This is a genomic window from Peribacillus deserti (genome assembly GCF_002863585.1).
Classification (GTDB): Bacteria; Bacillota; Bacilli; order Bacillales; family DSM-1321; genus Paraperibacillus; species Paraperibacillus deserti_A.
In genome coordinates this window covers 1-57,671 of the sequence record NZ_PGUY01000020.1, presented here as the reverse complement: position 1 = coordinate 57,671, position 57,671 = coordinate 1, and the positions used below count along the sequence as shown (strand labels likewise).

General features: G+C 42.3%; 53 protein-coding genes and 1 other annotated feature (1 of these 54 running past the window's edge). Of the genes, 10 read left to right on the top strand and 43 right to left on the bottom strand.

Features of this window, described 5'->3' with window-relative positions; translation table 11 throughout:
* Both CUU66_RS07060 and CUU66_RS07055 read right to left on the bottom strand, forming a co-directional pair.
* Positions 1-493: the 5' portion of an HD domain-containing protein gene (locus tag CUU66_RS07060; protein ID WP_101640972.1), read on the bottom strand. The gene continues 44 nt to the left of window position 1, outside the view; the window shows 493 of its 537 coding nt (coding positions 1-493); its start codon is at positions 491-493; the stop codon falls past the left edge of the window.
* A gap of 142 nt (positions 494-635) precedes the next feature.
* A complete protein-coding gene (locus tag CUU66_RS07055) occupies positions 636-1,472 on the bottom strand; it encodes a dimethylarginine dimethylaminohydrolase family protein (RefSeq protein ID WP_101640971.1) in 837 nt (278 codons plus the stop codon).
* 167 nt (positions 1,473-1,639) lie between these two features.
* Between CUU66_RS07055 and CUU66_RS07050 the strand changes: the two genes are divergently transcribed.
* From CUU66_RS07050 to CUU66_RS07040, 3 genes are all read left to right on the top strand, one after another.
* Positions 1,640-2,383 carry an SDR family oxidoreductase gene (locus tag CUU66_RS07050; RefSeq protein WP_101640970.1) on the top strand — a complete coding sequence of 248 codons (744 nt, stop codon included), beginning with the start codon at positions 1,640-1,642 and terminating at the stop codon, positions 2,381-2,383.
* 233 nt (positions 2,384-2,616) lie between these two features.
* Complete coding sequence (locus CUU66_RS07045) at positions 2,617-2,955, top strand: hypothetical protein (RefSeq protein ID WP_374702977.1); 339 nt, start codon at positions 2,617-2,619, stop codon at positions 2,953-2,955.
* A 20-nt stretch (positions 2,956-2,975) separates the two neighbouring features.
* Positions 2,976-4,244 carry an erythromycin esterase family protein gene (locus CUU66_RS07040; RefSeq protein WP_101640968.1) on the top strand — a complete coding sequence of 423 codons (1,269 nt, stop codon included), beginning with the start codon at positions 2,976-2,978 and terminating at the stop codon, positions 4,242-4,244.
* A 47-nt stretch (positions 4,245-4,291) separates the two neighbouring features.
* Here CUU66_RS07040 and CUU66_RS07035 read toward each other — a convergent pair whose 3' ends face one another.
* Complete coding sequence (locus tag CUU66_RS07035; protein WP_101640967.1) at positions 4,292-6,442, bottom strand: ATP-dependent Clp protease ATP-binding subunit; 2,151 nt, start codon at positions 6,440-6,442, stop codon at positions 4,292-4,294.
* Between the two features lie 1,226 nt (positions 6,443-7,668).
* On the opposite strand from CUU66_RS07035, the gene CUU66_RS07030 reads away from it, so the two are divergent.
* A complete protein-coding gene (locus CUU66_RS07030; RefSeq protein WP_101640966.1) occupies positions 7,669-7,887 on the top strand; it encodes a DUF378 domain-containing protein in 219 nt (72 codons plus the stop codon).
* Positions 7,888-9,072: 1,185 nt separating this feature from the next.
* On the opposite strand, the gene CUU66_RS07025 is transcribed toward CUU66_RS07030, so the two are convergent.
* The 5 genes from CUU66_RS07025 to CUU66_RS07000 form a co-directional block, all read right to left on the bottom strand.
* Positions 9,073-9,945, bottom strand: coding sequence for a permease prefix domain 1-containing protein (locus CUU66_RS07025; RefSeq protein ID WP_101640965.1), 873 nt, complete (start codon positions 9,943-9,945; stop codon positions 9,073-9,075).
* A complete protein-coding gene (locus CUU66_RS07020; protein WP_101640964.1) occupies positions 9,942-10,283 on the bottom strand; it encodes a PadR family transcriptional regulator in 342 nt (113 codons plus the stop codon). The genes CUU66_RS07025 and CUU66_RS07020 overlap by 4 nt, the downstream gene beginning before the upstream one ends.
* A gap of 418 nt (positions 10,284-10,701) precedes the next feature.
* The gene (locus CUU66_RS07015; protein WP_101640963.1) at positions 10,702-11,178 is read right to left on the bottom strand and encodes a GNAT family N-acetyltransferase; all 477 of its coding nucleotides are present in this window, start codon (positions 11,176-11,178) and stop codon (positions 10,702-10,704) included.
* Positions 11,179-11,340: 162 nt separating this feature from the next.
* Positions 11,341-11,739: a GNAT family N-acetyltransferase gene (locus CUU66_RS07010; protein WP_101640962.1), complete on the bottom strand. Its 399-nt coding sequence runs from the start codon at positions 11,737-11,739 to the stop codon at positions 11,341-11,343.
* A gap of 866 nt (positions 11,740-12,605) precedes the next feature.
* A complete protein-coding gene (locus CUU66_RS07000; RefSeq protein ID WP_101640960.1) occupies positions 12,606-13,004 on the bottom strand; it encodes a cytosolic protein in 399 nt (132 codons plus the stop codon).
* A 253-nt stretch (positions 13,005-13,257) separates the two neighbouring features.
* On the opposite strand from CUU66_RS07000, the gene CUU66_RS06995 reads away from it, so the two are divergent.
* Positions 13,258-13,800, top strand: a complete 543-nt coding sequence (locus tag CUU66_RS06995) for an acyl-CoA thioesterase (protein WP_257967924.1) — start codon at positions 13,258-13,260, stop codon at positions 13,798-13,800.
* 415 nt (positions 13,801-14,215) lie between these two features.
* Here CUU66_RS06995 and CUU66_RS06990 read toward each other — a convergent pair whose 3' ends face one another.
* Together CUU66_RS06990 and CUU66_RS06985 are read right to left on the bottom strand one after the other, a co-directional pair.
* Positions 14,216-15,043 carry an endonuclease I family protein gene (locus CUU66_RS06990; protein ID WP_101640958.1) on the bottom strand — a complete coding sequence of 276 codons (828 nt, stop codon included), beginning with the start codon at positions 15,041-15,043 and terminating at the stop codon, positions 14,216-14,218.
* Positions 15,040-16,005, bottom strand: a complete 966-nt coding sequence (locus CUU66_RS06985) for a S8 family peptidase (RefSeq protein WP_101640957.1) — start codon at positions 16,003-16,005, stop codon at positions 15,040-15,042. Before CUU66_RS06985 ends, CUU66_RS06990 begins: the two co-directional genes overlap by 4 nt.
* Positions 16,006-16,350: 345 nt before the next feature.
* On the opposite strand from CUU66_RS06985, the gene CUU66_RS06980 reads away from it, so the two are divergent.
* Both CUU66_RS06980 and CUU66_RS06975 read left to right on the top strand, forming a co-directional pair.
* Positions 16,351-16,503, top strand: a complete 153-nt coding sequence (locus tag CUU66_RS06980) for a YpzG family protein (RefSeq protein WP_101640956.1) — start codon at positions 16,351-16,353, stop codon at positions 16,501-16,503.
* Positions 16,504-16,596: 93 nt separating this feature from the next.
* Positions 16,597-16,875, top strand: a complete 279-nt coding sequence (locus CUU66_RS06975) for a hypothetical protein (protein WP_101640955.1) — start codon at positions 16,597-16,599, stop codon at positions 16,873-16,875.
* Here the strand turns inward: CUU66_RS06975 and galU are convergent.
* Complete coding sequence (galU, locus tag CUU66_RS06970) at positions 16,848-17,735, bottom strand: UTP--glucose-1-phosphate uridylyltransferase GalU (protein ID WP_101640954.1); 888 nt, start codon at positions 17,733-17,735, stop codon at positions 16,848-16,850. The genes CUU66_RS06975 and galU overlap by 28 nt on opposite strands.
* 209 nt (positions 17,736-17,944) lie before the next feature.
* Positions 17,945-18,133, top strand: a binding site (T-box leader).
* Positions 18,134-18,188: 55 nt separating this feature from the next.
* Here galU and argS point away from each other — a divergent pair.
* Positions 18,189-19,880: an arginine--tRNA ligase gene (argS, locus tag CUU66_RS06965; protein ID WP_101640953.1), complete on the top strand. Its 1,692-nt coding sequence runs from the start codon at positions 18,189-18,191 to the stop codon at positions 19,878-19,880.
* A 453-nt stretch (positions 19,881-20,333) separates the two neighbouring features.
* Here argS and arcD read toward each other — a convergent pair whose 3' ends face one another.
* From arcD to CUU66_RS06905, 13 genes are all read right to left on the bottom strand, one after another.
* Positions 20,334-21,761, bottom strand: a complete 1,428-nt coding sequence (arcD, locus tag CUU66_RS06960; RefSeq protein WP_257967923.1) for an arginine-ornithine antiporter — start codon at positions 21,759-21,761, stop codon at positions 20,334-20,336.
* Between the two features lie 335 nt (positions 21,762-22,096).
* Positions 22,097-23,581, bottom strand: a complete 1,485-nt coding sequence (gene dacB, locus CUU66_RS06955) for a D-alanyl-D-alanine carboxypeptidase/D-alanyl-D-alanine endopeptidase (RefSeq protein ID WP_101640990.1) — start codon at positions 23,579-23,581, stop codon at positions 22,097-22,099.
* Positions 23,582-23,798: 217 nt separating this feature from the next.
* Complete coding sequence (locus CUU66_RS06950) at positions 23,799-24,566, bottom strand: hypothetical protein (RefSeq protein WP_101640952.1); 768 nt, start codon at positions 24,564-24,566, stop codon at positions 23,799-23,801.
* Positions 24,567-24,730: 164 nt separating this feature from the next.
* Positions 24,731-24,883, bottom strand: coding sequence for a hypothetical protein (locus CUU66_RS24040; protein WP_180955189.1), 153 nt, complete (start codon positions 24,881-24,883; stop codon positions 24,731-24,733).
* 31 nt (positions 24,884-24,914) lie between these two features.
* A complete protein-coding gene (locus tag CUU66_RS06945) occupies positions 24,915-25,073 on the bottom strand; it encodes a DUF1540 domain-containing protein (RefSeq protein ID WP_101640989.1) in 159 nt (52 codons plus the stop codon).
* A 333-nt stretch (positions 25,074-25,406) separates the two neighbouring features.
* Positions 25,407-26,282 (bottom strand): LysR family transcriptional regulator, encoded by an 876-nt coding sequence (locus tag CUU66_RS06940; protein WP_180955188.1) that lies wholly within the window; start codon positions 26,280-26,282, stop codon positions 25,407-25,409.
* A gap of 114 nt (positions 26,283-26,396) precedes the next feature.
* On the bottom strand, positions 26,397-26,978 hold the full coding sequence (gene clpP / locus CUU66_RS06935; RefSeq protein WP_101640950.1) for an ATP-dependent Clp endopeptidase proteolytic subunit ClpP: 582 nt from the start codon (positions 26,976-26,978) through the stop codon (positions 26,397-26,399).
* A gap of 31 nt (positions 26,979-27,009) precedes the next feature.
* On the bottom strand, positions 27,010-27,705 hold the full coding sequence (locus CUU66_RS06930; RefSeq protein ID WP_101640949.1) for a sigma-70 family RNA polymerase sigma factor: 696 nt from the start codon (positions 27,703-27,705) through the stop codon (positions 27,010-27,012).
* Between the two features lie 353 nt (positions 27,706-28,058).
* The gene (locus CUU66_RS06925) at positions 28,059-28,511 is read right to left on the bottom strand and encodes a GtrA family protein (protein ID WP_101640948.1); all 453 of its coding nucleotides are present in this window, start codon (positions 28,509-28,511) and stop codon (positions 28,059-28,061) included.
* Positions 28,465-29,499, bottom strand: coding sequence for a glycosyltransferase family 2 protein (locus CUU66_RS06920; RefSeq protein ID WP_101640947.1), 1,035 nt, complete (start codon positions 29,497-29,499; stop codon positions 28,465-28,467). The genes CUU66_RS06925 and CUU66_RS06920 overlap by 47 nt, the downstream gene beginning before the upstream one ends.
* Positions 29,500-29,541: 42 nt before the next feature.
* Complete coding sequence (locus CUU66_RS06915) at positions 29,542-31,221, bottom strand: DUF6044 family protein (RefSeq protein ID WP_257967922.1); 1,680 nt, start codon at positions 31,219-31,221, stop codon at positions 29,542-29,544.
* Positions 31,222-31,410: 189 nt separating this feature from the next.
* Positions 31,411-33,651 carry an AAA domain-containing protein gene (locus CUU66_RS06910; RefSeq protein ID WP_101640945.1) on the bottom strand — a complete coding sequence of 747 codons (2,241 nt, stop codon included), beginning with the start codon at positions 33,649-33,651 and terminating at the stop codon, positions 31,411-31,413.
* A gap of 130 nt (positions 33,652-33,781) precedes the next feature.
* The gene (locus tag CUU66_RS06905; RefSeq protein ID WP_101640944.1) at positions 33,782-34,711 is read right to left on the bottom strand and encodes an MBL fold metallo-hydrolase; all 930 of its coding nucleotides are present in this window, start codon (positions 34,709-34,711) and stop codon (positions 33,782-33,784) included.
* A 130-nt stretch (positions 34,712-34,841) separates the two neighbouring features.
* On the opposite strand from CUU66_RS06905, the gene CUU66_RS06900 reads away from it, so the two are divergent.
* Positions 34,842-35,201: a hydrolase gene (locus tag CUU66_RS06900; protein WP_101640943.1), complete on the top strand. Its 360-nt coding sequence runs from the start codon at positions 34,842-34,844 to the stop codon at positions 35,199-35,201.
* An 83-nt stretch (positions 35,202-35,284) separates the two neighbouring features.
* On the opposite strand, the gene CUU66_RS06895 is transcribed toward CUU66_RS06900, so the two are convergent.
* The 16 genes from CUU66_RS06895 to CUU66_RS06820 form a co-directional block, all read right to left on the bottom strand.
* Entirely contained in the window at positions 35,285-36,790 is a 1,506-nt protein-coding gene (locus CUU66_RS06895; RefSeq protein ID WP_257967921.1) for an HD-GYP domain-containing protein, read from the bottom strand.
* 127 nt (positions 36,791-36,917) lie between these two features.
* The gene (locus CUU66_RS06890; protein WP_101640942.1) at positions 36,918-38,327 is read right to left on the bottom strand and encodes an alanine/glycine:cation symporter family protein; all 1,410 of its coding nucleotides are present in this window, start codon (positions 38,325-38,327) and stop codon (positions 36,918-36,920) included.
* A 669-nt stretch (positions 38,328-38,996) separates the two neighbouring features.
* Complete coding sequence (locus CUU66_RS06885) at positions 38,997-39,272, bottom strand: YokU family protein (protein WP_101640941.1); 276 nt, start codon at positions 39,270-39,272, stop codon at positions 38,997-38,999.
* Between the two features lie 4 nt (positions 39,273-39,276).
* Complete coding sequence (ablA, locus tag CUU66_RS06880; RefSeq protein WP_101640940.1) at positions 39,277-40,683, bottom strand: lysine 2,3-aminomutase; 1,407 nt, start codon at positions 40,681-40,683, stop codon at positions 39,277-39,279.
* 89 nt (positions 40,684-40,772) lie between these two features.
* A complete protein-coding gene (locus tag CUU66_RS06875; RefSeq protein WP_101640939.1) occupies positions 40,773-41,249 on the bottom strand; it encodes a GNAT family N-acetyltransferase in 477 nt (158 codons plus the stop codon).
* Complete coding sequence (locus CUU66_RS06870) at positions 41,250-42,755, bottom strand: M81 family metallopeptidase (RefSeq protein WP_101640938.1); 1,506 nt, start codon at positions 42,753-42,755, stop codon at positions 41,250-41,252.
* A gap of 22 nt (positions 42,756-42,777) precedes the next feature.
* Positions 42,778-44,238 (bottom strand): aldehyde dehydrogenase family protein, encoded by a 1,461-nt coding sequence (locus tag CUU66_RS06865; RefSeq protein ID WP_101640937.1) that lies wholly within the window; start codon positions 44,236-44,238, stop codon positions 42,778-42,780.
* Between the two features lie 15 nt (positions 44,239-44,253).
* Positions 44,254-45,540, bottom strand: a complete 1,287-nt coding sequence (locus CUU66_RS06860) for an aspartate aminotransferase family protein (protein ID WP_101640936.1) — start codon at positions 45,538-45,540, stop codon at positions 44,254-44,256.
* Positions 45,524-46,906 (bottom strand): aminotransferase family protein, encoded by a 1,383-nt coding sequence (locus CUU66_RS06855; protein ID WP_101640935.1) that lies wholly within the window; start codon positions 46,904-46,906, stop codon positions 45,524-45,526. Before CUU66_RS06855 ends, CUU66_RS06860 begins: the two co-directional genes overlap by 17 nt.
* On the bottom strand, positions 46,894-48,087 hold the full coding sequence (locus CUU66_RS06850; RefSeq protein ID WP_101640934.1) for a thiolase family protein: 1,194 nt from the start codon (positions 48,085-48,087) through the stop codon (positions 46,894-46,896). The genes CUU66_RS06855 and CUU66_RS06850 overlap by 13 nt, the downstream gene beginning before the upstream one ends.
* A complete protein-coding gene (locus CUU66_RS06845; RefSeq protein WP_101640933.1) occupies positions 48,087-48,758 on the bottom strand; it encodes a 3-oxoacid CoA-transferase subunit B in 672 nt (223 codons plus the stop codon). The genes CUU66_RS06850 and CUU66_RS06845 overlap by 1 nt, the downstream gene beginning before the upstream one ends.
* A 3-nt stretch (positions 48,759-48,761) precedes the next feature.
* A complete protein-coding gene (locus CUU66_RS06840; protein WP_101640932.1) occupies positions 48,762-49,418 on the bottom strand; it encodes a CoA transferase subunit A in 657 nt (218 codons plus the stop codon).
* Between the two features lie 375 nt (positions 49,419-49,793).
* Positions 49,794-50,759: an HD domain-containing protein gene (locus CUU66_RS06835; RefSeq protein ID WP_180955187.1), complete on the bottom strand. Its 966-nt coding sequence runs from the start codon at positions 50,757-50,759 to the stop codon at positions 49,794-49,796.
* A gap of 3 nt (positions 50,760-50,762) precedes the next feature.
* Positions 50,763-51,182, bottom strand: a complete 420-nt coding sequence (locus tag CUU66_RS06830; protein WP_101640930.1) for a thiol-disulfide oxidoreductase DCC family protein — start codon at positions 51,180-51,182, stop codon at positions 50,763-50,765.
* Positions 51,183-51,515: an MGMT family protein gene (locus CUU66_RS06825; protein WP_257967920.1), complete on the bottom strand. Its 333-nt coding sequence runs from the start codon at positions 51,513-51,515 to the stop codon at positions 51,183-51,185.
* 22 nt (positions 51,516-51,537) lie between these two features.
* Positions 51,538-52,410, bottom strand: coding sequence for a patatin-like phospholipase family protein (locus tag CUU66_RS06820; protein ID WP_101640929.1), 873 nt, complete (start codon positions 52,408-52,410; stop codon positions 51,538-51,540).
* 556 nt (positions 52,411-52,966) lie between these two features.
* Between CUU66_RS06820 and CUU66_RS06810 the strand changes: the two genes are divergently transcribed.
* The gene (locus CUU66_RS06810; protein WP_101640927.1) at positions 52,967-53,725 is read left to right on the top strand and encodes a (S)-benzoin forming benzil reductase; all 759 of its coding nucleotides are present in this window, start codon (positions 52,967-52,969) and stop codon (positions 53,723-53,725) included.
* Between the two features lie 176 nt (positions 53,726-53,901).
* Here the strand turns inward: CUU66_RS06810 and CUU66_RS06805 are convergent, their stop codons facing one another.
* From CUU66_RS06805 to CUU66_RS06795, 3 genes are all read right to left on the bottom strand, one after another.
* Complete coding sequence (locus tag CUU66_RS06805; protein WP_101640926.1) at positions 53,902-54,990, bottom strand: branched-chain amino acid aminotransferase; 1,089 nt, start codon at positions 54,988-54,990, stop codon at positions 53,902-53,904.
* A gap of 147 nt (positions 54,991-55,137) precedes the next feature.
* A complete protein-coding gene (locus CUU66_RS06800; protein ID WP_101640925.1) occupies positions 55,138-55,530 on the bottom strand; it encodes a hypothetical protein in 393 nt (130 codons plus the stop codon).
* An 81-nt stretch (positions 55,531-55,611) separates the two neighbouring features.
* The gene (locus tag CUU66_RS06795) at positions 55,612-56,586 is read right to left on the bottom strand and encodes a cation diffusion facilitator family transporter (RefSeq protein ID WP_101640924.1); all 975 of its coding nucleotides are present in this window, start codon (positions 56,584-56,586) and stop codon (positions 55,612-55,614) included.
* Positions 56,587-57,671 lie beyond the last annotated feature (1,085 nt).

Here is a 57,671-nt window from a genome sequence, read left to right as displayed (position 1 = left end):
TTAATTCATCCAGACGGATGATACTTTCTCTTGCTCTCTCCATTTCGATTTTTCGGTAGTGATGAAGACCGCCTTCTTCTTCATCCTTTTCGTCCGCCCACTTAACGATCTGCTGAAGCGGAGTACGGATGATATCATTCGTCGGCAGAAAGGAGTCCGTATGGAATAGGATGGCAAGAGCAATCGTTTTCGCCCGGATAGGATTTTCGCCAAGACGGATAAGAAGCTTATGGGCCCTCTCTGCCCCTTTTATCGGATGTATATCATTCTTTTTATATAAATCGTAATCCCATTTCCCATTTCGGTACCATGTGAAATGGCCTATATCGTGCAGCAGCCCCGCTTTGGCTGCAATATCTACATCCTGTTTTTGTTCTTTTGCCAGCTTAAAGGCATGATACGCGACGGCGATGGCATGAGCTAAGCCTGACCGATTCAAGTATTTTTCGGCAATATGATGTTCAAAAATATTTAGAAGAGTGACATCTCTCATTGTAAATCATCCTTATTCTAAAATAATGTATTAAACTATACCCGTTAACAGTTTGATTAATACACCTATAGTATGCCTTTTCCTGTCATTTGGACAATTCATGCAAAAAAAGGGACCTTTTTTTAAGATCCCTTTTCGTTATTTACGATTTTTCCCTGACGATCGGCATTGTACAGCACCTAAAAGCTCCGCCGGATTTAATGATTTCTGTGATATCGACTTCTATGACTTCATAGCCTCGTTTTCTGAGTTGGCTGTTTACTTTTTTGTTCACTGGCAGAGAAATAATTTTTTTATGGCCGACAGAAAGGACATTGGTGCCAAGGGTGAATTGTTCTTCTTCCGTCACTTCTATGAGATCATACCGGGATGCCAGGATCTTCAGCTCTTCTTTATTAATTTCCCCCGGAAAAATTAATGCTTCCTGAGGTGATATAATATTAAAAACACAGTCCAAATGAAGATACGTGTCTGTAAATGGGATGGCAATGATCTCAAATTGAGGCAGCAGCTGCTCTAGTTTTTCAATCGACTCTATTTTAGTCCGGTTACTGATGCCCACATAAATGGTATTGCGGTCGATCAGCACATCGCCGCCTTCAATCCTGTCACCAGTAAGATTGATGAAAGGCAGCTCCGACTTTTTAAGCCATTCCATTAAAACATGTTCCTCTCCCGTACGAATCTCCGTTCCCATTTCTGCTACAAAGATTTGTTCTCCGAGAGTGAAGCCAATATCCCGGGTAAACACTTGTTCAGGATATTTCTCGAATGACGGGAGGATCACTACCTCAATCCCCAGCTTTTTCAAAGCCGCTACAAAATTCTGATGCTGAATCATGGCCGTTTTTATATGAATGCCTTCATTTTCAAAATGTTTTTGGGTCTCGTTGATAACATCTTTAATTCTCATATATTGGGGTTCACACAGAATGACTCGTTTTAACGGATCATATTCGCTGAAGCACACAGCTTTCACATATACCACTTCCTAGTAAGATTCTATCCATACTATTTCCCAAGCTGCATGGGTTATCCGAAGATTTATTAATCAAAAGGATCCTTTTTTGAGGTGTTCAGTCGGTTGACCCCGGATATAAAAGGGTAAAATTTAAAAGGTTATACAAAAACAGGAGGGAATATCCTATGAATTGGTCGGGAAATACCATTTTAATTACAGGCGGTTCATCAGGAATCGGACTTGCTTTCGCCGAACGTTTTTTAAAAAGAGGGAATACTGTCATTGTCTGCGGCCGAAGCGAAGAGAAACTGAGCCAAGCGAAGGAGAAATTCCCGGAATTACATACCCGGGTGTGTGATGTTTCCGTAGAGAGCGACCGGGTTTCCCTTTTGGAGTGGGTTAAAAGCAGCTATCCAGAAGTCAACATTTTAGTCAATAATGCAGGGATCCAGCAGCGATTTAATTTATTGGAGCAGACTAAAGACTGGAGCTATTACAACCAGGAAATAAAAGCGAACTTTGAAGCGCCGATTCATTTGACCATGCTCTTCTTGAACCATCTGGCTGAAAAAGAGAAAGCTGGCATTTTAAACGTCACTTCCGGGCTTGCTTTCACGCCAATGGCAATAGCGCCCATCTATTGCGCTACAAAAGCAGCTCTGCATTCCTTTACCATCAGCTTAAGACACCAGCTTTCGAAAACGAATATTGAAGTATTCGAAATAGCACCTCCGGCTGTCAATACCGATTTAGGGGGTCCCGGACTGCATACATTCGGAGAACCTTTAGACGAATTTGCGGACGGGATCTTCGAAGGATTGGACAGCAACCAGCAAGAAATCGGGTACGGCCGATCTGCAAAAGCCATGAAAATGTCCCGCGAAGAAATCGACCAGGCCGTTGAACAAATGAACAAACAATTCCAATGAAACAGAGGCTGTCGCCAGGGGGTGGCAGCCTTATTTTTATGGGGACTGTCCCCCATTTCCCGAGCTTCTTTCCCCCGGTATGACCAGGCAATCGATGGGGCCAGTGTTTATTTCCCGATTTGTTTTTATATAATGCATATGGTTGGGAAATTCTAAGGTGCAGGGTTTATTTTAGTGTTTGCTGAGGTGTAGATATGGAAAAGGACAAGGTAAGGGATTTAAATCCTGAGGAAATGGATAAGATTAAGGCGGTTACGGATCATATTCAATTCACTAAGAATTTTAGATCGGCTACCGCTGAGGAATGGTATGTATTTATTCCTGGCTTCAAAGATCCTGCCACGGGCGGTGCGGCCGGTAAGGCCATCGTCCATTATAATTTATACGGAAACAGAGATATGTTTATTAATACAACTGTCATTCTAGATGATCCTGGTTTATTTACACAGGAAAATTTCCAGCTTGTTTATTCGATCGCAGACGAGCTTGTCAACCGGCTTGTGGGATATGCAGATACTTTGTTATCTGTGCATGCCGGCGGGAATTCTTACAATGCGGAATATAAACGATAAAAAAGGAGGCTCACCATTATATGGATAAGGACCTGATACTGGCCATCCGTGACCAATCCATCCCGCTCACAGGACCATCTGACTTAGACCGGCTCATCAGCCAAATGGGGAATCCGAGATTTGTGCTGCTGGGAGAGGCGTCCCATGGTACGTCTGAATTTTATACAACACGTGCCGAAATCACAAAAAAACTCATAAAAGATAAGGGGTTTACCTTTGTTGCGGTCGAGGGTGACTGGCCGGCATGCCAGGCAATTAACCGCTATGTAAAAGGCTATGACAAAGAATCCAGATCAGCCCGCGACGTCCTGACAAGCTTCAACCGCTGGCCGACCTGGATGTGGGCAAATGAAGAAATCATAGATTTGATTGAATGGATGAAGACATACAATGAATCTGGCCAGTCCTCCGTAAAGGCCGGTTTTTACGGCATAGATGTTTACAGTCTTTGGGAGTCCATGGATGAAGTGATCCGTTATTTGACAGAGATTGATTCACCAGACCTTGAAGCTGCGAAAAACGCCTTTACCTGCTTTGAACCTTTTAACCGACAGAACGAAGAATATGCGGTTTCGGCTGGTATCTATAATGAAGGCTGTATTGATGAAGTAGCAAAACTCTTGACCACCATTCAGCGAAAAAAAGAAGTGTATCCTCACCACGAGGAGCTTAATTTGAACCTTCAGGTGAATGCGATGGCTGTTTATAATGCTGAGAACTATTACCGCACTATGGTCGTTCATGATGAGCGTTCATGGAATATCCGGGATATGCATATGGTGGATGCCTTAAATGAAATTATGGACTTTTACGGATCTGCTGGAAAAGCGATTGTCTGGGAGCATAACACTCATGTGGGTGATGCCAGTGCCACGGATATGAGAGATGCCGGCATGATCAATGTAGGCCAGGTAATTAGGGAGCAGAATCCTCCGGGCCATGTGTATATAGTAGGATTTGGAACCCACAGCGGAACCGTTATTGCTGCAGATGAATGGGGCGTCAATTTTGATGTAAAAACAGTCCCTAAAGCCATGCGGGGCAGCTGGGAGGATGCTATGCATAAAGCAGGTGCCTTTGATAAAATCCTGATCTTCAATGAACGAAACAAACACTTGTTCAATCAACAAATTGGACATCGTGCCATAGGGGTTGTATACAAACCTGAATATGAACGATACGGAAATTATGTACCTTCTCTCATGTCTGAACGGTATGATGCTTTTATTTTCATTAAGCAAACCAAAGCTCTTCATCCACTGAGCGTCACCGTTCCGGTTTCGATGTAATAAAAAAAGCCTTTATAACAGAATCCTGTTATAAAGGCTTTTTCAAATTACGCTTCAATTACTTTTATTTGATCATCCTCAACCACAGCTTTAAGATTTTTTATTTCAGGCTTCTCAAAAATGAAGTCTGCAATTCCATCTTCAAGCTGCTCTTGAATTACACGGCGCAATGGTCTAGCACCAAAGGCTGGGTGGTAGCCAAGCTCTGCCAGTTTCTCTTTAGCAGCCTCTGTTACCTCAAGTGATAACTCTTGTTCAGTAATTGTTTCATATAAATCACCAAGCATAATATCCACGATTTTTAGGATATTTTCCTTAGTTAATGAGGAGAACTCAATAATGCTGTCGAAACGGTTCAGGAATTCTGGTTTGAAGTAGCTTCCTAATGCATGCAGGATGGATGCCTGTTCAACTGCCGAATTGCCTGCACCAAAGCCCATTACTTTTCGCTTCTCCCCTACTCCTGCGTTACTTGTCATAATAATCACTGTATCTTTGAAGTTAACCGTACGTCCCTGGCTGTCTGTCAGACGGCCATCCTCTAAGATTTGAAGGAACATGTGCATCACATCCGGATGCGCTTTTTCAATTTCGTCCAAAAGAATGATACTGTAAGGCTTACGGCGTACTTTTTCAGTAAGCTGTCCAGCTTCCTCGTGCCCTACATATCCAGGAGGTGAACCGATTAATTTAGAAACACTGTGTTTTTCCATATATTCACTCATATCTAAGCGGATCATAGAATCCTTGGAACCAAATAGTTCAAGAGCAAGTGTTTTAGTAAGCTCTGTTTTACCAACACCAGTCGGACCTACAAATAAGAAGGAACCTATCGGGCGGGTTTTTGATTTAAGACCTGCGCGGCTGCGTCGGATAGCCTTAGCAACCTTCTTAACAGCTTCCTCCTGTCCAATAACTTTCTTAGAAAGTTCTTCTTGAAGACGGTTCATGCGTACCTGCTCATCTTCCTGGAGCTTGCCCACAGGAATGCCGGTTTTTTGTTCAATTAATTCCTGGATGTGCTCAACCGTAACCACTGGGTGGCTGGCGGAGCCTCCATCCTTCAATATTCTTTCAAGCTCTTCTTCTTCATCCCGTAATTTAGCCGCAGCTTCATACGCTTCTTCTTTAAGAGCTTTTTCTTTATTCTGGTGAATCTGAGCAAGGCGTTCCTTAATATCTTCCTCTTGTCCGCCTTCAATTGTTAAATTCAACTTAGAACCAGCTTCATCGACTAGGTCAATCGCTTTATCTGGAAGGAAGCGGTCTTGAATATAACGGTGTGAAAGCTCAACGGCAGCAATTAATGCCTGTTCGCTGTATTTTACTTGATGGTAAGATTCATAACGCTCTTTAAGTCCTTCCAAGATTTGAAGAGCTTCCGCTGGAGACGGCTCATCCACCTGAACGGGCTGGAAGCGGCGCTCAAGGGCTGCATCTTTTTCGATTTTGCGGTATTCACTAAGCGTAGTTGCACCCACTAATTGCAGCTCACCGCGTGCGAGTGCCGGTTTTAGGATATTCCCAGCATCCATGGACCCTTCTGCAGACCCCGCACCAACAATTTGATGGATTTCATCAATGAATAAGATAACATTCTTGCGTTCTTGCAATTCATGAATCAACTGCTTCATTCTTTCTTCAAATTGACCGCGTATTCCTGTATTTGTAACAAGGGAGGCAACATCAAGCATATATACCTCTTTATTACGAAGCTTCATAGGCACTCTGCCTTCAGAAATTTTAAGGGCAAAACCTTCAGCGATCGCTGTTTTACCTACCCCAGGCTCACCTATTAAAACAGGATTATTTTTATTGCGTCTATTTAGAATCTCGATAACTCGATTTACTTCGTCTTCACGGCCAATGACCGGGTCGATCAACCCTGCGTCTGCAAGCTGTGTAAGATTTCTTCCATATTGGTCAAGAAGGCCTCCGCCGCCTTGTTTCGTTTTGGGTTCTGCCTGCGGCTGGTTTTGAAAATGAGAAGCATGCGGCATCTGTCCGAATGATTTAAAGAAATCATCAAAAGCGAATCCGCCCATGCCGCCAAAATCTGATCCTCCCATTGCCGCTCCTAATTTATGCCGTTCTTCTTTAAAACAAGCGGAGCACAGATGGAAGTCCTGTTGTTTGCCATTGAAATTAACGCGAAACTGAAAATCTGCTTGGTTTGTATGACATTTTTCACAATTCATATGTGTACTCCTCCTAGTTGGTTTTTATCATTAATTATTATGATTTGTAAGGTCTATGGTTGTATCTGACTTTGACTATATTTGACTTTCTGTATTCATTATACATTGACCTTCTTTGACTTTCAAGTATTTATGTAAAATTTACTTTGAAGAAAAGATAATTCATTTAAACATATTACTGCCCGTGATGGTATTTACCCGAAATAAAAGGATTTAATCCTTTAGATTCTAGGGTGCGAGTTGAGCCAGGCTCCTCTGTGTGGGTTACGACTAAACTTTGATTCACATTTTTGTTGAAGGTACTGTTTATTAGTACGAAAATTTCTGCAAGGAGGATTATTTGCTAATTTTTAGGAAGTATTATCTCATACGATTAATCTAAAAAGGGTTTCGGATTTCTGCAATTAAAGATTTACTTAAATCATGAAATTTCTGCGCCATTATTAAATGTAAAACGCCATTCGGATGGAGCAGCTTACTTTTTAACACCCGATTTTCAAGTTTCAAGCAATTATTTTTTGATCCATTGAAATTATTTCACTATGTGATGCAATTATTTTCTTTTACCATGCAATTAGTTTTTATCTGCCTTGCCCCCTTTACAAAAGGCTGTTTTCGCAAACTTTGTTGTTTTTGAACAAGGGGGTTGATTTCCACTACAGGATGCTCGCTTTCCGCGGGGCGGGCGCTGAGCCTCCTCGGCTTCGCCTGTGGGATCTCACCTGATCGAAAAGCGGAGGACGGTGCTTTTCAAGATAAGATCCATCAAAAAGCTGAATGATGATCTTTTTTAATTAGAGGCAAAACGCTAAAAGAAAAGCAGACACCTGACCGGCATAAGACTAGCGGCAGTAAAAGGCCGACTTTGCCTTTTAATGGCGATTTGGCTTATGACCGAAGGTGTCAGTCCGGAGCTGGACAATACCCGCTGCTCCCGCAGGAGTCTCGCACCTTACGTTCCAATCAACCTGTTTAACAATAGGGTAGGTTCACCGAACTATTAAAAACCACAATCTTTTAGAAAAGAGCCTTACAAAAAGAGGACTTGGGCTGAAATAAAAGATATTCATAGTTGGCTTAAAAAAGCAATTTCACTATCCCTTTCCATCAGCGGCCAGCCTTGTAAGTCCTTTATCCGGAGCATGTGCTTTTAAATTGGATAGAGTTTACTCCGTTTCCAAAGGGGTATACAAACATTGAACATATATTATACAAGGAGGAGAAAAATGAAAACATTAAATCTGGCAGCTCTTATATTGTTAATTATCGGCGGACTTAATTGGCTGTTGGTAGGGTTATTTCAGTTCGATCTTGTTGCTTCCATCTTCGGCGGACAAGATTCAATACTTGCAAGGATTATATATGTAATAGTAGGTCTTTGTGCTTTGTATTCATTTAAGTTCCTTTCCAGAGTTAAAGAACCAGATCGGTCATATGCAGACTAATGCTGAAAAGACCATTCATCTAGATAAATGTATTGTTAATATCTATACTAAAACTAAATAATTTTGAACTAAAACAGCCTCTTCTTAATGAAGAAGGCTGTTTTCAATTGCGTCACTAAATGAAATATATTGTAAGATGTATACCAAATACGATTACTTATTGAATATCATTACTAAGCTACACCTGTAAATGACCTTATTTACTACCAAAAATAACCCGATAAAGTAAATTTTTTACAACAACAAGTTGTTGTGATAAAAAAGGGCAACACCAACTTAAATATTCCCATTAATTTTAAATACCTAAAACGGAGATATACTCGTTATCTTTACTCTCTTTGTCTATCCAAGATTGAAATTCAGTAATTACTTTCACCAAATAATCTAAGTTATTATTTCGATTTCCTAACATATATTTCTCAGTGATCTCTAAATACGCGTATTCAATATGCTTCTTCAAATCTTCAGGGTTTGGATTGGTTGTCAAAAATATTTTAAGATTCTCTAGTTCTGCCAGGATTAACTTCCAAGTCTCCCTGTTTATTTCGCTTATGCCCCATAGAGAATATTTTTTGTAATGTTTTTCAATTGCCTTTGAAAAATAGATAAAGGTTTGATCTGTAAAGAAAATTGAACCTTCGCCCCAATTTCCCGGTTTTATTTCAACGTAACAGTTCCTTTCAAATTTTCTAACTCATAAATTATTTCAATACGTTTCCCCATAATTCCCCCCCCAATTATTACAACCTAAAACCGTTTACTTCTTTAAATTCGTCTAGTTTCTTTAATTTTCATATTCCACTAACTGCCCCTGGAATGAATTAAAAAAGAGCTGCCTGAGCAACCCAGTTTTCCAAAACTAACGCACCCTTTAACAAGGAACAAAATAATTAATCCGATCTTGTCCAAATCACACATTGTACACGAGGCTACATAATAAACTTTAGTCGATTATTACTTACACAATAAGTTATACAGTTTTTTTCTCCACTTCCCTTGGGGGAGTATAGCTAAGACTGCTTTTCTTGACTTAGTAAGGTTTAAGGACTCAGTATGGAAGTTCTGGCAATTGAACCACTGTGTAACCTCCTTCGACCCTTTTGAGCCCCAAGGTTCCAGAAGATTACACAATAAATCTGTGTAACTTTTGCCCTTTCTGAACATAAAAAGCTGCCATAACCTTTATCAGTGAATTACACTTTGTAATTGTCTATTTTGTTTCCTCATGAACAACCAAATTGCTCCAAGAATCATGAATATGGAAAAGAAAGTGATGGGTACATAATAAAAACTCGATGTGTTTGGAGAGTAATAGCTGATTTGGTGGTACTTTTCAATGGTATCTTCGTAAGACGTTTTATATTCATACTGAACAATCCATCGACCGTTTGCATGGATCACGGTTCCCAGGTCATAATCACTCGGAACAATATGTTCTTTATCTCTTACGATTCCGTCCCTGTCTACTATAATGGAAGATTTTTTGTAATCAATCGGGAAGTGATTCATCGGAGCCATGCTTACTTCTTTGTTATCTTTTAGCCATTCTTCGGAACCTTTAACAGGGAAAACCGCTATCATGTTGATTTTGTCCTGATATCTTTTAAATACGTTTTGTAATTCATTTTTATCTTTCGGTGTAATCTCGCCGCCAGGAGTATCAATGACATCCAATACGTCATACATGATAGCATATCTTTCTAAATGAGATGCCTCCGCCTCTTTTGATTCTTTTTTATATTCCTTCACATTTGCCAGCGAAAACAACAGAGATACGATAGCAGCTACAAAAAAAAGAAGTGCAAATGATAAAACCACATTCGTAAATTTTTTCTGGACTCGAAAGAATTCAGACAGCCCTGAAACAATTTGTTTTTTACCGCCGAAATTCTCAATTGCCATACGAATGGCTTCTTCCTCTGTTTTTCCTTCAAATTTTAACTCTTCCACCGCTTCTATTAAATGAGATCGCATTTCTTGCTTTAAATCATCTAGTTCCTGTTTATCTCCAGAGACATCTTTATACAGAGAATGCACAAACTCATCAATTTTTTTCATATCAAATCTCCCCCTTCTAAAAACGTATCTATGATTTTTTTTACAAATAGCCATTCTTTACGTTTTTCCTCAAGCCCCTTCTCTCCTAAAGGGGTTAGTTTATAGTATTTTCTTCTTCCCCCGGGTCCTTGATCATCCCCCCAATAAGCGGAGATCCACTCATTTTTTTCTAATCGTTTTAATGATAAATAAAGGGTCCCTTCTTTTAATTCAAACTGTTCTTCGCTTTTATCGCGGACTAATTTAGCTAATTCATATCCATACATATCTTTGTTATGTAATAAGGACAGGATGATCGTGTCAATGTGCCCCTTTAAAACTTCTTTGTTAATTTCCATATTTTATCACCTCCAGTTTTACTATAAATTGTATTACCTAATAATGCAAGGTATTCAAATAAATAAAAAAGAACCGTTATAATGGTTCTTCATACACTCTATTGTTTGAAAATATGGTTCATCTATGACTGTTTGTTCTCATGTATAACGAAATTACACAATTTATACAGTTTGGTACAGTTAACAAAATTTAATTTAACATGCTCCATTGCCATTAAAAACTTACACTGTACATCTTCTTTCCAAAAAATACAAATAGCAATTACAAATTTATCATCACTATAAATCTTATAAAAACAAGTGGAGCAAATGCATATTTCGGTGTGCCGAAAATCAAACAAAACAACAGTGGAATTATTAAGGTTAAATTAAAAAAGGCAACCCGATTGATGGTCCCACAAACTTTCTAATGGGGCTGCTATTTTGACATCAGGACACCTGGTAATTTTTCGTATTTAAATAAAATTAACTTAGGCGTAAGCTGAACCTCTTTGGTCTTTTTGTATCCAAATTTCTCGTAAAAATAGTGATTACGAAAACTTAAATAAAGGGTATACAAAGTCCATAATTTCACATTTGGAAATTGTTCTTCTAAAAACTGAATAGCGGCAGTACCAGCTCCATTATTTTGATTGAAAGGAGAAATGAACACTTTACTAATGTGCATACGCTCTTCATTACCTCTTACATCAATAGCACCGATAACTGATTCTCCGTCCAAAATTGTAAAGTGATGATATTTTTTTATATTTTCCTCTAACTTCTCAAATGTTTCACAAGCTGGATTAGTTTCAAAGTCCTCATATTTTTCCAAGTCCTCTTGAAACGATGCTTTTTGGATTGGAAGTAAAATATCTATATCTTCCATTGTTGATTTTCTGAATACCAACGACATAATATATCCTCCTAAATTCCCTTCTGTTTATACCAACATATGCTATTTTTAAGATTAATCAATATAACCCCTCAAAAACTTAGGCTCTTTTCGTAAGCTGTTTTCGAAATGTTTGTATATTTTTAATTTTTATTAGTTTTTACATAATCATTTAAAGTAAGTTTATCTGAAATTTGGTGTTCCCCCAACTTTCATATAGCCAAGCTTTTCATAAAAGTGGTGATTCCTTTTGTTCAAATGCGGGGTATCCAGACTCCATTCAGTTGCTAAAGGAAATTCTTTTTCAATTAACTGCATAATACGAGTCCCAAACCCTTTATTTTGATATTTAATAGATATGAAAATTCTAATAATTCGGTATCTCTCATCTTGTAAATCTCTAATATCATTACCACCGATTATTTCATCTTCTACCCATATCGTATAGTGTAAAAAGAATTCTATCTTTCTAAGCAATCTCTCAAAAGGTTCATTGACTGGATTGGTATCGTGTGATCTTGGTACCTCTCTAAGTCCTCCGAAATGCTTCTTTCTGAATCTCCAAAAGCTGTTGTGCCTCAATTTCTTTTGTTCTTTTTATAGTCAATTCCATTTTTCTTTACCTGCTTTCCACCCGATATAAGAGTTCAGCAACCTACTGCTCCGCCGCCGTATATCCTTACGAGTCCTTCGACTGGTTCTCACAGCAATTCATTTTTTCCCTTTATTAGCGAAGCATGGTTCATTGGATTACCTTCTCAAAATAAGTTTCTCCTCCCTAAGAACCGCCTCAGCAATCCTTTTGGAATTCATTGTTTGAAAATACGGATCATCCTTGGTGTCTCAATGAGATGGCTAGACAATATACAACCATTGGAGGACTTAGGGCTGCCTAAGATACGCTTCTGGTAGCCGAAAATTCCCTTTATACATAAAAAACAGTTTCGCTAAAAATGAAACTGTTTTTGGAATGATTCTATAGTCATATTTCATTTGAGCCCTTGTTAGGTAAATATAAGATCCATTCTTCTACTCTTTGTTATCATTAGATATATCCATATTTTTTCTACCCCTTAAAATAGCTTAATTGCTATTTTACCACTTCTCACTATTGCCCGGAAATTCTCTCCCAAACTACTATGTCCTTTAATTGAGCAAATCCTTTATTTATATTAACATCAAACCCCAAAACCCTTTTCTTTATTTTTGAAAACTAAAAATTTTAGAAAACAGGCAATTAAAAAGACCACAGTTTTTATAATTCCATACCCCTTTATCTTAGTGAGGCTGCTCTGTAAGATAAGGAAAGAGTCTCCGGCGTGTGTACACTTGAAAGTTTTTCCCGTGGATTTCTCCCTTCGCAACCGGCAGAGCCATAATCCTATGAACTCTGAAATGATAAAGCCGGCAAGGCCTCCTTGCCGGCTCAAAAGAAATTCAAATCGGTTTTAGGGCTTTAGAGAATTTCCTTCTTCCACAATATGGTGCAGCAGGTGCCCTAAATGATGCATAGGACCATATTCCTGTTCGTCTCCTTCTTCTTCCTCATCTTCAGGTTCCTGACCGCTTAAGAATAACGCCATAAACTCATAAAAGTCTTGTAACGAGAAGGAGTAGTAAGCACTTGGAGATTCATTGTCTCCTTCAAATTGGATCATGAGGTGTGAGACATCTCCGTCGATATCTTCTGCATCCATAAAAATGAAGTAGCCAATGTTGGTGTCTAAATCAAACAGATGTCTGGCTCCGCCCTCAGTTGCTTGATCGAATTCGGTATCATCCAGTTTTTGAATCTGCATAGTATCTACATTATCTTCTTGATGAAAGCTGACTACAAAAGATTTCATGGTTATCCTCCCTTTCGTCTCCTTAAAAGATGAATACCTTTGTAACATACCCTAAATTTTCCGCTTTTATTGCAAGTTGAGGTATTTCTCCGTTTCTAAAGGATTCTTTACATTTGAAAACACGTGGTTTCTTAAAGATCCCAGTATGCACTTGAAAAAATCAGCATACATTTCAATATCGTTCTGGTGTTTAGCCTGCTGGAATATGATCTTTGGATGACAATTCTGATAGAGTTTTGAGGTATAATACGATATGAAAGAGTTAATAGGAGATGAAGCAATGGTTAAAGAGTTATTTTGTTCCGCATCTAAAGTTGTCCATACAGATCTTGTTCTTCCAAATGATACAAATAATCATAATACTCTTTTTGGCGGAGTTTTAATGAAGAAGATGGATGCAGTAGCTGCCATTGCATCCAGAAGGCATTCCCGTAGAGAAGTAGTCACGGCTTCTACAGATTCTGTCGATTTTTTAGGGCCGGTGTATCCGGACGATTCACTTTGTTTAGAAGCTTACGTAAGTTATACGGGCAGAACATCGATGGAAGTGTTTGTGAAGGCGATTGCCGAGGATCTCGGAACAGGTTTCAGACGAATTGCCGCTACAGCATTTTTGACCTTTGTCGCACTGGATGAAAATGGAGTTCCCTGCTCTGTTCCTGCAGTCATTCCTCAGACCGAGGAAGAAAAGAAATTGCATGAGACCGGTGAAGACCGCGCCAAAATCCGTAAAATGAGACGGATTAACAGCAAGGAGCTTGCCGATTTTATTAAAGTGGATAAACCCTGGACTTAGAAAAGCGGAAAGCGGTGCCTTCCTAAATAATTACTTATAGTGCACACCCTGATGCAGAAAGCATGTTCACCATTCCAAGTCCAAAGGAAGGCAGAGACCCGACAAGCATAAGACGAGCAGGCCGTGAGAAGCGCTTTTTCTTCTCATGGACTGATTGGCTTATGACTCGAGGGTCTCAGCTTGGAGCTGGACAACAAGAAAAGCGGAGGACCGTGCTTTTCTTTGTGTTCCATTAAAAGCAGAAATGATTATCCGTTTATTTGAACAAAAAGTACTTAGAGGAAAAGCAGACGCCTGATATCCCAGACTCGCAAATTGACGGTCTGACAGCGATCCATGAGTCTTATGTATCGCTTATAGAGCCCTGGAGTTGGGCATTTCTGAAATATTTATACAAAATCCCCCTGACGGCTTGTCAGAGGGTTTTTACGTTGCTTTGACCTAAGATTAGCTTCTGCGATAACTCAGGATAGTCAATAAACGGATTTCGATTTCCCTGAATTTCTTGAATAGCAGCATTTCTATGTTTTTCATAGAGGCTCACAGGATATTGTTCGTCCCATTTTTTCAGGACTTCCAAATCCATTTTGTCATCTAAGGAAATAATTCCTTTATATCTGATATAAAAGTAAAATACAGCACGCGCTGCAATTCCTTTTCCGTATTCTGGCTCGAACTTCCCTTCTTCTGCCATGCCGCAGCCACTGCGGATAATTAGGGCCGATGGCGAATAAGAAGGGAAATCATAATAGGGTGAATTTCCCCGGCTGGAGTTACAGGTTGGCTCACAGGCGAATAGATGATGAAGATCCCCCCTCATGGGCTCACCCTTTTTAAACCAGGACTGCGGAACCACATGTTCACAGTTAAACTTTAGTTCCTGGGATAAAACTGTAGTTTCACCCTGTTCGATTCTCGAAAGTATGTTTAAATCATCTTCTATGACCTGCAAAGGATCCATTGCTTGTCCTGAATACAGGCTTTTTAATTGGCCGTTTTCCTGAATGTCCACCCAGGGATACACATAGCGGTGAGGGGAATATGGCAGCTGATGTGTATGGGTGGCTTCGATTAACCCGCGTAGCTTTTCAGCTAGATCTTGGTCTTCAAAAGAGATTTGTGCATAGTAAGCTTCCTTAGTATTCTTATCCTTTTGTTCGTCATAGTAGGGTTTTTCCTGACATGCATATAAGGTGGCTTTGGCATCCATCCATTCCTTGCGGCCGCCTTCTTCACCGTTCATGACAAGCTTACCAGCTGTGCAGAAACTTTCTCTGTGAAAATATCTCTTAAATGTTCAATCGCAGTTAAGTAAAGCAGCCCATTTCCTTCAAGCCTTGGTGAATGGCCTAGAGGAATGGTCCGTTTGATAAGCTGTGCGTAGAGTTCAGGTTCGGTAAGGTTCCTGCCGAAGTTTTCATTTGCCATCACCTTGATGAGGGCCAATGCCCCGGAAACATGTGGAGCAGACATGGATGTTCCACTCAGCTTTGCGTACTTTCCGCCCAGATAGGTTGATATGATTCCTTCACCTGGTGCAACCAGGTCTACTTCATTATTGGAATTTGTAAAATCTGAGGATCTTCGTTCTAAATTAATCGCCCCGACACTGATTACTTCATTATAACAGGCCGGGTAACCTAATTCGTCTGTCTTATCGTTTCCGTCTCCTTCATTGCCGGCCGCACAGACGACCAGTATGTTACTCTGTACTGCCATTTTTATTGCTTCATGTAAACCTGGGTCATCTGAAGGCCCCCCTAAGGACATGGAAATAATATCTGCTTTCTGTTCGATCGCATACAAAATTCCATTTTTGATCCATTCATACTGCCCGGAGCCGTTCTTATCCAATACTTTGACGATCAGCAGATCTGCTTCAGGGGCAGCGCCGATGACGCCTGTTTGATTTAGTGAAGCAGCTATGGTCCCTGCCACATGTGTTCCATGGCCATTGTAATCTTGATATATATTCTGGCTGCCGCCGTCATCTTTTGTAAAGTTTCTGCCGCCCTTTATTCTCTCTTTTATATCGGGATGGGAAATGTCACAGCCGGTATCAAGCACTGCAATTGTCATACCTTTTCCTTTAGTATGCTCCCACATTTTTGGCGCCTGGATCAGTTCTATTCCTTTGGGTACTTCTCCAACCTCTTCCACATGCTCCACGAATTTGAACGGAATCACTCGGACAACTTGCTCCATTGCATTTCCTCCTTAAGAATAAATGATCCTTCATATAGAATTGAAGGTATGACAAAGTTCAGCGGAAAGTTCCGCTTGGGGAAATTTAGAGCGGATTCTTGGGGTGCTCCTATATTTTAACAATATCCGTATCCCTTAAACAGTTCCGGAAGAAGGATTATTTCTACATTTTTTTTCTTTACATCCATCAAAAGTTTCATTTCCCCAAAAAATATGTCAGTTTTTGACTGGAATTATTTACAGCGATTCTTTAGGGGTAAAAATGTTAAATAGAGAAATGATATGAATTGATATTCCTTGATTGAATATCGATGCCTTGCCAATCCTTCCAGATGGGGTGATTAGATGAGTTACAGGGACCATTTAGACTCTCATTCAAAGCTATTTCACCATAATTGGACAAGACCGAAACGTTCTAAGTCTCAAGTTAATGGACATACTGCCATGTCACAGACCAACATTATCTTAAGAAGCAACGCTAAGGCGCACCGCTGGTAAGGGCGAGTAAAGCAAAAAAAGACGCGGGAGCGTCTTTTTTTTTAGGCTGTTTTCGCGAACTTTATTGTAAATGAAGCAGGGGTTGATTGGAACATGAGGATGCTCGCTTCCGCGGGGCGGGCGCTGAGCCTCCTTCGCTTCGCCTGTGGGGTCTCACCTGATCGAAAAGCGGAGGACGGTGCTTTTCAAGAAAAGATCCATCCAAAACTGAATGATGATCTTTTTGCTGCTCCAGCAGGAGTCTCGCACCTTACGTTCCAAGCAACAAGTTTAACAATTGGGTGGGTCATAGAAAATTATAAAAAATACAACAATCTTTTAGAATACAGCTTTTTTATGGAAAATCATTTTCTGGCCGCAGCCGTTTCCTGAACCAGCAGATCTTCTAAATATGAAAGAAGCTGCATACGGAGCTCTGGTCTTTTAAGACCCACCTCTGTAATTGCTTTTATATACCCAAGCTTATCTCCTATGTCAAACCGTTTGCCATTAAGCTCGAGTGCTAACAGCTGCTCTTCTTTTTTAGCCTCCCGCAAAGCATCTGTCAGCTGAATTTCGTTTCCCGCCCCTCTGGCAGTCCGCTCAAGAATAGGAAAGATAGAAGGTTTCAATATGTAGCGCCCCATTACGGCAATATTAGATGGCGCTTCTGATATGGAAGGTTTTTCGACTAAATCCCGTATGGTATACAACGTATTTCTTTTAATTCCCGGACGAATGATTCCATATTTAGAAACCTCTGAAGGTTCAACCTGTTGAACCCCGATTACCTGCCTGTCGAAAGACTCATAAGCATCTATCAGCTGTTTCAATGCCGGAGTTTCAGAAACCATGATATCATCGCCAAGGAGAACAGCAAATGGTTCATTCCCGACAAATGCCTGTGCACAAAGGATTGCATGGCCCAGTCCGAGGGGTTCCTTTTGGCGTATATAATGAATATGCGCCAGTGAGGAAATCTGCTTCACCTGCTCGAGCATATCATATTTCTCTTTTGATTCAAGTAGCTGTTCAAGCTCTGCAGATTTATCGAAATGATCTTCAATGGACTTCTTGTTGCGCCCGGTCACGAAAATGATACTTTCAATGCCTGATTGGACTGCCTCTTCCACGATATATTGTACGGCCGGTTTATCAACAATAGGCAGCATTTCCTTAGGCTGAGCTTTCGTAGCCGGTAAAAAACGAGTGCCAAGCCCTGCTACAGGGATGACCGCTTTTTTCACTTTCATTGTGCTTCCCTGCTTTCTGTTTGGGATCGTCTAACTGAACCATACATGTATGCTTGCTTCAATCTATATAGCCCAATATATTCAAAAAGGCACATCAAAATTCTCTTTCCGTCTTATAAACATCTTCTTTACCACCTATGTAAAAATTAAATGATAAACCCCTTGTAAACCGATTTGAAAGCCGCTATAATCTTTACAAACTTATACAAATAAAATTAATGATGAAGAGAGTAGCAGAGTTTATGATCCAAGCGAACCGGGGCAGGTGTAAGCCCGGTATCAGACCTTTGTGAAGCGCACTTCTAAAATGCGTAAGCCGGGGGAAGATCCTCGTTAAAAAGATAAGTGGTTCATTATGAACAAGTAGAGTGGCACCGCGGGTATATCTCGTCTCTTATATAGAGACGGGATTTTTTTATTTTTATAAACGAAAAATCTATGGGAGGTTTCCTTATGAATTACCGGAAAATGCTGGCTGAACATATATCGACCAGACTGCAGCTCGAAATACCGACAGACGAAATCTTGAATTTAATCGAAGCACCAAAATTCCCTGAACATGGTGATCTTGCCTTCCCCTGTTTTCGATTGGCTAAAAGCATGCGTAAACCTCCAGCTGAGATTGCCCGGCAGCTCTCAGGGCAGCTCCAAGGCGATTTATTTGAAAAAGTTTCCCCTGCTGGCCCTTATGTCAATTTTTTTCTAAACAAGGCTAAAGTGAGCTATGATGTTATTTCAGAAATTATCTCTAAAAAAGACCGATACGGCGAACTTATGATTGGCAGCGGACAAAATGTTCCTATTGATATGTCCTCACCTAATATCGCCAAGCCTTTTTCCATGGGACACCTGCGTTCTACCGTGATAGGGAATGCAATAGCTAACATTTTACAGAAGTGCGGCTATACCCCGGTAAGAATAAATCATCTCGGTGACTGGGGAACACAATTCGGGAAGCTGATTACTGCCTATACAGCCTGGGGTGACGAAAAAAAGGTAACAGAAAATCCTATTAAAGAACTATTAAAGCTTTATGTTGAATTTCACGAAAAAGCTGAAGATAATCCCGGGCTCGAACAGCAGGGCCGAGATTGGTTCAAGAAATTAGAGGACGGCGATGATGCTGCCCTCCATCTATGGCAATGGTTCCGGGATGAGTCATTAAAGGAATTTAACAAAATCTATGATCTTCTGGATGTGCGTTTTGACTCCTACCATGGCGAAGCCTTTTATAATGACAAAATGGAGGATGTTGTCAAAATGATAGAAGCCAAAGGCCTTCTTGAAGAGGACCAGGGCGCAATGGTTGTTAAGCTTGATGAAGAAAGTCTTCCTCCCTCTCTGATCAAGAAATCTGACGGAGCAACTCTATATGTAACCAGAGACCTGGCTGCAGCCATTTACCGTCATAGGATGTATGACTTTGCACAGGCTGTATACGTAGTCGGCGGCGAACAAACTCTTCACTTTAAACAACTGAAGCTCGTCCTAAAGAAGCTCGGTATGGAATGGGCAGACACAATCGTCCACGTCCCCTTCGGCATGATATTAAAAGATGGCAAAAAAATGTCCACCCGGAAAGGGAAATTGGTGCTCCTTGAGGAAGTTCTTGCGGAATCGATACACCTTGCAGAAACCAATATACTTCATAAAAATCCTAATCTTAAAAATAAGGCCGAAGTAGCCCGCCAGGTTGGAGTCGGGGCAGTCATCTTCCACGATCTGCGCCATGAACGCATGAATAACATCGAGTTTTCACTTGAAGAAATGCTTAAATTCGAAGGAGAAACAGGGCCGTATCTTCAATATACTCATGCCCGGGCCTGCTCAATCCTAAGAAAAGCAGAGACTTTCTCACAAGCAGACTTTACTGAAGGATTGAACGACCTACTGAGCTGGGAAGTAATAAAACGGCTCATAGACTTTCCAAAATCAATTGAACGTGCCTGCCTTAACTATGAACCTTCGGTAATTTCCAAGTATTTAATCGACCTGGCCCAGTCATTCAACAGCTATTATGGAAATGTCCGCATCCTCGAGGAAAACCCGGAGTTGAGTGCAAGACTGCAGTTAGTTGAAGCTGTGGCAATTGTACTTAAAGAAGGTCTGAATCTCCTTGGCCTTGCCGCACCTGCAGAAATGTAGATAAAAGAAGCTGAACTTTTTAGAGTCAGCTTCTTTTTGTATTATGTGTGTGGATTTAGGAATACTGGCGCTGTGATGGGCCCTTACGAAAACTTTGCTGACTATCTGGGTAACCTTCTTTTTCAAACCTGACCTTAAAGGCCTGCTCTCGATTAACTTAATGGATGATCGGAAATGTACTCGCTTGTTTTCCGCATTGTTATTGGAAAAGCCGTTATGATGGTATATGTGGACTAAAAATCGTTACGCGTTACGAACCTGCATTCTTTTTACAGTATTCGTAAGAGCCGGCATGATTGATAGATCCAGATAAGGGATCTGAGTGAACGCCTCCAGCTCGGAAATACCCGTAATCTTGATGGAAAAACCGTTTTTCTAATCGCGAACCGGAACTCTCTGTCCGGGACGAAAGCTCCCCCCGCACAGCTACAAAATGATAACAGAATCAAGTATTTACACAGATATTCTGCCGAGAAACAGCATGGCCACAGCTATTATCGCTAAAATGACAATTACCACAGCTGCCACGGCTTCTTTACCCGCAAAGATTTTTTGCTTATATTCCTTTTGTGCCGCGGCATATATGAGTATGCCCGGAAGATAGATCAGCAGGGTCAGCAAAAGGTAGCTCAGTCCAGCTGCGTAAAGGAGCCAAATTGAGTAAGCAGCCGCTATAAATCCAACGATCAGGTTTCTGGTGCGGTCTTGGCTGTCTTCCCGCATGGAATATTTGATTTGATAAAGGGCCGCAAATAGATAAGGGATTAAAATGGCTGATGATGCCAATGAATATGCCAGTTGATAGGGTTTGTCAGAAATTAAAAAGGTAAGAAGGAATAATTGAATTAACAAGTTCGACAAAAATAAGGAACGGCTTGGAGATGAATGTCTATTTTCTTTACTAAAAAAGCTGGGAAAAACTTTTTCTTTTCCTGCGATATAAGGAATTTCGGCGGCCAGTATCGTCCACCCCAGCCAGGCCCCCAATACAGAAATGACGAGACCGATATTCACAAGGGCTGCCCCCCACTCTCCGACTGCAGCTTCAAGTACATAAGCAAGTGATGGGTTTTTTAACCCGGCCAGCTGTTCTTTGCCCATGATTCCTGCCGAAATAATGAATAGCAGCACATAAATAGATAACGTACATAATAAGCCAAATACGGTAGCTCTTCCGACATCTCCACGGTTTCGGGCCCTGCCTGATAAAACTACAGCACCCTCAAAACCGACAAAAACCCATAAAGTAATTAACATCGTACTCTTCACTTGATTTTGAATGGAATCCCAGTTTAAAGGTGCCGTTCCCCAAAAGTCTTGTGTAAATATATCGGAGTCAAAGGCAAAAAACCCGAGAATGATAAATAACAGGATTGGAATAAGTTTTGCGATAGTGGTAGCAGCATTTACCAGGGAAGCGGACTTTACCCCCTGCAAAACAAGAAAATGGACAGCCCAGAGAATGATAGATGCACAAATGATAGAAGCCGCATTTCTTCCGTTTAAGATAGGGAAAAAGTAACCGAGCGCACTGACAAATAAAGTTGCAAAGGCTACATTTCCTAAAAAGGCAGAGCACCAATAACCCCACGCGCTATTAAAACCCATGAATTGTCCGAAACCCGCTTTTGCATAGGCAAATATGCCTCCATTCAGTTCCGGCTGCTTGTTATTAAGATTTTGAAAGCTCAAACCAAGGGATAAAATACCAGCGCCTGTAATGACCCAGCCTATCAGGATTGCTCCTGTATGTGCACCCTGGGTGATATCGCTAGGAAGATTAAACGCACCTCCGCCAATTACAGAACCGATCACTAGTGCAATTAACGGCCAAATCCCTAATTGACTTTTACTCCCGCTTTTTATTCTCTGTTCCTCCACGTTTTGCTGCCCCTTTCACCCATCAATCATTTTGCAGTTTTATTCCACAATTCTGGTTTGTTAATATTTTATAGTTTCCGTCCATGGAAGTTTTATGCTGAACTCTAGTACATACTTTATATACATCTTGAAAATGAACCTAAAACACACAATTACGCAACAAACGGAATAAAACAGCAAAATATGCGAATCGTGCAAAAACAAGCAAAACGTGCCTAAAACTGCAAACTTATAAAAACACGCAAAAACTATCGGTCTCGTGCATAAAGACTTAGTATGGCTTTTTAGCCATGAAAAAAGAGAGCACTCGCAGTACGAGCAGCTCTCTTTGGTTATTATTGGTTTGCCAGTATCATTGCCACTTTATCTTCAATGGTCTTTCCTTTGGAGCCGTCTACCATATTATTTAATACGATAGAAAAAATGAGATTCTTCCCACTTTTCGTTTTCACATACCCCGATAAAGAGCTGACTGTGGAAATGGATCCTGTCTTGGCCCTTATATTGCCATTGGCAGGAGCCTCTTTAAGCCTGGACCTCAGGGTACCGCCAACCATCCGGTCACTTGCACCCGCTACAGGCAGGGAGTTTAGGTATGAAGAAAACCATTCTTCATCCTGAACATGGTATAGCAGCTTGGTCAGCTCATTGGCCGGAATGAGATCTACATGGGAAAGACCTGATCCATCACGCAGCACTAATGTCTTAACATCGACACCAAATTTCGGGAGTTCTCCTTTTATGACTTCCAGCCCTTTGGTCCAGCTTCCTTCTCCCTTTGCCACCTTACCCATTTCTTTTACTAAATGTTCTGCGTGTGTATTATTGCTCAGTTTCATAAAAGGGATAAAAATATCCCCCAGTGCCATGGAGTCATGAATGTTAAGAAGTTTTGCATTTTCAGGCGCTGTTCCTTCCTTCTCTTTTCCAATTACTTTTATACCCTGTTCTTCAAGTGATTGCTTGAAGACATCGAGTGTATACCCAGTGGGTTCCCATACGGCGATCCATTCTTTAACAGGCGAAGCTTTAACAGGAATTGTACCTTCTATTGTGATTGTGTTTGTTCCATGATCACGTTCATAACTGACTTTTTTCGTTCCGCCTTCAGCCACTGTCGTTACTTTATTCACGATCTTTACATAATCTGTTTTAGGTGTCAGCTCGATAGAAGCAGCTTTTCCTGCGGATTCTGCACTATTCACATTTACAATGACTGTTCCTGCATCATAATCTTCATTCGGAGATAGAGTCAGAGCCGATACCTGTGCCCCGTAGTACTCCATTTCATCACTCCAGGATAAATCTAATGAGTACCGGGAATCATCATACCATGAATCATCGCCCACGATATTTCCAGTAATAAGTTTAACACCTCTGGCTTTTAATTTTGCTGCCATATCATCCAGGTCTTTCTCAAGAAGAGTTGGATCACCTTTTCCTTTTAAATAGAGATTGCCTTTAAGGATTTTCCCCCTCACAGTGCCATCCGTCAGCAATTCCGTCTTAAACTTATAATCTTCTCCCAAAGTGGACAGAGCAGCAGCGGCTGTAAATAGCTTCATATTAGATGCCGGTCTTAGCCGGTTATCCCCAATATGGTCATACAAAAGCTCCCCCGAATCGGCTGAGCGTACACTCACACCGGCAAGTGCCCCCTTAAGCAGCGGATCATTGTTCAACAGTTCATTTAATTTCTGCGTCAGGGCACTTCCTGAAGCATCAGCCTTAACTTCGGCTTCTTTCTCGTGGAAATAAGGGATGATTGCGAAAATGACCGCAATCAAGGACAGCAGTACAATCTTAGCCTCTTTTTTCAATACTTCTTCACCTCCATATGTAATGACTATGAATTCTTCATCACCCATCCAATTACCTTTATTTAGCAGATGAGGAAAAAGTAGTGTTTTCGCGATATCACATTATATACAAAGACCTAGAAAATAGACGGGAAATGGGGGACAGTCCCCGTAAAAAAACACGTTAAAGCCGCTGCCCACAAGGAGGCAGCGGCTTGGGAAATAGGGGACTGTCCCCCTATTGGTAGTCCATTTCGCTCAAGGAGTCCATGTTGCTTGCAATCATGGCGATGATGGTGCTTGCTTCTTCTTTGCTGAATATGAAGTTGGTTTCGTCTTTGATCAGTTCGTCATCGTCAGTCCAGATGCGGTTTACTCTTCTAAGTACTCCATCACCGGTTTCCTGTACAATTCCAAATTGGTACGTAACTTCGACTTCATCTTCTTCCATATAAGCAGTCACTTCCGGTGTTTCCCATTCTACATCGATCTGCTGCAGTACTTCGGTGTCGTCATCGTCATCTGCACCAAAATAAACGGTTTCTGTATCGTCATCATAATCGTCGTCTGCAAATTGATATTCTACTTCGAACTCATCATCATCCGCTGAAGCTGCATAATCAATATCAACATCTATATCATCCATATCATCATCTACAACAAAATTCACATCATCCATATCACCGTTGACGTAATCGTGGAAGCCTTCATGAACGGCATCGATGATGTCTTCTATATCAGAAAGTACAACTTTTACGGGACTTAGCATTTCAGACTCAAAAGAATCTGTATAGAATTCTTCATTCGCTGGATCGTAATTCAACGTGAAGAAATAATCTCTGCCTTCAATATCATCTTCGTCTTCGGTTTCAACGTAGAATTCGATTCGAGGATGTTTCGAACCTCTCTCCACACTCATATAACCCATCTGGTCGTATTTTTTGCAAATAGATTCCAGGTGCTCCTGCAATTCTCCAGCTACACGATCAAACCATTCTAATGACATTGTCATCCCTTCCTTTCTAACTATATTATTGCCACCTTGACCGGCTAACCTCCCTGACAGTTTAAGCCAGAAAGTGACGTTCATGAAGAAGCGTATTTACAGTTGAAGAATGAGGAATTTATAAAAATACACCCTTGAAGGACAGGACTGTATAGGTTATTGGTTCACTCTTGTTCAAAATCATGCTGGTATTCGTTTAAATACTGATTTTCGGTCGTTGCGAAGTTGACCGATTCCAGGCTTTCTTCAGGCTTGAGGCCAAACAATCCATTCACCCGGCCCTCGGTTTCTTCATTAATATTATTACGCGTTTTCATGTTTTACACCCTAAGCAATTGGTTTCTTGGTTTATCTCTCTCCAGGTTCGAAGGTTTTACAATCCGTCTCACGGCTGTTGTCTGCACGTTCACCAGTATGACTGACAACGTAAATTTCTGTTGCCGCACACTTTAAACCGCCTGCATTATGAACACAATTAGCAACTTCACATAACACGTCCTGTGCCATCATGATCACTCCCTTCTAGATTAGCTTCACCAACCATCAAGAGTGACATTCCATGCAAGAGTTTACAATTCAGACGGGATTGAATGATGAATAAAAAATGCTGTTTTCGTAAACTTTGTTGATATTGGACAAAGGAGTTATTGGAACGTGAGGATGCTCGCTTTCCGCGGTGCGGACGTCTGAGCCTCCTCGGCTTCGCCTATGGGGTCCCACCTGTCCCGCTGCTCCTGTAGGAGTCTCGCACCTTACGTTCCAATCAACCTGTTCACCAATAGGGTAGTTTCACATAAAAAAACAACAATCTTTTAGAAAAGAGCTATAAAAAAATCCGTATCAGTAATGCTCATTCAGCCATAAGGTAGCCGCTGCGATAAATTTTTCAGCTGCTGGCGGCAGGTGTTTTAAAGTTAAACTGCCAATCCCAAGTGATGCGGACTCCTCTCCAGCTTCCATAGGTAAAATCTTGACTCCTTCGGGGATGCTATGCAGCGTAATTTCAGGGAGAATAGCCACACCCATCTCATTTTTCACCATCGATAAAATCGCCTGTTCATCCTCTAAATGGTAAGCAACATCAGGATATAGTTTTTTCCCTTTGAAAAGTTTGACTATTTTCTCACGAGTCGAATTCTGTAAAATTAATCGTTCTTGCTTAAATGCCTCAAAGTGAATAAAACCTTCTTTACTAAGAAAATGTGTATTTGGCACAACAGCATAAAACGATTCACGCTTTAAATGGAGGAATTCAATGTTTTCAGCACAAGGCAGGACCAAAAAACTAAAATCAACTGCACCTTGCAAAACCCATTGCGATAACTCTTCCTGTTTCCCTTCCATTATTTCAACTTTAATATGCGGATATTGCTCCACGAATTTTTTTAAGATTCCTGGCAGCCAGACAGCTGATACTGAAGAAAAAGTTCCTAACCTGACTGTCCCAATTTCTAGTCCATTGATTTCGCCGGCTTCCTGTCTCATCTTTTCGTTTAAGTATAGGATATCTCGTATGTATAAAAGCATTCTTTCCCCATTGACCGTAAGCTTAATGCCTGCTTTATTACGGGATAATAAAGAAAAGCCCATCTCTTTTTCCAGACTTGAAATAGCATGGCTGACCCCAGATTGAGACAGATTCAGGGCAGCGCTAGCTTTAGTTAAGCTCCCCAGCTCTACAACTTTGTGAAAAATTTCATACTTGCCAATCGACAAACTCATCCCTCTTCACATTACTTTTTTTCATAATATAACATATTATATGAAATGTTTTCATCAATTTTCGACAGGCATACAAAAAAAGAGACTGCACCAGCAGCCTCCCACCTTCTATTTTGGGTAAATAATTTCGTCTATAATCCCGTATTCCTTTGCTTCCTCTGCACTCATAAAATAATCTCTGTCCGTATCTCTTGAGACTTTCTCAAGGGGCTGGCCAGTCCGTTCAGCGATGATTTGATTAATATGCTCTCTAAGCTTTAAAATCCTTCGGGCGGAAATTTCTATTTCTGTCGCCTGCCCTCTTGCCCCTCCAAGAGGCTGGTGAATCATGATTTCACTATTGGGCAGGGCGCATCGTTTCCCCTTCGTACCAGCCAGCAGAAGCATCGCACCAAATGACGCAGCCATTCCTGTACAAATGGTCTGAATCTCAGGCTTGATATGCTGCATGGTATCAAAAATGGCGAACCCAGCTGTTGTTGAGCCGCCAGGGCTGTTAATATAAAGCGAAATATCTTTTTCCGGATTATCGGCTGCTAAAAAAAGCAGCTGCGCCACGACACTATTTGCTACATGGTCATTGATTTCCTCGCCAATCATGATGATCCTGTCCTTTAACAAACGTGAATATATATCATAGGACCGTTCCCCACGGCTCGATTGTTCTATTACATAAGGAATCGTACTCACCTTTCCATCCTCCTAATAATCATTATATGGCCTAGGCAGCCATTGAGAGAGCGGGTGCTGCAGAGTATGTCGAACTTATGTGTAAAGCCGGCGAATTCGTAATAGGTGTAAGTGAGCGTAATTCAGGAAAGTGGCGGATCAGGATAGACGGGTCCTGTAAATGGAAAGTTTGATGTATTAAAGCTGCTAGCCGTTCCTCCTCTTCTTTATCCCAGAATTGTCCTGAATGACTATCTTCCCCGTCTTTTTCAGGGCCGCTAAGCTTTCTTTTTGCCCGGTGAAGCGTGGATTTCACGGAGAGCTCGTTCGTTTTCATCAAGTCCGCAATCTCGTGAGACCTGTATTGAAATCCTTCCTTCAATAGCAAGATTACCGCTTGTTTCGGAGTTAACCTTTTCATTAAAAGCTCCGCAATCTCTTGTGCTGGCTTTGTCTCATACTGCTCTTCCAGCTCGGGATTTTCCATCAAGGTTTCCTTACTTCTTTTTCTCGTCATATCAATCCAATGGTTGTAAGCTATTTTTTTCAGGAGAGCGGAAGTAAGCTCTTTTCCTTCTGTATAATTCTGCATAGCCTTGACTATAGCTTCTTGTGCGATATCTTCTCCATCCCATTTATTCTGTGAAAGAAAGCAGCAATATTTAATAAGCCCGGGAAGGAGCCGCTCCACTTCCATATTCATGAGACTCTCCGCTTGATCATGCCTCTCAATTTGTTCACTGTTCATTTACATACACTCCTTTGGCACCCTCTCATATATATAACGATTGAAGGAGGATAAAAAGATACGGGGCATTTACTTTTTATTTATTTTATACCTTAGGTGTTTATTTTTGCTACAGCTTACCAAATAAAAGCTGTATGAAATTGGACTGCTTGGTTCTATTTCCATGCTCTCTCTTTCCCAGGTTGTCCAGAATTCCCCATGGCCTTTTAGGCATCAGGGTCTTCCTTGACCCGCTTTTCACGCTGGAGTCTTTAGGCCTTCCATCCATAAAAGTGACAGAATAGACCGATTCCATGCCATAGCCAAATAAAAAACAGCCATTACTTATGTAAAAGCCGTTTCCGAAATAAGTATCAGAGTTCTTGAACCCGCCTGTAAAAAACCAAATATTTTTGTCCCGTGTAATTTAAAATTGTATATAAAAAAGACCCGATAAGGACTGCGGCGTTTTGGACCACATCTGGCCGGGGGCTGCCCATCATACTCCGCAGGTTTTCAGCAACTACACCGCTGGCAGAGTATGATAGAAAGTAACTGATCGCAATGACACCGGCGAATTTAAAGGCGCTTTTACCGTAGGAAACGCTGCTTTTGAATGTAAAGGCCCTGTTTAGAAAAAAACTCGCAGAAGCTCCAATGACATTTCCAATCAAAGTAGAATACCAGTACCCGATCCCAAAGACATTCATCAATATAAAAATGGAAGAAAGGCCGATCACCGTATTTAACACTCCCACGATCAGGAATCTAAGAAATGGACTATTTACTGTCTGGCATTTTTTTAAGATTAAGGGTATACGGTTCATGTTCTATCCCCTGCATGTTCATTTGTCTGCCTGAAATCGGCAGAAATGGATTAAAATCGATAATATACTTCGGCCGTGCTTTGGACTCTTTATATATCTTTCCAATATATTCCCCAATTAGCCCCATCGCTATAAGCTGAAGGCCGCCTAACAGCCAGATGGATGTGATAAGGGAGGTCCAGCCGGTCGCTGTCTGGCCCAAAAGCTTGAGAATCAAGAAGTAAGCTCCGCAGGCACAGCTTCCAAAAAAGGATAAAAATCCAATCAGCAGGACCATTCTTATCGGAGTAACAGAAAATGAAGTTATGCCGTCAAAAGCAAACGCAAGCATCTTCTTCAACGGATACTTTGTTTCGCCTGCAAGTCTTTCTTTACGTTCATAATAGACGCTCGCTGATTGAAATCCAATCAAAGGGACGATTCCCCTCAAAAACAAGTTGACTTCCTTAAATTTATCGAGTTCCTGCAAGGCTCTTTTGCTCATCAGCCGAAAATCAGCGTGGTTATAAACCAGCTTCACACCCATTTTTACCATCAGCGAATAAAACATTTCGGCCGTTTTTCTTTTAAAGAAAGTATCTGTATCACGCTTTCTTCTCACACCGTATACAATTTCACAGCCTTCTCGGAACTTCACGATAAATTCCCTGATTACATGAATATCATCCTGAAGATCTGCATCAATAGAAATCACACAATCTGATACTTCCCTTGCAGCTGACAGGCCAGCCAGCAAAGCATTCTGATGTCCAACATTCTTTGATAGCTTAAGACCTTTTACCATTTGACTGTGCAGACTAGCTTTGTATATAAGACGCCAGGTTTCATCCCGGCTGCCATCGTCGACCAAGAGCATTCTGCTCGATCCCGCAATCAGGTTTTCGTCCATTAAACTCTGCAATACTTTTCCAAGCTCAGTGATGGTCTGCGGCAATACTTCTTCTTCATTATAACAAGGAACGACTATGGTTAGCACCGGTTCAATCATGTTCAGTGTCCTCCAGTTGTAGGTTTGTCCGGACTTCTCTAATTAAAGCGTCACTCGGTACAAATAAATTTTCCAAGCTGCGTCTTTTGATGTAAAGGTTTTGACAAAATGAAGGTGGTTATCTTTTGCATTCGTTATGGGAAGTGCAGAAAAGATATACTCGCCGCCCATTTCTTTGAAAGGCTTCATGTTGAGCTGCAGATTGGTCAGCTTCCGCTTCGAATCCTTTTTAATCATATAGCGTTTTTCAAGCTGTGCTGTGAAAATATAACACCTTCCGCCCCAGGTGTCGAAATATTCTTTTATATAATGATCCTTTGCCAGCTCTTTTTCGATTATTTTCCGAAAGCGGTACTTATAGGATAACGGATAGAAATTGTTATAAGTATCGAGTGTGTAGAATCCATTGTACTGGGCAATTGCGGGATGCAGCCCGATACTTGCTACCCTGTATTCTTTTTGGGGGCGTGCTATGTACTGGTTGATTTCTTTGAACACATTTTCCGCATAGAATTCTTTGACGGAGGGCTTGGAATGATAAATAATTTCATCATTAAATCCCCCGAGAACCGCTAATTGAAACAGGATGAAGATCCCTGCAATTTTTTGCGAGAAAACACGATGGATCCAAAGAATCCGCAGCGCCTGTGCAAAAAGAATGTAAAGAATCAGCGGCCGTAAGAAATGGAATCTAGCAAAATTAAAGGTATCCATAAAATGAAACTTCTTCGTTACCGGCACCCAGCCCTTATAAAACCAAAAGGCATACCAGAAAGAGAGTGCCAGGTTTAGAGCCATCAAGAACAAAAAACGCTTTTCCTTTTTCCATTGCTGTTTTGCACATACAGCATATAAGGCAATGAACGTAAGCGGGAGAATAATTAACCCATGCACAGTCATCACATGGGTATGCCCTAATAGAAAATTTTTTACGGACAATTTAAGTACTCTCCACATGGACAGCCGGGCATGAAAATATTCGTCCCTGCTGTTTGGTTCACTCGACAGGAAAAAGGAAGAAACCAGGCGGTATTCGACCAGCATATAAATAGAGGTCATCAATACGACACCGCCAAGGAACTGCAGGTTCCATCCCTTTCCTCGGCATACGTCTGTGAACCAGAGAATGCCCACCGCAAATAAAAAAAAGAAAAATCCGAGGACAAAGCTGGAGTATAAAGGCAAGAGTACGAGTATGAGCCAATTTTTTATATCTCTTTCGCCATTCCTGATATTTAAGAAAGCGTAAAGAGCCAGCGGCATTCCAAGTGTGCTGAGCATGCCAGATGGCCAGAAAGGCGTCAGAGCAAATGCAAGCGCCGTACCTACCCGGATTAACCCCCATTCCTTTTGATCGATAAAGTGCTTTTTGAGCAGAAGGTACATCCCAAAAAAGGCAGCAATTCTCGTGATTGCCTGGTTAATTGTATAGGCTGCCATTGTCGGAAGATAGGCGTAAAGCATCACAATCCCGCTCCACTCTGTCCCAAAAGCATTTCTCGGAAGTCCATTTATAATCTGAGGTATGACTGCGTTTAGGCTCCCAAACATCTTGCCGCTGCCGGCTAAAACCTTATACCATGCCAAGTTAGAATCTAAATTATCGTGGACGCGGATATGGGCATCCTCGCCCAGAATAACAAGCGGAGACAAATACAGAAAAATAACCCCGATAGCCAAATAAACCAGTCTGCGTTCATTATAAAAACGTAAAGAGACCACCCTTGACCACCCCATCCAAATATAGAACCCTGTGGTAATAACATGTGTAAAACCCTGAAAAATATTCCTGTTTTTTGGGGACTGTCCCCCATTTCCCGAGATGGTTTTTCCTTGCAGGCCCTGCTCTGGGGCCGGGGTCAGTCTTTATTTCCCAATACAAAAAATCCCTGTCAGGGGACAGGGATTCAGTCACCGGTCAGGGAGCACGGATAAGAGGTGCTGCACAAATGCCTGTGAATCTAATCTGACTGCCGCAGATGGCGGCTTGATCCGTTTAGCCGCTTCAACCGGCATGCCATACCATAGGAGGCGCTGATCGATGATGAGAAACGGAAAGGGAATATCAGAAGAGATATATTTTTCTGCTTTGAAGACTTCTTCGCAGCTGTCTTTCGAGATTACAGTGGTCTTAACACCGCTTCCTTTCCTATTAATAATGTCAGACCATTCCTGTGGGAGGAAGGATCCGGCAGGCAATGAAAGAATCAAGGAGCTCTTCGCGGCGGCCACATCCGTTTTTAGCTTTTCCAGATTCCTGGCATGAAACCATTGTAATTTAGGATGATGGTGAGAAATCCATCTTCCAATATCCTGCTGTGTTACAGAATGATTATGTTGATGCTGATAATCTGCCAGCTGCCTGATCGTCTTATTGGGGTAAACCATACTTCTTAAGAAGTTTAAGTCACTGACATGAATGAATTTACTTTTGCTGCGGGTGACAGCTACATTGATCAGCCGTTCACTGTCTTTTCCAGTTAACAGCATCCCCGGCCTGTTCGCCGGATAAGCATCCACTGTATCAAAGATCATTTGCTCCCGTTCACTTCCCTGGAATCGGTGGACAGTAGCAGCGATGATATCCGCATCTGACAGCTCTTCCCTATATAAGTCTTGTAACAAGACATCCATTAATGCAGCCTGCGCGCGGTAAGGCGTAACATATCCGATCGACCTTGCGCCAGCCGTATACGCTTCATGAATAGCCTGGAAAGATAGAAAAACATGCCATATATTCATTCTGGAGCTAGAAATCCTGTCAGTTATGCAGTGTTCCCCGGACCAGCTTGAATCCAGCAGCACCGACGCTTTTTCTGGAAAGGGAGCCAGAGCCGTATTCTTTTCCCGGTTCGCTTTTACCCCTTCGAAGTCCGAAACAAGCGATTGATAGATATAACGGTTTGTAAATGCAGAGATATCCGGATGCATCCTCCGCTGCTCCTGAAGAAGGAACAGCTGTGCATGCAGCTTTCCCTCTCTAACTCCTGCTGTTACCCCGGCTTCATGATAAATATCGGTCTTCAGCCATTTATCCACGAGAGGATGCCGCGAAGAAGCGATCGGAGGCAGCTGCATAAAGTCACCGCAGACGATGATGCGTTTTCCAAGAGACGCTGCAAAGGCAGCCTGCGGGATGTACGCCTGACTGATTTCATCTACGATAACGATATCATATTCCTTCTCGTAAACAGCCGGATCACTGGCCGCTTTTGCCAGGGTAGTGCCAATAATTTCAGCCTCTTTTACAAATTCAAGTTCCTTAGTCCGTACCTTTTCAAGCACACCTGCAATTTGGGTCTCCAATTCAAGGAGACGGCTTGAATCTCTCTGGCTGAAGGAACCAGATAAATCCTGCTTTAGCAGCTTTCTTTCTTCCAGCAATGTAACTCTCTTCTCCGCAAGAGACGGATGTCTCTTTTCAAGAAGGTTTTGCACGGTTATGCTTTCATCCAGCTTTTCACCCGCATTGGATCCATAACGCAGAATTTCGCCTTCTTTAAATTTACCCTTTTTTTTCAGAAATGAAGAGATTTCAGCCATCAGTACATCCACAGCCTGGTTGCTGTGTGATAAAATAAGCACCCGCTGATTCTTGCTGTATTTATTCGCAGCCACTCTTGCCAGAGTATACGTTTTACCTGTTCCCGGCGGTCCCCAGACAAAGGTAGCCGGATTATATTTAGACCTTAGAATCAGTTCGTGCAGATCATTTTTAATAGAATCCTGCGGGTGTTTGGATACAGGGTCTGGGTTCATTAAATACTTGATGCGGCTGCGTTTCCTCTTGCTCTCTTTCATCTCGTCAAACCGAGAAGATAACTCATCCAGCAGCTTCCATGGATCATAATATATAAAAGCTTCATCGACTAAATCACCCAAAGATCTTGCGAAAGATAGGATTGCACTCTTTCCCTCTGATGAAAGAAGACGCCCTTCTTCACTCAAGCTTCCCCATTCAAGCCTGACAACTGTCCCAGCCGGAATTCGTAAAAAATCGGACGAATCAAAATAATACGTATACTCATCGCCGCCAGAAAGCAATCTTCCATTTTTAACAAAATATTTGGTACTCCCATATTTTTTTAAATGGAAAATTTCCGCCCTCAAGGCGTTCTGCCATTCGGAAATGTATCTCTTAGTTGATATCATGATTATCTATCTTCCTTAAAACAAAAAAGGAGCGAACCATTTTGAACAGGGTCTTCTCCTTTGTGTTGTAATTATTGTTGGTTATCGTAAAAAAACCACGTTACTCACTATACCATTTTCAGCGGAAGAATTACAGGCCTGGCCAAAGTGTTTCTCCGATTTTCAGTACTTTTAGCATACCGCTATCCATTGCTTCTTTTTCCCAATGTGCTATCAGTCTGTCCAGTGCTTCCGGGCCGGTGTCATCAGCAAGCCGGTATGCACCGTAATGCATCGGAATAAACAGTTTCCCGTCCAATTCCTTAAAAGCCTTAATAGAGTCCTCAGGGTTTATATGCGAAACAGACATGAACCATTCCGGCTCATATGCACCAATCGGCATCAACACAATATCTATGTCAAAACGGGAAGCAATCTCTTTAAAACCGCGGAAATAGCCTGTATCCCCAACAAAATAAACAGATCTTGCAGAAGGATCGGCCTCCATGATCCATCCTCCCCAGTGCGAAGTGTTTGTATCCGTTAAAGAGCGTTTGGTCCAGTGCTGGGCAGGTACAAACGATAACTTCAATCCGCGGTGCGAAAAAGATTCCCACCAATTCGCCTCTACAATATTCTTGTACCCTCTTTTGGCAAACGCCCTCTTTAATCCTATCGGTACATAGAAAACAGGCGTTCCCTTTAACCGCTTAATCGTTCCAAAATCCAGATGGTCATAATGTCCATGAGAAATCAGAACAATATCTATCGGCGGCAGCGACTCAATAGGCAGGCCCGGTTCAGTCAGCCTCTTCTGGACACCCATTCTCCCCGCCCAGACTGGGTCTGTAATAATATTCAACCCAGCCATCTGGATCAGAAAGGTTGAGTGGCCGATCCAGGTGATGGAGATCTGCAATTTATTTTGATTTAAACGAGACACTTCCTTATTTTCCGCTTGGGGAATCTGGACACTTAAATCTTTCTTTTTTCCGCGCCGCTCTTTTGACCAGCGCAGCATGTCCTTGATGCCTTTTGTATTTTCAATTCCATCTAGATTAGAATAAATTTCCCGCTTCATCTGCATGCTCCTCAATAGGTTTGTAAGCACATTAAAACATATTTTTTTCCTCATTCAAATAAAAAGGTAGATTAATCCATCCCCTATAGTGGTACAAAGTAAGAAACGAACGTAAGGGAGATGAATGTTTATGGAAACAACCAAACAAACATATTTCGTAGACATATCCAGCGGGGAGATTCTTGAAGCACCAATAGACGGAAGCCCCAATTTTAGAATTTTTGCGAATGAAGAAGATCTGGCAGAGCTGCAAATGTGGTTCACTCAAAACTATGACGATGATATGAAAACCTTTGTAAGATCACATATTCCATATGTTGAACCGCATATAGCCTCCCAAAACGACAAATACGAATCGTCCCTGAAACACATCTACTCCATCATTTATAGATTAGGCGACGAAGAAGCACGGAGCTTCATCGAACAACAGAAAATACTAGACCTTGACTTCCAGGCACCAAATGAAGATGTCCAAAAATTAAAGGAATAATTAGGGGGACTGTCCCCCATTTCCCAGAGCTTGCAGCCCAGTGTCGGCAAGCTTTCTTCGTGGGGACAGTCTTTATTTCCCAATCAGCCGATCTGTTTTCCTAGCTTATGATTTTTGCTTATCACCTTTACAAAGAGGTCCACGTAATGTGGATCCCACTGTGTTCCTTTTCCATCCTTTAGAATGGAGAGAGCTTTTTCTACAGGCATTCCTTTTCGGTAGGGTCGGTCCGATGTCATGGCGTCATATGCATCAGCTACTGCCATAATTCTTCCGAATAAAGGGATGTTTTCTCCTTTTAACCCTTCCGGATAGCCTCTCCCATCATAGCGTTCATGGTGATATTTGACACCAGGAAGCAGCGGCTTCAAATCATTTGGAAGATTGACCTGCTCAAGTATATTGGCTCCTATGACCGGATGCATTTTAATCTGGGCGAACTCTTCGTCGGTTAACTTGCCTTCTTTTAGCAGAACATCATCTCTGATCCCGATTTTTCCGATATCATGCAAAAGTGATGACTTTTTTAGCAAATCAATCTGTCCAGCCGGCAGCCCGGCCACTTCACCAATTAATACCGCATATTCCGCGACACGGTTTGAATGTCCAGCAGTATATGGATCCCTTGCATCCAGAGTTGCAGCAAAGATTGTATAAAAGCTTTCCAGGAGAGAATCATTTCTCTTATCTCTTTCCCTGATCCCCCGTACCATGGTGTTAAACCCCTTAACTAAGGTGGCATACTCATCCGAATAGATATTAACGATGGGGTCGAGATGACCTTCCTCCACTTTTGTAAATCGCTGCTTTAATACTTCAATCGGTTTATTAATATTTTCATATAGCAGCAGGCTGCTGAATGCAGCCATAGAGACAATAACGGCAAGAATCGTCAAAGCCCATTTCCAGTAGGCGCCTATATCGCCTGCACTCGACTCATTCAACTGAATACCTGACGCGAGGACAAAAGCCAATATAGGGAAAACAGCAATGAACAATGAGCTGTATATCAGCTTTCCCTTGATCGTAACAATATGTCTGTGCGGTAGCGGCAGTTTTTTACCATATTCCTCTGATCTACTAAGAAGATCTGAAACCACAGGGATAATGGAACGGCAGGTTAGAAAAAATTCAATCAGCGCATGCATAACAGCGACCAGAATGGCTCCTACCCATGCCAGTCCGATAAAATACAAAGGAAAATCTAAATAACCCATTTTAATAAATATATAGGCAGATCCACTTGCAGGGACTGACAAACCACATAAATGAGGACCCATTATTCGTTTTACCGTTAAGACCGGGAAACTGTGGATGGCATGAAAGGCGTTAACAAGACTTCGGTAAGATGCATGCCCGCGTTTATAAAATTCACGCAGAGGCTTGATATGTTTCACATAAAAGACATATTCACATACAATCATAATCAGCGTGGAGAACATCATGATCCCGAGAAGATACCGTATCTCATCGGGCGACAGGGTAAGGGTATGAAAGATAAAAAGACTTCCGACACCAAAGACAGCGATGAAAGAGCCTAAAATATAATTAAAAAAAGTTCTTTTTTGAAAAGCTATATAAATATGCAAAGGATGTACTCTCCTGACTAAATTATGGAAACTAGTAATAGAGTATACTCTGCCAGTCTGATTGTCTATTTATTTTTATAGAAAAAACCAGGAAGCTGGGCTCCCTGGTGATGTTCAATCATTTATTTCATTTGTTATCAAGATTTTCAGATTCCCAAGCTTCAATATGTTTAAGCCCTGGGATCGTGGTTGAATAAAAAACTGGGTTCTTCCCCTGCTTTTTTTGCATGGTGTAATCAGCAAGTGCGGAAAATGCTATTTTGCCAAGCAGTGTGATGGCAATAAGGTTAATAATGGCCATTAACCCCATGAACAGGTCGGCGATACTCCAAACAAAAGTCAGTGGAGCAAACGAACCAAATGCGACCATAGCAATTACAGCAATTCGATACGTATTTAACCAAACTTTATTGGACTTCATAAACTCTATATTCGATTCCCCGTAATAATAATTACCCACGATAGAGCTATAAGCGAATAATAAAACAATGATGGCGAGGAAAATTCCTGCCCATGAACCGATTGAAGTTTCTAGTGCATTTTGAGTCAGCGCAATTCCATCTGATTCTTTGGACGTATACAAACCGGATAATAAAATGATAAAAGCGGTCGAACTGCAGATGACCAATGTATCCACAAAAACACCAAGCGACTGGATAAGGCCCTGCTTTACAGGATGACTGACCTCTGCTGCAGCTGCGGCATTGGGAGCGCTCCCCATTCCCGCTTCATTTGAAAATAAGCCGCGCTTTATGCCATTGACCATGGCAGCGCCCAGCGAACCGCCGGCAACTTCTTTAAGCCCAAATGCATTTTGGAAGATTAAAGCAAATACACCCGGTACTTCACTGATATTGGTAATTACAATGAACAGGGCGATAAGAATATAAGCTCCTGCCATAACAGGAACCATCAATTCAGCAACCTTAGCAATCCGCTTGACTCCGCCAAATATAATGAGGGTCGTTACCACACATAAGATCACAGCCGTAATGGCTGGATTTAAACCAAATGATCCTTCAAAAGCACTCGTGATTGTATTAGCCTGTACAGAATTAAATGCAAGACCGAATGTAACCGATATTAAGACGGCAAAAGTCATCCCCATCCAGCGTGCATTCAAGGCCTTCTCCATATAATAGGCCGGCCCGCCGCGGAAGCTCTCTCCGTCTCGTACTTTGTAAATCTGGGCAAGTGTACTTTCAATAAAAGCAGTTGCAGAGCCTATGACCGCAATCAGCCACATCCAAAACACAGCACCGGGTCCTCCAGTAGTGATGGCAATGGCAACCCCGGCTAAGTTCCCTGTTCCTACTCTTGAAGCAGTACTTATACAGAATGCCTGAAAAGAAGAGACACCTTTTTTATCATCACGGGCACCTTCTCCAAGAAGCCTGAACATCTCACCAATCATGCGGAACTGAACAAATTTTGTCCGGAATGTAAAATAAATCCCGACTCCAATCAATAGTACAATTAAAATATAAGACCATAGATAATTATTCAATGTCCCAACAATTGTTTCTACAAGTTTCATAGCTCCTCCTAGATGTAATAGTCTATTTATGCTATTTATATTATATCAGAAAAACAATATCTTGTTGATGCGGGCAGGAGCTTACAGCCAAGAAGAGGCAGATTCCTACAGAAGGTGACTTCAACAACTATATCCTTTCCCACAAATGAGAGGGTATTAAACCTGGAAAAAATATACATACTGAATTCTCTCAACGCAAATCTTACGTAATTTCACTAAGCATTCACTATCGGCGAAAAAAACGCTTAGCAAGGAGCATGACATGTACTTTAACGCAATAATTTAAAAACATTTCAGTTTTTCGAACATCAGCTCTGAATTTTTAATAAACGCTCTTTTCTAAAAGATTGTTGTTTTTTTATAGTTATGTGAACCTTCCTTATTGTTAAACAGGTTGATTGGAACGTAAGGTGCGAGACTCCTGCGGGAGCAGCGTGACAGGTGAGACCCCACAGGCGAAGCCGAGGAGGCTCAGCGCACGCCCCTAAGGTCCGCGAGCATCCTGTAGTGGAAATCACCCCCTTATTCAAAAACAACAAAGTTTGCGAAAACAGCCTTAATAAAAGACTAAATTTTATATTCTACTCTGGAAACACTCCCTAAAATAAAATACAAAAGGGAAACCCTTATACGGTTTCCCCTTCCCACTCTATTAGTCTTTACTTTCTTTCAATCAAACTTAAAGTAATTGCGCTTCAACAACCGCGGCTGGGCCATCAGCTCGCTGAAGGACATCACTTGAGGAAGAGTCTTGGTGTCTATTAAAAATAATTGGTCCTCAATTTCTGTTACGAGCTCATCGCTCTGGTAATTCATACCGCACTCATCGCAGGCAATGGTCGGCGTTTCTTTTATCTCAATGGTTCTCGTACCATCCGGAAGCTCCCAATAAACGGCAGCCGTTCTCATTTCAGCACCATCTGATTCACACCATACACAACGCATCTCTTTATTCCCCTCTGCCGGTAACGGCTGCTTTTGTCTGCTGGGCAAGAAATTTTTTCTGTTTAAGCTCGTCTCTTTTTTCTCTCTTGCTCTTTAAGCTGACATGTTCAGGATTTTCTTTATACGATTCTCTTTTATCCAGACGTTCGAGTCCTTCGGGGACAATATTAAACTTGGAATCATCCATCACGGATAGAATTCCCGTACTATTGTAATTTTCGTAAACATCTGGGTACTTCTCTTTAAAATACGCATCTGCTCGACCTGCCTGATATTCCTGCGGTTCCGGATATGAGGTAATCACTCCTTCAAAGTTTCGCAGCACAACCTTGCTTGCACTCTGAGAGATGATATAGTTTGGCTGCAGCGGGATTTTGCCTCCTCCGCCAGGTGCATCCACGACAAATGTAGGAACCGCATATCCCGACGTATGTCCCCGGAGTCCTTCCATAATCTCCAGCCCTTTACTGATCGGGGCCCTGAAATGGCCTATTCCTTCGGATAGATCACATTGATAAATATAATAAGGGCGGACTCTGATTTTCACGAGGTCGTGCATCAATTTACGCATGATCGGGACACTGTCATTGATCCCGGACAGAATGACTGCCTGGTTCCCTACCGGCACCCCGGAATTTACGAGCATTTCACAGGCACGCTTGGACTCTTCCGTTATTTCAACTGACGTATTAAAATGTGTATTCAGCCAGACAGGATGATATTTTTTCAAGATATTGCATAGATTTTCGGTGATCCGCTGAGGGAAGACTACAGGAGCCCTGGTGCCAATACGAATGATTTCCACATGCGGGATCCCTCTTAAACTCTTAAGAACATATTCGAGCACATTATCATTTATTAACAGACCATCACCTCCGGATATCAGCACATCCCTTACCTGTGGTGTATCACGGATATAGGCAATTGCAGCATCGAGCTGTTTTTTCGGGACACCCATGCCAATCTGCCCGGAAAACCGTCTTCTGGTACAATATCTGCAGTACATGGAACATTGATTGGTCACTAAAAATAAAACACGGTCAGGGTAACGGTGGGTCAGCCCCGGTACAGGGGAATCCTCGTCTTCATGCAGAGGATCCTCCAAGTCATATCGTGTTTTGTTCAATTCACTGGTCAGGGGAACGGACTGCATCCGGATCGGGCATCTGGGGTCATCACGGCTCATTAGGGACGCATAGTAAGGAGTAATATTCAATGGAATGGTTTTTGTTGCAATTTGGACCCCTTCTTCTTCATCGGGCGTAAGGTTGACTACTTTTTTTAGATCCTCGAGCGTTTTTATGGTATTGGTCAGCTGCCAGATCCAATCATTCCATTGTTCTTCCGTTATATCCTTCCATAATTCAATTTCACTCCAGTGCCGACCAGGTTTGAAAAGATTGTATTGCATGTACATCCCTCCAGCTTTTATTGGCAAAAATGACTCGACCTGCAATCCGCGGCTAAAAAGTTCGAACAGAAGAACCAGCTAAGCTCCCGTTATAGTTCTTTTTCCATATAATACCGATCCTCTCCGGCACCAAACTCTGACTTTCGTGTTTCTATGATTTGATAGCCGGATTTCTCGTAAAGTGTGACAGCTGCCTTGTTCTTTAAGCTGACCGTCAAACAAACGGTTGAAAAGCCATCTTGCTTTATGATCGAATGGACTTCTCCCATGAACTTCTTTCCGATTCCCTGTCCTTTTTTATCTGAACGAACATAATATCCGAAAATATAGGCTTTTGAAGGCGATTGATAATCACGCATTATTTCGCATACAGCTATAGGCCTTGAATCTCCCTCTTCTTTGTAAAAAATTATTTTCCCATACCTTGCAAGCGGAACAAGTGTCTGTTCATCCACCGCACCTAAGCCGGGAAATGCATCCACTTCAAGCTCCATCAGCATTTGCAGCTCTGTTGGAGAAAGCTTTGCAGGTACTTCCGTGTAAAAAGAATTACCTTTTCCATCCATTCAAATATCCTCCCTGCTAAGCTCAAAGTTTACAGCTCTAAACGGCCACATTTCCTCTGGAATATGTTTATAAGAAAAATTGGAAAGGTCGTTTGAGGCTGCACCGGGAGCATCAATATAGATTACCCTGCTGATCAGCGGGTCAAATGCTGCCCGGAAGTGATTCTTTACTTTTAATCCCATAATTTTATAAGAAGTGGGTTCAATGCCGATATGCCTGAACATTTCAGGATCATTGGCTGACAGCGCTCTTCCAATAATCAATATATCCAGATTTCCGACTGAAATATACGCTGCTCCCTTGGCATCCACCCGCAAATGTTGGTTAAAGGGACCGCTATTATAAAAAATTCCGTCTGATATCTCACGTACCCGGGCCCTTACTTGCACAGGAAGACCGAATTCCGGTGAAGCCTTGCCTCCCAGTGAAAGATTTACCTCATTCCCTAAGCCGGCTTTTTTGCACAACGCGAAGGACTCAGGATCCGTCAAGCCTCCAAACAGTGTATCTTTCATATTCAGCCTTAGCATTTCTATCAGCAGCTCGGTGGTATCGCCGCTGCCGCAGCTTAAGGGGTTATCCGCAATGTCGGCCAGTACTACAGGCTTATCGGCTTTCTCTTGTAATGCCAGCTGTATTCCCTCTTTTACACCGGGCAGTTCCTGGATGAATTCTTCTTTTACTTGCCACAATTTCTTAGCAAGCTTTCCAGCCGCCATGACCGCACACCTTTTGGTCTTTGCAATTGTAAGGATACTTGCACCTACCACGGGTACATCCGAATAGGGAAATCCGCCAAAAACAGATGCATTAATCAATTCATCTTCCTTCTCCAGTTCCTTTGCCATTTCCATAAGTGTGTACATCGGTCCTTCAGAGGTCCTCATATTGATGGACGGCGGCATCATGGGCAGTTTGATAAAAGCGGCTTCGGCCTTTACTCCTTCTGAAAGGTGCTCCACAAGCGCACGGGCAGCATTTACTCCCTGATCATACATGTCAATATGCGGGTACGTTTTAAAACCAAAATGGTAGGGTGTGAGTTCTATCATTTCAGGGCTTAGATTTGCATGCATATCCAAGGTGGTCGCAATGGGAGTTTCCTCACCCAGAAAGGTTCTTACTTTGCTGAGCAGCAGAGTCTCAGGATCCGGAACTCGTTCTGCAACCATCGCTCCGTGAAGCGCAAGCAGCAATCCGTCAAGCCTGCCCGCCTCACCCATCAATCGCAGCAGCTCCTTCTCTATTTCGCTATAAGTCTCATAAGCAACTATTCCGGACGGAATGGCCGCTGCACAAAGCAGAGGAACAATCTCCATCCGATGATCAGCAGATAGAATGTCAATAAACCCGCCAACTTCCGTTTTCGTGCCCCTATAAGCTTGAATAATTTCCGCTCCTATAAAATAACCCTCATCCCTAAAATCCATTAAAGTGGTTCTTCCCGAAACAAAACTATGAGACTCGTGGTAAATAAAAGCAATGCCTACCCTAAGCTTTGCCATTTTGAGCACCTCATGCCTTTTATTAGTAATTTATATAAACAGATTTCCATTCTGTCATGATATCAAAAACATGGTGAGATACTTCCCTGTGGCCGTTGCCAGATTGTTTGGTACCCCCGAAAGCTACACCTATTTCGGCATTGGAAGTTCCATTATTGATATAAACTAAACCACTTTCAATCTCCCTTGCTCCTCTGTGAGCGTAATGAAGGCTTCCGGTAAATAATGAAGAAGAAAGGCCATATTCCGTACTGTTATTAATATCAATTGCGTCGTCAAAGCTGTCTGCTTCGATGAAAGCGAGAACTGGACCGAAAATTTCTTCTTGGGCAGCCCGGTGGTCCCTTTTTACATTACTCAGAACAGCCGGCTCGAAGTAAAAGCCTTTGTCAGTTGAAGCACGTTTTCCTCCGCATTCAATTCTCGCCCCTTCACTTACAGCAATCTTGATATATTCCTCTGTGGTTAGCAGCTGCTGCATATTTACAAGCGGCCCTATGTCCACTCCATCTTCAAGGCCGTTGCCCCATTTAAGTTTTTTGGTTTTACCGAGCACCTTTTGCAGGAGCTCATCATGAATGTCTTTTTCTGCAATCACCCTGCTGGCGGCTGTACATCGCTGTCCGGTCGTGGTGAAGGCAGATTTCACAATCGCTTCTGCAGCCAAGTCCAGGTCTGCATCTTTAAGAACAATGGCGGCGTTTTTTCCACCAAGCTCCAAAGAGACTCGCTTTAATGTCCTGCTGGCAGTCTCTGAAAGCTGAATGCCCACTTCCGTTGAACCTGTAAAAGAAATGACTCTTACATCCTTGTGCCGGGCTAAGTGAGCTCCTACTGCGCTGCCGGAACCTGTGATCAGATTCAGGACACCACCCGGAAGCCCGATTTCATGGAACACATCCGTGAACAGCTGGGCGGATAACGCCACTTCAGAAGCCGGCTTCCACACGACAGTGTTACCGCTCACCAGGGCGGCGAGAATCTTGTAACCTGCCATTGCCACCGGGAAATTCCAAGGTGTAATACAGGCAACTACCCCCAATGGTTCCCGGATCATCATAATCTGGCGGTCAGGGGCTCCAGATGCTACCGTTTCTCCAAAGAGACGGCGGCCTTCCCCCGCCATATACTTACACGTTTCAATCACGACGCCCACTTCACCAAGAGATTCCGCAAGCACCTTCCCCATTTCGCATGTCATCATGGCGGCAATTTCTGTTTTTCTCTCTTCAAAAAGCGCTGCTGCTTTCCACAAATATTGGGCCCGCTCAGGCAGTGGTGTATGTTTCCAGACCTTATAAGCTTGTTTTGCACTTTCAACCGCCTGGTCTACTTCTTCAGGGGAAGCACTCGGACACGATCCCACACTTTCACCTGTTGCTGGATTTATGCTATCAAAATAACGATCCCTGCTCCCTTTCACCCAGTCTCCATTAATATATAATCCAAGCTCTTTTGGTCCTAAAAAAGTCTCCTGCTCCATCATTATGCCTCCTTCTTAAAGAGTCTCTTTAATTGCCGATTCAAGCCGGGAAAGTCCTTGTTCCAGCACATCTTCTTCGATATTCAGCGGAAGCATCAAACGAATCGTCTGGCCATATACACCGCAGTTCATGATTAGCAGCTTATGTTCCAATGCTTTCTGTTTAATAAGGGGTACTGCTGAAGGAGCTATTGATGCTTCAAATTCAATGCCGATCATCAGTCCGATACCACGAACTTCTTTTACACCCCGAAGGCCATTCAGGCTGGCTTTAAGCCTTGCCACAATTGTTTCACCGAGCTTGCTGCTGCGTTCAATTAAGTTTTCCTCCTGCAAAACCTTAATATTGGCAAGAGCTGCTGCACAGGAGACTGGATTTCCTCCAAATGTCGAACCATGTCCGCCTGCTGGCCATTTCTCATGCAGCTCCCTGCTGGCCACAATTGCACCAAGCGGCATACCACCAGATAATGCCTTAGCCAGTACCAGAATATCCGGGGTGACTCCTGAATGCTCTGCTGCAAACATTTTTCCTGTGCGGCCAAAACCCGTCTGGACTTCATCAAAAATAAGGAGAATTCCATGCTGGTCGGAAAGCTTGCGAAGCTTTTTCAGGAATTCAGGCTGTGCTGGAAAATACCCTCCCTCGCCCATTACGGGTTCAATGATTATCGCCGCCACCCTTGAAGGATCGATCCGGAGATCAAAAATTTTCTGTATTTGACTCAGACAATACTCTGTCACTTCATTTTCGTTCACACCCTTGAGCTGTCCGGGATACGGATAAGGAGCATGATATACTTCACCCAGTATAGGCTCGTAAAATTTCCTGTATTTTGAACTGGATGCTGTAATCGCTGTCGCCCCCATCGTCCGGCCATGAAAAGACCCTTCGAATGCAATAATCCCCGGTCTTCCTGTCACTGCTTTTGCCAGTTTTATGGCACCATCAATCGCTTCCCCGCCAGAGTTTGAAAAGAACACAGTATCCAGATTTCCAGGAGTGATCTCGGCCAGTTTTTCAGCCAGGTTTACTGCTGACTCATAATACCCATAGTTCAGCCCAAAGTGGATGAATGCCTCTGATTGTTTTTGAATCGCGGCTACCATTGCTTCATGGGCATGGCCTATCGCATTGACCGCTACTCCCGAGACAAAATCAATATATTCTTCACCTTCAGCCGTCCAAAACCGCGCTCCTTTGGCTCTATCAATCACCATTTCTGTCACCCTTGTCATTACTGGTGATAAATGTTTTCTTGCTTTTCCCTGTATTTCTGCCGTTTTATTTTGCAGCGTCATCTAAACCCCTCCTGATTTCCTCAATAGCCAGAAGCATGGAATTCTCTAAGATTTGAACAAGTTCATCCAGCTCATCCTTTTTACAATTTAATGGCGGACTTACGATAAGGTGGTCCCCCATTTGACCATTAATCGTTCCGTTTCCAGGATAAAACACCGCACCCAGCTCCATGGCTTTTTCATTTATCCGTTCCGAAAGCTGAAGGGAGGGTTCAAAGGGGGTGCCCGCTTTATCAGCTGAAAACTCGATACCAAGCAGCAGCCCCATTCCCCTGACATCATAAATAAAAGGGATCCTGGTCTTCAGATCTATTAATTTATCAAACAGATATTTTCCTGCATCTCTCACATTTTCTAGGATTTTTTCGCGTTCATAGATCTGCAGAACGGCAAGGCCTGCGGCAACAGATACCGGATGTCCGCTGTATGTATAGCCGTGGACGAATTTTCCCTTGCTGTTTTGCATCAGGCCATCCATGATACGTTCATGTACAATCATTCCTGCCAGGGGTGCATAGCCGGCAGATACCCCTTTTCCAAATGTGATGATGTCAGGAATTATGGAAAAATGTTCAATGGCAAAATTTTTTCCTGTACGTCCAAAACCTGTCATCACTTCATCGGCAATCAAAAGAACATCGTACCGATCGCAAATCCTCCTGATTTCCTGGAAATAGGATTCGGGTGGAACAACAGAACCGAGCTGGCTTCCTGTAATGGGTTCAGTGATAAATGCGGAAACATTTTGCGGCCCTATTTCTAGGATCAATTGTTCCAAGCTGGCAGTACATGACCAGTTCTGCGTTTTGTCACAGTCTTTCTTTTCTCGTTGAAATGGGCATCTTAGGCAGTTTGGGGAGTGAATATGCTTGAAATCCAGTAAATTTGGTGTATATACCTGCCTTCTTTTAATATCGCCACCGGCTGAAAGCGAGCCAAACGTATTACCGTGATAAGACTGCCATCGCCCAATCACCACATGCTTTTCTGGTTTTCCTGCGTCTTTGTGGTATTGTCTAGCCAGTTTAATGGCACTTTCGTTTGCCTCTGATCCCCCTGAAGTAAAATAGACTTTTTTTAAAGGATCGGGAGCAAGTTTAGCTATTTTCTCTGATAGCTCATATAAGACCGGGGTCTCAAACCTTAACGTATGGACAAATGCCGCTTTCCCTGCTTGTTCAGCCATAGCCTCTGCAATTTCCTTGATCCCATGGCCAAGATTGGCAGCTACTGCTCCCGAACAGGCATCGAGAAATCTTCTGCCATCCTCGCTGTACAAGTAAGGGCCTTTCCCATGGGTAATGATTGGATACTGCTTTAATAAATCACGGTGAAACACATGGTCATTTCTCATTATTTCTTCCAACGTTCCACCACCATTGCGATACCAAGGCCCCCCGCTGCGCAAAGGGTTGCAAGCCCATAGTTCTGTTTAGTTTTATGGAGCTCATGGATAAGTGTGACAAGAATCCGCGCACCGCTGCATCCAAGCGGATGGCCCAGTGCGATTCCTCCGCCATTTACATTTAGTCTGTTCCTGTCGAGCTCCGGCCAATGCTTTAAGCAGGCCAGCACCTGGGCGCTGAACGCTTCATTGATTTCGACAAGATCCATATTTTCCATTTTCAGCCCTGCTTTTTTAAGAGCCTTTCGTGACGCCGGCACAGGACCTAGTCCCATTTCTTTTGGCGATACTCCAACAGAAGCAAAGGAACGGATTTTTGCTAGCGGCCTAAGCCCCAGTCTGTCTGCCTTTTCCTCAGACATGATCAGGAGCATGGCTGCACCGTCATTTCTGCCTGATGCATTTCCTGCGGTAACAGTTCCCTTTTCCGAGAATACCGGAGAAAGCTTCGATAATTTTTCATGGCTGGTTCTCCTTGGATGTTCATCCACAGCAAACAGATTAACTTCTCTTTTACCTTTTGAAACGGGGACCGGAACAATTTCTTCTGAAAAACGGCCGCTTTCGATGGCTTTGAATGCTTTTTCCTGGCTGCTTAATGCAAATTCATCCTGTTCCTCCCTGGTGATTTTAAACGTCTCCGCAAGCCATTCAGCGGTCTGCCCCATATTGAACGATCCATAGATGCCTTGAGGCTGAGAGCAAAATTGGCTGCGTATATTAGAATCGTAGAGCGTTAAATCACCTGGTTGTATGCCCAGCCGGTTCCCTGTAAAATAAAAGGGAGCCTGCGACATGTTCTCGACCCCGCCTGCAAGGACAACCTCGGACTGCCCGGTCAGGATGGACATTACTCCATTTATGACAGCCTGCATTCCGGATCCGCATTGTTTTTGAACCGTATGCCCGGTTACTGTCTCCGGGAATCCGGCTGTTAACGCTGCTAATCTTGCAATATTAGGGGCATCCGCGCTTTGCTTTGTCTGTCCTGCGATAACCTCATCGACAATGGAGGAAGAACACCCTGTTCCGTACAAAGTCTTATTCATTACCGCCGCAAGAAGATCCTCGGGTTTGGTTTCTGCTAATGCTCCTCCATATCTTCCTATCGGAGTTCTCAGAGCACTGACTATGACAGGCATCAGTCTGCCCCCTTTGACTCTGATTCCGTTTCAATCAGATTTTCTTTTATGCGGAAATAGGCATCTGTTTTAGCCTTCACTTCAGTTAGGCTTACTCCAGGGAAAAGTTCTGTTAAAATTAACCCCTCTGCATCCACATCAAATACGCATAGCTCCGTGATGATTATATCTGCCGGTCTTTCTGATGTAATGGGATAGTGGAGGTCTTTTACTATTTTAGATGCACCATTTTTAGCCGTATGAAGTGTTGTGACAATAACTTTTTTTGATCCTTCCAGGAGGTCCATTGCGCCTCCTACTCCAAGGACGCTTTTGCCTGGGACAGACCAATTTGCAACCCTCCCCTTTTCATCCACTTCCAGAACACCGAGGATAGACACATCAATATGCCCTCCCCGGATCATTCCAAAAGAGGAGGCGCTGTCAAAGTAAGAGGCACCCGTTTCTACCGTCACAGGGAGCTTGCCAGCATTCACTAAATCCTTATCCACTTTCCCCTCTAGGGGAGTGGGCCCTATTCCAAGAATCCCGTTTTCTGAATGAAGAAATACCTTGATATGATCCGGAATAAAATCTGCTGCCAGCGTCGGAATCCCAATTCCCAGATTAACGATGTCCCCATCCACCAAGGCGGCGGCTGCTCGTTTTGCAATGACTTCTTTAGAACTCATGTGTCATCCCCCCTCCTTCAAGACTAAAAAATCAACGAAAAGATGCGGAGTCACAATGTTTTCTGGACAAAGCCCGCCTGCCGGTACAATTTCATCTACCTCAGCAATCACGATATTTGCAGCTGCAGCCATAATTGGATTAAAGTTACGCGCTGACTTTGAATAGATCAAATTGCCAAGTTCATCTGCCTTTCTGGCCTTTATCAAAGCAACATCAGCCCTCAAAGCCTCCTGCAGGATATATCTTTTATCCGAGAACACTCTTTCTTCTTTTCCTTCAGCTATCTTTGTACCGGCTCCTACCCCAGTGTAAAATGCAGGAATCCCCGCCCCTCCTGCCCGTATTGCTTCAGATAAAGTTCCCTGCGGCAGAAGTTCAATATCGAGCTCTCCTCTGTTGAAGGCTGCCGCTACATCAGGATTAGAAGTGAAGTATGATCCAATGCCTTTTCGCACTCTTCCCTGCCTTACTAAAGCACCAAGGCCTTTCCCGGGTTCCCCCAGATTGTTGCTGATTATTTCAAGATCCGTTACAGATGTCGCGAGGAGTGTCTCAACAAGGGTCAGCGGGCATCCTACCAATCCGAAACCGCCTACCATCATACGGCATCCGTCTTTAATGTAATTCATTGCCTCTCCGCGCGTGATTAGTTTAGTCAAGCTCCTCCCCCTCTCATATATGGATTCATATTAAATCCAGGCATACATAAAAAATTGAGCCTGACTTTCAAGCCATGAAAAACCATATAGATTCTCCAATACCCACTAAAGTCCGCTCAAGCATCAAATCGGTTCCAGGGCGGGCATCATTGCCTTCCGGATGCCGCCTATATACTTACACTTTCTTCCTACAACAAATGGCCTTCCTTATATCATTCTATCTCCCGTTCTACGAAAATATTAATTATTCAAGAAAATTCCTAAACACAGGCAGCCATTTCCCTGTTCGTGCAGGACCCGACGATTTTACAGATGAATGCTCCCTTACCCGAGAATCATTAAATAAGCAAATAAAAAAGGACCTCTAAAGGTCCATCAGTCCACCAATCTTATATAGACGCCTTTTTGAGATCTGCGCAGAGCTTCCTCGTTTAAACAGGTTATTTTTCTTGAAATCTCAGATCCTCTTCTAATTCCATTTTTATGATAAACCAAAGGGTCAATAATCCTTATTTTTTTCTTCGTGTGGTAATGAAAGTTCCGTTCATCTTCCACCATATCTTTTGATAACCTGCCGATCTTAGCTTGAATAACCGGGTCTTTGGATGAGGTCAGCGTCTTCCATACTTCCGCATCATTTTTTCCAAGTTCGGAGACAGTAAGGATTTGTCTTAACAGCGCCTCTGAAAGCACATCTGATAGTACAGCATAACCCAATACATTTAAGGGATCCAGAAAGAAATCAATCACTTCTCTATAGTACGTCTCGACAAACCATTCGGCGGCATCTATATGTGAAATACATATCTTGTTCTCTTGAAGAGTTAACTCCCTAAGAAAGCTGGCCGCCTCTTCAATTGTAATCTTATTATAGGTAACTAAATCCCTCAGCGTGTAATCGATCCGGTCAGCACATAAATCTGGCAGGGGCTTCTCCAAAAGCGGCCACTGGTCAATAGGCAATATTTCGTCTGGGGCATACCCGTGTTTCTGAAGGATACCGGGTATCTCTGAAGTGCTAAAAATGTCGGGAAAGATTTTATCATGATAATCCTGGTCCTTGTTTTTCATAACCAGATCAATCACATGGGAGAAGGCTGTATGGGAGATATCATGGATCAAGCCGCCTATCTGTTCCCTTATGGACCCTCCTAATTTCCTGATTAAAAGCATGACTCCAACCGAGTGCTCGTATCTGGTGACATTCCACTCCGGGTTAACCAGATAGCTTGCGCCGCCCTGGTGAATATTTTTTAATCTCTGTACAGCACCTGTTTCCAATATATCAAGAAGAACCTGTTCTAAATGGAATTCCCCATACAGAAAATCCTCTACATTCATCATTTACTCCTTCAAGTATCCATCGGCCAAAAAGCGGTTCTTTAATTCGTTTGTCGGCAGCATGCATTCATTTTTTTTGCCGAACCACTTATAGCGGTTCCTTGCAATTATTTTGTAAAAGAAATTCCTTAGAGGCTTTGGAATGTAAAGAAGGAATCTTGCAGCCTGCAGGACTCCATCAAGCTTGGAAGCAATGCGCAGGGCGGCATCTGAGTATAGGTATGCAGAGTCTTTTTCCAAAAGGATAATAGAATCCACTTCTTCCCCTATTCCATGGCGTTTCGTAAGCTGCCGGCCTATATCCGATTGAAGGGAGGCAAATGAGAAATAGCCCTTTTTATCTCTTTTCACTATAAACTGGACGGCAGAATTACAAAGATTGCATACGCCATCAAACAATATAATAGATTGATTTTCCTGCATTTACTCACCTTCCATCATAATTAAATCAATCTCCGGGTGATAAAGGTATTCGTCCAGATTGACTTTGTTATCCTGTATGATAATACCTTCCGCTTGCAGTCGTTCTTTTTGCTCATCCGCCCCATCCTCACTTCTGAAGGCGATCTCGCCTTTTGCATTAACCACCCTATGCCAGGGAAGCTCATATTTTTCAGACATTGAATGAAGGATCCTGACTACCTGCCTCGCTCCTCTGGGACTTCCTGACAGTCTGGCGATCTGTCCGTACGCCATCACCTTTCCTGGAGGAATCCCCACTATAATAGAAATAGCTCTCATCGTAAAGTTATTCAAAAGAATGGCACTTCCTTACACTCTATTTACTCAGAAACTTACCAAGGTCATCATGAAGCTTTTCTGCCTGTTCATATCCTTGCTGATAGAGCCGTGAAAGCTTGTCCGGGTTCCGCTCGACTCGTCCAACCGATAATTTTTCTTCAGGCCGTATGATGAAAATTTCCCCTTTATCTTCTTTCTCTTCAATGTAAGCCAACGTTCGATTATATGTAATATGGCGCTCCAGAATGGCCTTCACTAAACCCTGATGAGGGCTTCTTTTCTTCAGCAGCCAGCCGAATGACGGTTTCCCCTTTTGGTAGCCTTTATTGCGGGTTAACACCACCACGTTTTTCATATTCCCGTCAGCTTCGGATTTCCTGATTGGAATGGGATCAGCAATTCCTCCATCCATAAGCAGCCGCCCATCAAATTCGACTTCAGGAGCCATGAAAGGGAGAGAGCTTGACGCCCTTAATATGGTTAACATATCTTTTTCATAATCACTTTTCTCAAAATACACCGGTTCGCCAGTCGCACAGTCAGTTGTGCCCACAACAAACTTTTCCTGTGCGCTGCCGAATGTTTCAAAATCAAAAGGAACTAATTCATTTGGCAGTTTATTAAACAAAAAATCCATCCCGAATAATTCCCTGCTTTTTAGGTACCGTTTAACGGAAATATATTCCGGGTGGGTAATATAATCAATATTGACGATCCGGTTCCGCTCGATCTGCCGGGAGATATAGGAGGAACCGTTGCAGGCACCTGCCGAAACACCGACTACATAAGGAATATAAATATCATTCTCCATCAAGTAACGAAGAACTCCCGCGGTGAATACTCCTCTCATACCACCGCCTTCTAAAACTAATCCTGTTTTCACGTCATTCGCCTCTTTTTTATCACTCATTTGACATACTTTACTGGTTTTCTGTTCAAATATAATTTTATAATGTAAGTAGTTTACCATATAAAGTACTGAGCTTGTCTATTCGGGTGTTTTTAGTAGGCTGTTTTCGCAAACTTTGTTGTTATTGAACAAGGGGGTTGATTTCCACTACAGGATGCTCGCTTTCCGCGGGGCGGGCGCTGAGCCTCCTCGGCTTCGCCTGCGGGGTCTCACCTGATCGAAAAGCGGAGGACGGTGCTTTTCAAGAAAAGATCCATCCAAAGGCTGAATGATGATCTTTTTTATTAGAGGCAAGACGCTAAAAGAAAAGCAGACACCTGACCGGCATAAGACTAGCGGCAGTAAAAGGCCGATTTTGCCTTTTAATGGCGATTGGCTTATGACCGAAGGTGTCAGTCCGGAGCTGGACATACCCGCTACGCCCGCAGGAGTCTCGCACCTTACGTTCCAATCAACCTGTTTAACAATAGGTTAGAATCTCATAACCATAAAAAACAACAATCTTTTAGAAAAGAGCCTTTTAGAAAGAAAAAAAATAAAGGAAAGAAGTGAGATCATGGCTTATGCAGTAGTAACTGGTGCATCCGCAGGCCTTGGGGAAGCGGCTGCCTTACAATTAATGGAGGCAGGAATTAACCTGATATCTGTATCAAGGAGGGAAAGTCAAAAATTAAAAGAAGCAGCTCATTCTGCCGGCCTGACTTATGTACATTTTTCCTGTGACTTATCCAAAACCCAAGAAACACTTTCCGTTTTCGGGAAAGTGCTGGATCAGGTTCTGTCCCAAGAAAAAGAAATTGTATATCTTATCAATAATGCCGGAGTCGTAAACCCGATAAATACCGTAGGCAATCTCGATCCGGAGGAAATCCAGTCAAGTATTCAGGTAAACGTAACAGCTCCGATTTTGATAACAAACCTTTTTTTGGAGAAAACGAAGGATTTGAGCGTTAAAGTTAACATCATGAACGTAACATCAGGGGCTGGCGAAAGACCGATACAGGGCTGGAGCATATACGGCAGTACAAAGGCAGCTTTGAATCTATTCACAAAAACAGCTGCATTAGAAGCAGAGAGCGGAAATGAAAATGTTATCATTAATGCATTCAGTCCCGGAATTATGGACACCGATATGCAGCAGACGATCCGCTCGTCAGATCAAGAAGCCTTCAGCGAACTTGATAAGTTTATCGGCTATAAGGAAAAAGGAATGCTAAGAAGCCCAAGCCAGGTCGGAAGCTGCCTAGTCAGCCTGCTTCTTGCCGAAGAACTTGGGAATGGGCAGATATATTATGTAAATGACTTATTGAAATAGATCTGTGAAGGTATTGCGCTTCGACCTTCTTGCGTTATTTATATCGGTCCACTGTTTCAGGTTCTTCATCAGGATGTAATCTTTTCTCAGACTGGTAAGCTGAAATAATCGTTCTACCTTCCATTATGGATGTAACATAGAAAAGGGCGGCTCACATAAGAGCCGCCCTCACTTGTTTAAACGTAAGATTTAATCTTTTGGATTTCTTTTACCCAGCCAAATGGATCTTCTACCAGGCCTGTCTGAATACCTGTTAACGTATCATACAGCTTTTTGGAAAGGGGTCCCGTTTCTCCACCATTCACAACCACGCTTTCACCTTCCCATACAAACTCTCCAACAGGTGAAATGACAGCAGCTGTACCAGTTCCAAATGCTTCTTCCAGAAGTCCATCCTTATGTGCCTGATACAGTTCCTCCATAGACACCTTGCGTTCGGTTATAGGGATATTCCAGTGTTTCAACAGCTGAATGATCGAGCTTCGGGTAACTCCATCGAGAATGCTTCCATTCAATTCAGGTGTGATCACTTCCCCATTCACCTTAAAGAAAACATTCATGCTGCCAACTTCTTCAATATATTTCTTTTCTACTCCATCCAGCCACAATACCTGTGCACAGCCCTTTAAGTTGGCAGATTCCTGAGCTTTCAGGCTTGCTGCATAATTTCCTCCTGTTTTCGCTGTCCCTGTCCCGCCTTTTACCGCACGGACATAGTCACTCTCTACGCCGATTTTTACCGGTTTGATCCCTTCCGAATAATAAGAACCTACAGGGGAAAGAATGATCATAAATTTAAAATGCCTGGACGGGGCTACCCCTAAGAAGGGTTCAGTCGAAATGACAAAAGGACGAATATATAGTGATGTTCCTTCTTCCTTAGGAATCCATTCATGATCTATATTAATTAATTCTTCTAATGCTTCGAGAGCAAACTCTTCATCTATGTGAGGAATACATAACCGATCATTTGATATATTTAACCTCTGGAAATTCTTTTCAGGTCTGAATAGCAGAATCCTTTCACCCTGGACATATGCTTTCAACCCTTCAAACACGGTTTGGCCGTAATGAAATACCATCGATGCTGGATCCATTGAGATAGGCTGATAGGGAATGATCTGTGGATCATGCCACCCTTTACCTTCTGTGTAATCCATCGTAAACATATGGTCGGTGAAGTTCCGTCCAAATATCAGCTGGTCTGACTGCGGCTTAGGTTTTCTAGTTGTGCTCAATTGTAAGTTTATTGTTTGGCCCTTCATTACATTGCCTCCTAAAAATCTAATAAGCCCTATTTTACTCCTTCTAAAAAAAAATTCAATGCTTTAACGGATAAAACTTTATAAATAATTAGAATTTTTAAATTTTTAATCATATAAAAAAGGTTAAACAAAATGTTTAACCCTTTCCTATTTCTCTTTTACAACAATAGCTGATGAAATCTTCCTATAAATACAGTCTTCAAGGTCAGAAGGAGTAAGAAATCCCAATGTTAAGGCCGATTTAATCTTTTCCTCGTGCGGCTTCCTGATCACCTGAATACAATCACCCAAATTTAAGCTTTCCAGCTTCTCTATGGTGGCATCCGAAATAAAACTTTCAGATTTCCGGATCTGGCGCTGTAATTTGTACCCCTCAAATTCCAGCTCTGCTTTTGTTTCAGGGCCGATATTGTCATCAAAGTACTCATGAAACTGCTTCTTAAGTTCTGCCATTTCTTTCTCAATGCGTTTCGATTTTTTATATAGTTCATGATATCGAGAAACCATTTCTTCTGTGACCCTATTGTTTGTCCCAGTCATAATTCCCTCCGCAAATGTGATTTAGTTCAGTTTATTTGCGTAAAAGAGAATTTATGACCATTGAGTTTGAACAAAAAAATCCTAACGCTTAGCTTCTTCAGGGCTGTTGTTCCAGCGCTGGATACCATCATCTTCATCCAGTTCAATGGTAACGTCAGTAACGCCGCGCTGTTGTCTCACCTGTTCTTCAATTCGATCCTTAATATCATCAGCCTCGGCAAAAGACATTTGCGGGTTTATTTCAATTTCAAGCTCCACGTGAAGTTCGTCGCCTTCCTTAATAACAACTACGTCTCCCACATCTTTTACATCAGGATCGGCCATCACCATCTCGCCAATTTTCTGTTCCATTTCATCATCAGATTCACCCAGCACACCGCGTGCATTATCCAAAAATACTTTACCGACTACCAGGAACATCATTAACCCGATAAGCATAGATGCAATTCCTTCCGCCTCATGAAAAGGAGTATAGTGAGAAAGTAGAACAGCCGCGATCGCCAGGAGTCCTCCCGCAGTTGCCACTGCATCTTCCATGAATACAAGTCTTGTTGCCGCCTTGCCTCTCTTAAAATTCGCCAGGCTTTTTGTAACAACAGAGAAACCACTAGCCTCAATTCCTGCATCATGAAGAATCTCTTTCATTGCCTTTATCAGAACAAACGTCTCTAAAATGGTAGCTGCAGCCAAAATGGCAATAATCAGGAAAATTCCTTTTGATTCGGCCGGATGAAGAATATGGTGATATCCCTCGATAATGGTTTCGTACGCCATAATTCCAACAATGAGTACCGCACCGAGCAGGACAAGATGAACCAGACGTCCAAAACCGCCTGGAAAACGATCGGTCGGAGCCCGCTTACTTAAGGCTGATCCCACAAACACGAAAAATTGATTCGCTGCATCACCAAGGCTGTGCATCGTTTCGGCAAACATAGCCACATTCCCTGTGAATAAATAGGCTGCACCCTTAATTATTGCAATAACCGTATTTACAATGGCTGCTGTTAATGCGGACCGATTGCCCTGCTTCAACAACTGAAATAATTCATTCATACGTTAACCCCTCTCTGTTAACACCGCTACTATTATTCTCTTTCCCGCCCCTTTCTATTAGAAAACATAGAAAGTATAACTGATGAAGTGAGAATTGTAATAGAGGAACGGAACTTATCATGTTAGGGCATAAAAGTAAACTCTGGTCACTCAGGGTCTACGCGGTATATTTTATGGATAATTTGCAGGATATTTAAAGTATTCATCGATCTGCTGCCATGGAGAGTAAGGTAACAGATAAGAGTTTAACTTCCTGCAGAAAGATATAGGTTTTCAGTTGAACGTTTTGATAAGAAAACAACACTGATATTTTTATCAGATAAAGAAATACCGATTTGGATGGATCATCTTTTTTATGCTGTGGCTGAGGGATTCTGCTAATATTGAAGGATTTAATGGGCAGGGGCTAAAGATATATAAGGGTTAGCTGCCTAATACGGAGGGCATTTTAATTAATATTATAGAAGAAGACTTTAAGTCTTTTTTTGGATTTAACTATATGGGGTGTTTGGGACGTTCTTTCAGAGGTTGTGAGTGTATGATCCGGAATTCTAGTTGAAGAAGGGGAATAATTGCCCGCTTTAGACGTTACTAGACAATTCATAATCAAAAAGAAATGGTTTTTTGAAACATAGTTAGTAGCCAGCAAGGGGTATGGTAACTTAGCATTTGGCACTATAGTATAACGGGTTCGCCAATACAAAACACTTGAGATAAGCATAACAAGTTCCTCTTAAGAATTTAGATTCGGCTTTAAGCTTAAAGGTCCTTTGATAAGCATACAGCTTCGGATTTAAGCATAAACATCTTTTGATAAGCATACAGTTCGGATTTAAGCATAAACGTCCCTTGATAATCATACAGCTTCGGATTTAAGCAACATAAACCGTCCTTTGTTAAGCATACAGCTTCGGATTTAAGCATAAACGTCCTTTGTTAAGCATAGAAAATGCAAGGATAAGCATAAAATCTTCCAACTAAAGCATAAAGGTCGAAAAGTTAAGCATAACACTCAAAAACTTAAGTCAAGTCCTCAATATTGTGTAAAATACTCTACCTTCGTTTTCAACTGTTTATTATTGTTC

Coding starts and splice junctions, on each gene's coding strand:
- galU (WP_101640954.1), bottom strand. CDS start 17,735: ATGAAAGTGAAAAAAGCGGTCATCCCTGTAGCAGGGCTTGGCACTCGT.
- CUU66_RS07050 (WP_101640970.1), top strand. CDS start 1,640: ATGAATTGGTCGGGAAATACCATTTTAATTACAGGCGGTTCATCAGGA.
- CUU66_RS07030 (WP_101640966.1), top strand. CDS start 7,669: ATGAAAACATTAAATCTGGCAGCTCTTATATTGTTAATTATCGGCGGA.
- CUU66_RS07025 (WP_101640965.1), bottom strand. CDS start 9,945: ATGAAAAAAATTGATGAGTTTGTGCATTCTCTGTATAAAGATGTCTCT.
- CUU66_RS06925 (WP_101640948.1), bottom strand. CDS start 28,511: ATGAACCGTATACCCTTAATCTTAAAAAAATGCCAGACAGTAAATAGT.
- CUU66_RS06920 (WP_101640947.1), bottom strand. CDS start 29,499: ATGATTGAACCGGTGCTAACCATAGTCGTTCCTTGTTATAATGAAGAA.
- CUU66_RS06990 (WP_101640958.1), bottom strand. CDS start 15,043: ATGAACGGTGAAGAAGGCGGCCGCAAGGAATGGATGGATGCCAAAGCC.
- argS (WP_101640953.1), top strand. CDS start 18,189: ATGAATTACCGGAAAATGCTGGCTGAACATATATCGACCAGACTGCAG.
- CUU66_RS06800 (WP_101640925.1), bottom strand. CDS start 55,530: ATGACTGGGACAAACAATAGGGTCACAGAAGAAATGGTTTCTCGATAT.
- CUU66_RS06905 (WP_101640944.1), bottom strand. CDS start 34,711: ATGAAGCGGGAAATTTATTCTAATCTAGATGGAATTGAAAATACAAAA.
- CUU66_RS07015 (WP_101640963.1), bottom strand. CDS start 11,178: ATGTCGTTGGTATTCAGAAAATCAACAATGGAAGATATAGATATTTTA.
- CUU66_RS06870 (WP_101640938.1), bottom strand. CDS start 42,755: ATGGCAAAGCTTAGGGTAGGCATTGCTTTTATTTACCACGAGTCTCAT.
- CUU66_RS06890 (WP_101640942.1), bottom strand. CDS start 38,327: ATGAAACTTGTAGAAACAATTGTTGGGACATTGAATAATTATCTATGG.
- CUU66_RS06865 (WP_101640937.1), bottom strand. CDS start 44,238: ATGGAGCAGGAGACTTTTTTAGGACCAAAAGAGCTTGGATTATATATT.
- CUU66_RS24040 (WP_180955189.1), bottom strand. CDS start 24,883: ATGAAAACGCGTAATAATATTAATGAAGAAACCGAGGGCCGGGTGAAT.
- CUU66_RS06875 (WP_101640939.1), bottom strand. CDS start 41,249: ATGGATGGAAAAGGTAATTCTTTTTACACGGAAGTACCTGCAAAGCTT.
- CUU66_RS06900 (WP_101640943.1), top strand. CDS start 34,842: ATGGAAACAACCAAACAAACATATTTCGTAGACATATCCAGCGGGGAG.
- CUU66_RS06930 (WP_101640949.1), bottom strand. CDS start 27,705: ATGAACAGTGAACAAATTGAGAGGCATGATCAAGCGGAGAGTCTCATG.
- CUU66_RS07020 (WP_101640964.1), bottom strand. CDS start 10,283: ATGGAAATTAACAAAGAAGTTTTAAAGGGGCACATTGACACGATCATC.
- CUU66_RS06980 (WP_101640956.1), top strand. CDS start 16,351: ATGAGTTACAGGGACCATTTAGACTCTCATTCAAAGCTATTTCACCAT.
- CUU66_RS06810 (WP_101640927.1), top strand. CDS start 52,967: ATGGCTTATGCAGTAGTAACTGGTGCATCCGCAGGCCTTGGGGAAGCG.
- CUU66_RS07000 (WP_101640960.1), bottom strand. CDS start 13,004: ATGAAATCTTTTGTAGTCAGCTTTCATCAAGAAGATAATGTAGATACT.
- CUU66_RS06985 (WP_101640957.1), bottom strand. CDS start 16,005: ATGGAGCAAGTTGTCCGAGTGATTCCGTTCAAATTCGTGGAGCATGTG.
- CUU66_RS06945 (WP_101640989.1), bottom strand. CDS start 25,073: ATGGCACAGGACGTGTTATGTGAAGTTGCTAATTGTGTTCATAATGCA.
- CUU66_RS07045 (WP_374702977.1), top strand. CDS start 2,617: ATGGATAAGATTAAGGCGGTTACGGATCATATTCAATTCACTAAGAAT.
- ablA (WP_101640940.1), bottom strand. CDS start 40,683: ATGCAATACAATCTTTTCAAACCTGGTCGGCACTGGAGTGAAATTGAA.
- CUU66_RS06860 (WP_101640936.1), bottom strand. CDS start 45,540: ATGACGCTGCAAAATAAAACGGCAGAAATACAGGGAAAAGCAAGAAAA.
- CUU66_RS06830 (WP_101640930.1), bottom strand. CDS start 51,182: ATGCAGGAAAATCAATCTATTATATTGTTTGATGGCGTATGCAATCTT.
- CUU66_RS06795 (WP_101640924.1), bottom strand. CDS start 56,586: ATGAATGAATTATTTCAGTTGTTGAAGCAGGGCAATCGGTCCGCATTA.
- CUU66_RS06975 (WP_101640955.1), top strand. CDS start 16,597: ATGAGGATGCTCGCTTCCGCGGGGCGGGCGCTGAGCCTCCTTCGCTTC.
- CUU66_RS06910 (WP_101640945.1), bottom strand. CDS start 33,651: ATGATATCAACTAAGAGATACATTTCCGAATGGCAGAACGCCTTGAGG.
- CUU66_RS07035 (WP_101640967.1), bottom strand. CDS start 6,442: ATGAATTGTGAAAAATGTCATACAAACCAAGCAGATTTTCAGTTTCGC.
- CUU66_RS06850 (WP_101640934.1), bottom strand. CDS start 48,087: ATGCCTGTCATAGTCAGTGCTCTGAGAACTCCGATAGGAAGATATGGA.
- CUU66_RS06845 (WP_101640933.1), bottom strand. CDS start 48,758: ATGAGTTCTAAAGAAGTCATTGCAAAACGAGCAGCCGCCGCCTTGGTG.
- CUU66_RS06835 (WP_180955187.1), bottom strand. CDS start 50,759: ATGAATGTAGAGGATTTTCTGTATGGGGAATTCCATTTAGAACAGGTT.
- CUU66_RS06820 (WP_101640929.1), bottom strand. CDS start 52,410: ATGAGTGATAAAAAAGAGGCGAATGACGTGAAAACAGGATTAGTTTTA.
- CUU66_RS07040 (WP_101640968.1), top strand. CDS start 2,976: ATGGATAAGGACCTGATACTGGCCATCCGTGACCAATCCATCCCGCTC.
- CUU66_RS06950 (WP_101640952.1), bottom strand. CDS start 24,566: ATGTCATTAGAATGGTTTGATCGTGTAGCTGGAGAATTGCAGGAGCAC.
- CUU66_RS06995 (WP_257967924.1), top strand. CDS start 13,258: ATGAAAGAGTTAATAGGAGATGAAGCAATGGTTAAAGAGTTATTTTGT.
- CUU66_RS06805 (WP_101640926.1), bottom strand. CDS start 54,990: ATGAAGGGCCAAACAATAAACTTACAATTGAGCACAACTAGAAAACCT.
- CUU66_RS06885 (WP_101640941.1), bottom strand. CDS start 39,272: ATGCGTTGTGTATGGTGTGAATCAGATGGTGCTGAAATGAGAACGGCT.